Origin of the sequence: Pseudoalteromonas sp. BZA4 (assembly GCF_040104395.1) — a bacterium.
Lineage (GTDB): Bacteria > Pseudomonadota > Gammaproteobacteria > Enterobacterales > Alteromonadaceae > Pseudoalteromonas.
The window spans coordinates 1-54648 of the sequence record NZ_JBECOT010000027.1 but is presented as its reverse complement, the minus strand read 5'-3'; the positions used below and the strand labels follow the sequence as shown (position 1 = coordinate 54648).

37 protein-coding genes, 8 tRNA genes and 1 other RNA gene are annotated in these 54648 nt (G+C 39.9%); 42 read left to right on the top strand and 4 right to left on the bottom strand.

The annotated features are described in order from the left end of the window. Positions 1–142 precede the first annotated feature (142 nt). Positions 143–2908, bottom strand: coding sequence for an ATP-binding protein (locus ABMY41_RS12505; RefSeq protein ID WP_349274870.1), 2766 nt, complete (start codon positions 2906–2908; stop codon positions 143–145). Positions 2909–3297: 389 nt separating this feature from the next. Between ABMY41_RS12505 and ABMY41_RS12500 the strand changes: the two genes are divergently transcribed. From ABMY41_RS12500 to ABMY41_RS12405, 20 genes are all read left to right on the top strand, one after another. After that, positions 3298–3373, top strand: a tRNA-Phe gene (locus ABMY41_RS12500). A gap of 70 nt (positions 3374–3443) precedes the next feature. Next, positions 3444–3519 (top strand) — tRNA-Thr (locus ABMY41_RS12495). Between the two features lie 107 nt (positions 3520–3626). Then, positions 3627–3702: transfer RNA gene (locus tag ABMY41_RS12490), tRNA-Phe, on the top strand. A gap of 57 nt (positions 3703–3759) precedes the next feature. Further along, a tRNA-Thr gene (locus tag ABMY41_RS12485) sits at positions 3760–3835 on the top strand. Positions 3836–3950: 115 nt separating this feature from the next. Next, positions 3951–4026: transfer RNA gene (locus ABMY41_RS12480), tRNA-Phe, on the top strand. 49 nt (positions 4027–4075) lie between these two features. Continuing rightward, positions 4076–4151, top strand: a tRNA-Thr gene (locus ABMY41_RS12475). A gap of 163 nt (positions 4152–4314) precedes the next feature. Then, positions 4315–4390 (top strand) — tRNA-Phe (locus ABMY41_RS12470). A 283-nt stretch (positions 4391–4673) separates the two neighbouring features. Further along, positions 4674–5468: a hypothetical protein gene (locus ABMY41_RS12465; RefSeq protein ID WP_349274869.1), complete on the top strand. Its 795-nt coding sequence runs from the start codon at positions 4674–4676 to the stop codon at positions 5466–5468. 333 nt (positions 5469–5801) lie between these two features. Further along, entirely contained in the window at positions 5802–6470 is a 669-nt protein-coding gene (locus ABMY41_RS12460; protein ID WP_349274867.1) for a hypothetical protein, read from the top strand. Positions 6471–7048: 578 nt separating this feature from the next. Continuing rightward, entirely contained in the window at positions 7049–7933 is an 885-nt protein-coding gene (locus ABMY41_RS12455; RefSeq protein WP_349274866.1) for a phage integrase N-terminal domain-containing protein, read from the top strand. Positions 7934–8225: 292 nt separating this feature from the next. Beyond that, positions 8226–9173, top strand: coding sequence for a retron St85 family RNA-directed DNA polymerase (locus ABMY41_RS12450; protein WP_349274864.1), 948 nt, complete (start codon positions 8226–8228; stop codon positions 9171–9173). Then, positions 9166–10791, top strand: a complete 1626-nt coding sequence (gene ptuA, locus ABMY41_RS12445; protein ID WP_349274862.1) for a retron Ec78 anti-phage system effector ATPase PtuA — start codon at positions 9166–9168, stop codon at positions 10789–10791. The genes ABMY41_RS12450 and ptuA overlap by 8 nt, the downstream gene beginning before the upstream one ends. Continuing rightward, complete coding sequence (gene ptuB / locus ABMY41_RS12440; RefSeq protein ID WP_349274860.1) at positions 10775–11557, top strand: retron Ec78 anti-phage system effector HNH endonuclease PtuB; 783 nt, start codon at positions 10775–10777, stop codon at positions 11555–11557. Before ptuA ends, ptuB begins: the two co-directional genes overlap by 17 nt. Beyond that, entirely contained in the window at positions 11558–11755 is a 198-nt protein-coding gene (locus tag ABMY41_RS12435; protein ID WP_349274858.1) for a hypothetical protein, read from the top strand. 255 nt (positions 11756–12010) lie between these two features. Further along, on the top strand, positions 12011–12241 hold the full coding sequence (locus ABMY41_RS12430; protein WP_251600755.1) for a DUF4224 domain-containing protein: 231 nt from the start codon (positions 12011–12013) through the stop codon (positions 12239–12241). A gap of 2 nt (positions 12242–12243) precedes the next feature. Further along, entirely contained in the window at positions 12244–13332 is a 1089-nt protein-coding gene (locus ABMY41_RS12425; protein WP_251600753.1) for a tyrosine-type recombinase/integrase, read from the top strand. Between the two features lie 148 nt (positions 13333–13480). Continuing rightward, positions 13481–13551 (top strand) — tRNA-Phe (locus ABMY41_RS12420). 431 nt (positions 13552–13982) lie between these two features. Further along, positions 13983–15389, top strand: a complete 1407-nt coding sequence (locus ABMY41_RS12415) for a TolC family protein (protein ID WP_349274857.1) — start codon at positions 13983–13985, stop codon at positions 15387–15389. Between the two features lie 2 nt (positions 15390–15391). Next, positions 15392–16630, top strand: a complete 1239-nt coding sequence (locus ABMY41_RS12410; protein ID WP_175083639.1) for an efflux RND transporter periplasmic adaptor subunit — start codon at positions 15392–15394, stop codon at positions 16628–16630. Further along, positions 16630–19752 carry an efflux RND transporter permease subunit gene (locus ABMY41_RS12405; RefSeq protein ID WP_349274856.1) on the top strand — a complete coding sequence of 1041 codons (3123 nt, stop codon included), beginning with the start codon at positions 16630–16632 and terminating at the stop codon, positions 19750–19752. Before ABMY41_RS12410 ends, ABMY41_RS12405 begins: the two co-directional genes overlap by 1 nt. A 521-nt stretch (positions 19753–20273) precedes the next feature. Here ABMY41_RS12405 and ssrS read toward each other — a convergent pair. Beyond that, a non-coding RNA gene (ssrS, locus tag ABMY41_RS12400) (6S RNA) lies at positions 20274–20457 on the bottom strand. A 194-nt stretch (positions 20458–20651) separates the two neighbouring features. On the opposite strand from ssrS, the gene ABMY41_RS12395 reads away from it, so the two are divergent. The 5 genes from ABMY41_RS12395 (at position 20652) to ABMY41_RS12375 (ending at position 26427) form a co-directional block, all read left to right on the top strand. Continuing rightward, positions 20652–21215: a UPF0149 family protein gene (locus ABMY41_RS12395; RefSeq protein WP_175079970.1), complete on the top strand. Its 564-nt coding sequence runs from the start codon at positions 20652–20654 to the stop codon at positions 21213–21215. Between the two features lie 20 nt (positions 21216–21235). Next, positions 21236–22561, top strand: a complete 1326-nt coding sequence (pepP, locus tag ABMY41_RS12390) for a Xaa-Pro aminopeptidase (RefSeq protein WP_349274854.1) — start codon at positions 21236–21238, stop codon at positions 22559–22561. Between the two features lie 8 nt (positions 22562–22569). Continuing rightward, entirely contained in the window at positions 22570–23751 is a 1182-nt protein-coding gene (gene ubiH, locus ABMY41_RS12385) for a 2-octaprenyl-6-methoxyphenyl hydroxylase (protein ID WP_287242862.1), read from the top strand. Next, entirely contained in the window at positions 23748–24914 is a 1167-nt protein-coding gene (locus ABMY41_RS12380; RefSeq protein WP_175079968.1) for an FAD-dependent monooxygenase, read from the top strand. The genes ubiH and ABMY41_RS12380 overlap by 4 nt, the downstream gene beginning before the upstream one ends. A 208-nt stretch (positions 24915–25122) precedes the next feature. Then, on the top strand, positions 25123–26427 hold the full coding sequence (locus tag ABMY41_RS12375; protein ID WP_055198117.1) for an MFS transporter: 1305 nt from the start codon (positions 25123–25125) through the stop codon (positions 26425–26427). A 511-nt stretch (positions 26428–26938) separates the two neighbouring features. Here the strand turns inward: ABMY41_RS12375 and ABMY41_RS12370 are convergent. Beyond that, on the bottom strand, positions 26939–29089 hold the full coding sequence (locus tag ABMY41_RS12370) for a TonB-dependent receptor (protein WP_349274852.1): 2151 nt from the start codon (positions 29087–29089) through the stop codon (positions 26939–26941). A 465-nt stretch (positions 29090–29554) separates the two neighbouring features. Beyond that, a complete protein-coding gene (locus ABMY41_RS12365) occupies positions 29555–30400 on the bottom strand; it encodes a LysR family transcriptional regulator (RefSeq protein ID WP_175080839.1) in 846 nt (281 codons plus the stop codon). A 124-nt stretch (positions 30401–30524) separates the two neighbouring features. On the opposite strand from ABMY41_RS12365, the gene ABMY41_RS12360 reads away from it, so the two are divergent. The 17 genes from ABMY41_RS12360 (at position 30525) to ABMY41_RS12280 (ending at position 54196) form a co-directional block, all read left to right on the top strand. Continuing rightward, complete coding sequence (locus ABMY41_RS12360; protein ID WP_251604203.1) at positions 30525–31124, top strand: hypothetical protein; 600 nt, start codon at positions 30525–30527, stop codon at positions 31122–31124. A gap of 180 nt (positions 31125–31304) precedes the next feature. Further along, positions 31305–32387 (top strand): glycine cleavage system aminomethyltransferase GcvT, encoded by a 1083-nt coding sequence (gcvT, locus tag ABMY41_RS12355; protein WP_054560755.1) that lies wholly within the window; start codon positions 31305–31307, stop codon positions 32385–32387. Positions 32388–32438: 51 nt separating this feature from the next. After that, the gene (gene gcvH, locus ABMY41_RS12350) at positions 32439–32828 is read left to right on the top strand and encodes a glycine cleavage system protein GcvH (protein ID WP_054551324.1); all 390 of its coding nucleotides are present in this window, start codon (positions 32439–32441) and stop codon (positions 32826–32828) included. Positions 32829–32992: 164 nt separating this feature from the next. Beyond that, on the top strand, positions 32993–35884 hold the full coding sequence (gene gcvP, locus ABMY41_RS12345; protein WP_349274850.1) for an aminomethyl-transferring glycine dehydrogenase: 2892 nt from the start codon (positions 32993–32995) through the stop codon (positions 35882–35884). A 773-nt stretch (positions 35885–36657) separates the two neighbouring features. Next, positions 36658–37566 (top strand): WYL domain-containing protein, encoded by a 909-nt coding sequence (locus tag ABMY41_RS12340; protein ID WP_349274848.1) that lies wholly within the window; start codon positions 36658–36660, stop codon positions 37564–37566. Next, complete coding sequence (locus ABMY41_RS12335) at positions 37556–38518, top strand: hypothetical protein (protein ID WP_349274846.1); 963 nt, start codon at positions 37556–37558, stop codon at positions 38516–38518. The genes ABMY41_RS12340 and ABMY41_RS12335 overlap by 11 nt, the downstream gene beginning before the upstream one ends. A gap of 11 nt (positions 38519–38529) precedes the next feature. After that, positions 38530–38934: a TerB family tellurite resistance protein gene (locus ABMY41_RS12330; RefSeq protein ID WP_349274844.1), complete on the top strand. Its 405-nt coding sequence runs from the start codon at positions 38530–38532 to the stop codon at positions 38932–38934. Between the two features lie 3 nt (positions 38935–38937). Further along, positions 38938–39864: a DNA repair protein gene (locus ABMY41_RS12325; RefSeq protein ID WP_349274842.1), complete on the top strand. Its 927-nt coding sequence runs from the start codon at positions 38938–38940 to the stop codon at positions 39862–39864. A 10-nt stretch (positions 39865–39874) separates the two neighbouring features. Beyond that, the gene (locus ABMY41_RS12320; protein WP_349274841.1) at positions 39875–41710 is read left to right on the top strand and encodes a hypothetical protein; all 1836 of its coding nucleotides are present in this window, start codon (positions 39875–39877) and stop codon (positions 41708–41710) included. 296 nt (positions 41711–42006) lie between these two features. Further along, positions 42007–42426: a tyrosine-type recombinase/integrase gene (locus ABMY41_RS12315; protein ID WP_349274840.1), complete on the top strand. Its 420-nt coding sequence runs from the start codon at positions 42007–42009 to the stop codon at positions 42424–42426. 86 nt (positions 42427–42512) lie between these two features. Further along, the gene (locus tag ABMY41_RS12310; protein WP_349274838.1) at positions 42513–45548 is read left to right on the top strand and encodes a hypothetical protein; all 3036 of its coding nucleotides are present in this window, start codon (positions 42513–42515) and stop codon (positions 45546–45548) included. A 570-nt stretch (positions 45549–46118) separates the two neighbouring features. Further along, a complete protein-coding gene (locus ABMY41_RS12305) occupies positions 46119–47708 on the top strand; it encodes a Na/Pi symporter (protein WP_063700508.1) in 1590 nt (529 codons plus the stop codon). A 350-nt stretch (positions 47709–48058) separates the two neighbouring features. Then, positions 48059–48925 (top strand): hypothetical protein, encoded by an 867-nt coding sequence (locus ABMY41_RS12300; RefSeq protein WP_349274836.1) that lies wholly within the window; start codon positions 48059–48061, stop codon positions 48923–48925. A 9-nt stretch (positions 48926–48934) separates the two neighbouring features. Beyond that, the gene (locus ABMY41_RS12295) at positions 48935–50017 is read left to right on the top strand and encodes a DUF4785 domain-containing protein (protein WP_349274834.1); all 1083 of its coding nucleotides are present in this window, start codon (positions 48935–48937) and stop codon (positions 50015–50017) included. Between the two features lie 354 nt (positions 50018–50371). Further along, positions 50372–51094, top strand: coding sequence for a hypothetical protein (locus tag ABMY41_RS12290; protein ID WP_349274832.1), 723 nt, complete (start codon positions 50372–50374; stop codon positions 51092–51094). A 389-nt stretch (positions 51095–51483) separates the two neighbouring features. Continuing rightward, entirely contained in the window at positions 51484–52068 is a 585-nt protein-coding gene (locus ABMY41_RS12285; protein WP_349274830.1) for an ACP phosphodiesterase, read from the top strand. 589 nt (positions 52069–52657) lie between these two features. Beyond that, positions 52658–54196: a glutamate synthase-related protein gene (locus ABMY41_RS12280; protein ID WP_349274828.1), complete on the top strand. Its 1539-nt coding sequence runs from the start codon at positions 52658–52660 to the stop codon at positions 54194–54196. Positions 54197–54648: the final 452 nt, after the last annotated feature.

Sequence of the window (54648 nt, the reverse complement as noted above, 5' to 3'; positions counted from 1 at the left end):
CTTCGAAAGCAGAATGAAGAGCTTGTTCTATATTCACAAAAAAATCCGTAGTTAGTTGCCTAACTACGGATTGTGCATGATCATTCTGATCGGTCAACTGATCAACTTCTTAACTGATCAGCATTAGCCAATAGGCCCTTTTTTAATGTGTTGCTTCTTGCTCTGCTCTTTGTATTTGTTCTTTTAAGAATTGAGCTACTTTGGAGTATTCAATTTCATAACTATCGCGCAGTTCAATTAAATCATCGCTTGATAGCTCATCTTCTTTGCAGCGTTTTTCAAATTCGGCAGCTAGTTCTGCAACTTTCATTGCACCAATCGTTTTTGAGATTGACTTGAGCTGATGACAGGCTGAAATGATTTTCTCTAAGTCTTGCTCAATAACACCACTGTTGATTTCTTTACTAAGTTGATTACTTTGCTCTAAATACATTTTGAAAAAGCGTAGTTTCTTTGCTTCATCATTGTTTACATAGTTAGCAAGCATCGCCATATCAATAGGCGCTGTTGGCCTTTTAACTTCAAGTTTAGTGGCTTCAGGATTCGTTTTGTATGCACATTTGTGTAAAGTGGCCTCGAGCACATTTAGCTCAACAGGCTTGGTGATGTAATCATTCATCCCTATGCTTAAACAGCGTTCTTTTTCGCCTTTAAGGGCATTGGCGGTGATAGCAATCACATAAGGTTGAGCGTTAATATCTTCAAGCTGCGATGCTTCATGACGAATTTTTTCAACCATATCGTAGCCTGACATTTTCGGCATGTGTAAATCGGTCAAGATAATTGAGTGTTTACCTTCACGCCATGCTTCAAGGCCTTTTTCACCATTTTCAGCTACTTCAACACCATAACCTAATAGATGGAGCTGATCAGTTAACACTTGCTGATTTAATACGTTGTCTTCAACAAGCAATACAAGTTTGTTCTCTTCGCGGGCTTTATCAACACTTAAATAGTCGTTAAATGACTTAGCCGAAGCAATTTGTTTTGGCTTATGTAAACCTGCCGCCACTAATAGCGACATCATAAAGTTAGACTTACACAGCGGTGCAGCATTTAAGTAGAAGATATTTTTATGATTAACAGCGGCTTCATCTAGCTTACTTAATACAATGACTTGCTGTTTATTGTCTTCTAAGGTGTATAGCAAGCGGCGTAAGATATAGTTAATATCTTCCATGGTTTCGATACCATCGAGGATCCAAATAATATCTTTTTTATCTTGTTCAGCTTCGATTTTGTCGCTGCTATCAGCAATAACAGGTGTTGCCCCCATAAATGATAGATAACGAGTAAGTAGTTTTTTGCGGCCATCATGATTGGTTACAACTACAACACGTTGGTCTTTCATTACCTGTTTGTGGGCATATTCAACTTTACCTTGTGTACTAAAAGGTAACTCGACAACAAACTCACTACCAATACCTAAATCACTTGTTACAGAGATGGTACCTAGCATTAGCTCAGTTAAGCTTTTACAAATCGATAAGCCTAAACCAGTACCACCGTATTCACGGGTGATTGAGCCTTCAGCTTGAATGAACGGGTTAAAGATTTCACGAAGCTGTGCTTGCGTCATACCCTTGCCGTTGTCTAATACGCTAAAACGTAGGGTGTAGTGATCAGTGGTGTTTTGAGCCACCTCTACCGAGATTTTAACGTGGCCTTTATGTTTATCATCAGTACTAGTGAACTTAATTGCATTACTGCATAGGTTATAAAGTACTTGGCGAACACGCACCGTATCGCCAATCAAATTTGTAGGGATATCTGGCGCAATTGCCAGCTCTAATTCAAGGTCACGCTTTTTGGCCACCGATGATAAAACACGAGCAACTTCTTCAATGGTGTCTGACACTGAGAAAGGAATATTATCGATATTCAGTTTACCTGCTTCGATTTTCGAGAAATCGAGAATGTCATCTAATATGCCTAATAAAGAAAATGCAGAATCACGAATAATTGTACTTAATCTGTGCTGCGCACCATCAAGCTCAGTTTGGCGAAGTAAGTCAATGGTACCGATAACCCCGTTCATAGGGGTACGAATTTCATGGCTCATGGTTGCTAAGAAAGTCGTTTTAGTTTCGTTTGCCTGCTCGGCTTTTAAAGTTGCTTGCTCAAGTGCGATTGTTCGATTATGTACTTCGTTTTCTAGACCGCTTTGAAGTTTCTGTAAGTCAGCCTGTGCAGCTTTGTTTTCTGTAATGGCTGATTGCACTTTGTTGAGTAGCAAATTGATATGTTTGGCTACAGAGCTTAATCCAAAGTCTAATTCTTCGGTTACACGGGTTTGGTAATCTGCATTTTCTGTAATTGCCCTTAATTCTTTGCTCAAAGAGTTACTGCTTTTACTAAATCGTTTATTAATAAAAATACTTAGCGCGAAGGATAAAATAATTAAGGCTAGAAGAGTTAAAACAGCAAGGCCGATAGAAACTACTGATGATTCTGCTATTGGCTGCTCAATTGGGTGTTGTTTTACAATAAGCTCGCCAACAGGTTGATCATTAAATTCTAGAACGGTGTGAATAAGTGAACTTTGTTCTAGTTGCTGAGTTACTTTACTTGGCTCTATAAGCACTTTGTTATTAGCATAAACCAGTGAAACGTCACCATTGAATTCGTATCTATATAAGTAGTAATCAAAGCCACTTTCAAGAAGTAATGCTAAATCTAAAACTTCCTTTACTTTGTCTTGGCCTGGCATAGTCAATGCGCTGACAAGTGGAGATGTGAGTTGTGTTGAAAGTTGTTGAGCTGTTAATTGCGGTTGCTCTATCTTTTGTGGTGTTTTACTAGTTGGATAAAAAGAATAAGAAACAATCGCAAGCAGGGCGATGACAAGGTTCGTGATAATAAAAAGCGGTAATAAGCCTTTTACTGGTGAATTCGATTTACTTGGCATTTTTTTATCCAACAATTTAAACAGCGATAGAGAGCGTATTCTTATTATTAGGTAATCCTACCATCTATGAAGAAAAATTCACCACGTTTTTAACATAGGTAACTCTTTGATGATGAGGGTCAACTCAAATGGATAAACTTGTCGATTAAATAAGCTAAAAACTATTAAAAACAGCAATCTTGATTGAAAACTGTGCAAACAGTTATAATCCTCAAAAAAAAGTTGACTTGAGAGGGCAAAACCCGTTTAATACGCCGCACGCCCAGACAGCGACAACCAAATTTGTTGCTCATAAATGCGTTTGAAATTTGCCCAGGTAGCTCAATCGGTAGAGCCATCGGGAATTGCATTGAAAATCCTTGTTGATATTCTGCATGAAACTAAAATTTGCCCAGATAGCTCAGTCGGTAGAGCAGAGGATTGAAAATCCTCGTGTCGGTGGTTCGATTCCGCCTCTGGGCACCATTATTTAATATATTGGTGTTTAATTTATTATTAAAACATCAGTATTGTGCATAGCACACAGGTTTAGTGTGCCGACTTAGCTCAGTTGGTAGAGCAACTGACTTGTAATCAGTAGGTCATCCGTTCAACTCGGATAGTCGGCACCATTTATTTTTTAAACGAAAGTTTAAAATGCCCAGATAGCTCTGTTGGTAGAGCCATCGGGAATTGCATTGAAAATCCTTGTTGATATTCTGCATAAAACTAAATTTTTGCCCAGATAGCTCAGTCGGTAGAGCAGAGGATTGAAAATCCTCGTGTCGGTGGTTCGATTCCGCCTCTGGGCACCATTATTTGATAATCTCTTTTAAAGTGATTATAGTGCACAATGCACACGATTTTAGTGTGCCGACTTAGCTCAGTTGGTAGAGCAACTGACTTGTAATCAGTAGGTCATCCGTTCAACTCGGATAGTCGGCACCATTTATTTAAACATCAAGCTTCTAGCTTTTTGTTATGCCCAGATTGCTCAGTTGGTAGAGCCATCGGGAATTGCATTGAAAATCCTTGTGGATATTCTGCATAAAACTAAATTTTTGCCCAGATAGCTCAGTCGGTAGAGCAGAGGATTGAAAATCCTCGTGTCGGTGGTTCGATTCCGCCTCTGGGCACCATTATTTATAATCACAACGTGATTAAGTGCATAGCACACAAATTCAGTGTGCCGACTTAGCTCAGTTGGTAGAGCAACTGACTTGTAATCAGTAGGTCATCCGTTCAACTCGGATAGTCGGCACCATTTATTGTCCTAAATAAATCCTTGCTAGGATTGTAGGAGCTGCATTGAAAGTCCTCATGGATATTCTGCAAGAAATCGTATATTGCCCAGATAGCTCAGTCGGTAGAGCCATCGGGAATTGCATTGAAAATCCTTGTGGATATTCTGCACAGAACTAAATATCGCCCAGATAGCTCAGTCGGTAGAGCAGAGGATTGAAAATCCTCGTGTCGGTGGTTCGATTCCGCCTCTGGGCACCATTTTTCCTAGCCTCCCGCTGAAATCTAAAATATCGTTTCCTACTAAAACATACTTTCCCTACAAAAATACCTGTATTCGTCGTAATTGACGGAGGCGATTTTGCGAACGCCAGAAAGCAAAAAACCGCGATAAAGAAACTCACATTAAGTTTGGCGACTTAAGTTTCTAACGCGGCTTTCATGAACAACTCAAAATGTTTATATGGCTATATTAGCTGTAGGGTAATCCTGTGTCTAGTGGTAAGCCAAAAAATTGCTGACTAACGTTCCAGTCGAATTTCAATTGACTAGAAAATTAAAAAATAATTTTTCATCAAGCCTAAATACGGTAAGTGATCACTGTGGCAAAAAGAAACAGGTATTCTTTGCTTTAGAAGTCCTTGCAGCAACGAAATCAGACACTCAAACCTTAATTTTGGGGCATATTGCATATCACCATGCTAAGCATGGCAAATTTAACTCATCAGTATCAGCAATCGCTAAACATTTAAGTTATTCGGTAAATGCAGTTAAAAACGGTCTTAAAAAGCTTCTAGAGCCACTAGAAGACGAAAAAGAACCTTTGCTAATTGAGTCTGCTAATCCTTCGAGTTATAGCCGCACATTGCATTTAAACGTAAAACACCCTTTAGGCTATCGTTTATTGCAAAGCTACACGCAGATGCTTAATAAACAACAAACGAGCAACACACTACGCTTATACCCAGTTCAGCTTCATTTATTTGATTCTAAAAGTCGCTATGATTCTCGCCATAAACATAAAATGCTCATGCTTCAGGCCTTGATAACCAGTAAAATTAAAGCTGGTAAAATTGCCACAAGAAATAAACGCGATACATATCAGCAAAGTATTTCTCAGCTAGCCAGTAAGCTAGGCTGGGCATATATGACTGTAAAATCGCTAATTGAAACTATGCTTGAGGTGGGTTTACTGTCAGTGGTGAAAGAAAAAGTCCGAAATGTTGTTAGGCTCATCTTTAGTCGAATTCAACCGGCTAAAGTTAAATTGTCAAATATTCGACAACCTCAATTTCCAATCTCAGCACCAATAGAGCGTTATAGAGATTCAGTAAACTAGTTCATTACTTTTATTTTACTGCCTTGATTGGTAGGGCTTGCTTATGCCAGAAAGAAAGTTTTTTATTGCTTTATCTAGTACTTTGCTTTTCTATAGTAAATCTTCTTGACATTTGGGCTCTTGAAATAAAGTAAAACTTTTTATCAAAAGCTACTTTAACTAATATTCCATTCAATAATTAAATTAGTGACCCTTTTGCTGAAAGAGCTATAAATTGGTATTAGCTTCTTTTCAATTGGTTTTGTTAATTACTTATTTGGTGATGCCTTTAAAACTTGAATTAAATAAAAATAAATTCTTATAGGATTCATTTTAGATTGTAAGGAGAATAAATTGGAAACATGTTATTTGTGTGAAAGGGTCGCTGTATCAAAAGAGCATGTGCCACCAAAGTGCTTATTTCCTAAAGATAAGTTATCTTCAAAGGGTTTTGGCTATAGGCAAAATTTAATAAAAGTTCCATCTTGTGATGTACATAATTCCTTAAAGTCTAAAGATGACGAGTATTTACTCTTTCTTTTAGTAACTGGTATGTATGATAACGATAATAAAGAGCATTTATTTACAAATAAAACCTTGAAGGCGATAAATAGAAAGCCCCACGTATATGAATCTTTTATGAAAGATCTTAAGCCTACCTTGGTAAAAAATAAGTTAGGTAATATTTATGAGACAGCGACGTTTACAGTTGACTTAGAGCGTTTTGATAATGTTTTTCATCACATCGCTTGCGGAATTTATTTTCACCACTTGGGGGAGAAGTGGCTTAAAAATAGCAAAGTTATTTCTAATGCACTCATAGATTTATCTGAAGGTAATCAAGCTATTAATGACGAGAATGAAGCTGTTTTTGCCACCCTTAGAGAGGGCTTTGAAACATTGCCCTCATATGGGGATAACCCTGAAATTTTTAAGTATAAGCTTTACTCGAAAAATACAGAGAAGCACCTTTTACATATGACTTTTTATGAGGGTATTGAAGTAACTGTATTATTGTTTTAATTATAAATAAACCGCGTCACTCCCGCGTAGCAATAGGGGAGTGACGCGGTGGGCAAACCCAGCCGTACCAACAGGCCTATTACTTTTGTTGAAGTTATGGGCGGGTTATGCCATTATCTAATTACTTACTTAACGAGGCCATCGGTCATCGTATCTTTAAAACAAAGCTTTCAGCTTTGTCATTTCGAAAAGCTACCAACGTGATGTAGCTATAAGCCAAAAAGTTAACTTTTCTTAATCAATAGCTAGTGCTTTATTGCATTAGCTGGATTTAATTTTGTGTATACAAAGTTCATGAAGAGTTACTTTTTTGGCGCTTAAAAAGGAGACCTGTTATCACTTAACTAACCAGTGCAAAGCACACTTTATTTGCGTTTTATTATGTACGCCCTGTAGGGAAACATTTAAGGCGAGGCTATTTTGGCCATTTTGAACTTTGTGCCTCTATTCGTATTTATACGAAAATTGTACGCTCCAACGTGCAATTGGCATTTAAAACTTACCTTTTGGAAAAATGGGTTCAATTAGTTAGTTAAGTGCATAACAGGTTATTTTAAATCATCACTTACTGGTGGCTTATGAGTAACTTAAAGTACCAACTACAAGGCTTAATGTTAAGAAATCAAGATGGCAGCTACAGCACACAAGCTGGGCGAAAAAAGGCGCTAGTGCAACTTGCTGCACAGCTTAAAGAAGGTGGGTTTCGATTAAAGTCGGTTCATTCATTAAAACCAAAACACGTAAATTACCTGATAGAACGCTGGCAAGCTGAAAAGCTTTCGCCAGGAACAATTAAAAACCGCGTTGGACACATTAGATGGTGGGCTGAAAAAGTCGGAAAATCATCGATGCTGCCAAAATCAAATAACAGTGCAAACCAAGCAATATCACTTAACTTAGAAAAGCGCAGTTACATTCCAACTGATTCAAAAGCCAAAGAGCTAGACTTAGCTAAGCTCGAAAAAATAACAGATCACTACGTGCAGTTATCACTTAGGCTTCAACTAGAGTTTGGGCTTCGTAGAGAAGAAGCTATTAAATTTAAGCCTAATTTTGCCATACGTGGTGAACAACTCGTTTTAAAATCATCGTGGACTAAAGGCGGCCGTCCAAGGACTTTACCAATAAGAACTGAATCTCAACGCGCGTTATTAAAAGAAATACAGCAAACTGTTGGTGGTGGCGCATTGATCAGGCCTGATAAAAATTACAAGCAGCAATTAAAAAGCTACGAATGGCAAACAAGTCGTGTTGGCCTTGATAGAAATCATGGATTACGCCACATGTATGCCCAAAAACGCTATATGGAACTAACAGGTAGACAAGCACCAATTAGCGGCGGCCTAAAAAGCAAAGAATTAACAGCAGAACAAAAAACTATTGATAAAGAAGCTAGATTGCAAATATCAAGCGAGCTAGGGCATAGCCGTGAACAGATCACGGTAATTTATATAGGTAGATGAAGTTGTTACGTGTGAATAAGTGGTATTTCATGGATTTTATTTTTTAAAGAGTCTATACTCCTTATGCTCTTTAGTGTTTTCAGGATTAAGTAATTTAATCTAGTCAGGCGATGCGCCAGACTCTAATTTATTGGGTACATTTACAGTTGCGGAACACAATTTTTGAGCCGCAACCGCTACTCATTCTTCGCAGACGCTTGCGGCTCAAAAATTATGTTCCGCGGCTTCAAGTAAAGAGTAATGTAGTGCGGGCTTCAAATGCTCGCACTACACTTTTTATAAGATATTTTTGATGGACTTAAAACTACAATCATCTTTACTCGAATTTGATCCTAAATATGTAAGCTTACTCAACTCTTACCCTTCGAAGCATTACAAAGTATACAAAATACCTAAAAGAACGATAGGCTTTCGCACTATTGCACAACCTACAAAATCGGTTAAAAAAATACAAAAAGAGTTAGTAAAGATTTTATCTAATCATCTATCTATACATAAGTGTGCAACAGCTTATATTAAAGATAAAAGCATCAAAGATAATGCTATAAAGCATGTCAAATCAGAGTATTTGTTAAAACTTGATTTAGAAGATTTTTTTAATAGCATTACTCCTAATGTTTTTTTTAAAGCGATTAAGAAGCAAGGAATTATTCCTTCCGAAGATGAAGCGAAAATTTTAGAGCAGTTTTTATTTTGGAATAGGAGCAAAAGAGTCAATGGGAAGTTAGTTCTTAGCGTTGGCGCTCCTAGCTCGCCATTTATATCAAATGTAATTATGTATTCTTTCGATAAAAGTATGGCAGAATTTTGTAATCAGATAGGCATCAATTACACAAGGTATGCAGATGACTTAACATTCTCTTCAAATGCAAAGGGAGCTTTATTCAAACATTTAGAGTTTGTAAGAAGACTATTGCTGAAAGAGTTTGGAACAAAAATAGTATTAAATGAATCTAAGACAGTGTTTTCTTCTAAAGGACACAATCGGCATATTACAGGTATAACAATATCAAATAATAACCGGCTTTCACTAGGAAGGGATAAAAAGAGGTATATATCTGCTCTAATCCATAAATTTAAGCTAGGGTTACTCTCTGATGAAGATATTATTCATTTACATGGTTTACTTGCTCATGCTTATCATATAGAAAAATCTTTTTTGAAAAGAATGAGTGATAAGTATTCCATCAATACTATGAATGCTATAAAGAATTTCTCAAAAGGGGCTGAAAATGGCTAATGATGATGTACCAAAATATATAAAAAAGTTAATAGAAAGCTCTGCTAATGGTGATTATAAAGCGTCATTTCAATTATCAAAGGTATACTCTGAAGAACTCTCGGGCATCCCGAAAAACCTAAAGAAAGCTGAGGAGTATAAGAGAAAGTGCGCAAGTCAATTAGAAGGCTACAAATTTAGATTGTCATCTATTAAGCTTGTTAATTATAAGGGCTTCGATAATTTAACTTTACCTTTATCAAAAGGTAACACGACTATCTTGGTTGGTAATAATGGCAGTGGTAAATCTTCAGTTCTTGATGGAATTCAAAAAACTCTCTCACATATCAGTTCACGGTTAACAACCCGATCTTATAATGGTGATCAAATCGATGAGATTGAGATTAAAAATAATTCTAATTTTTCGACAATAAATCCAACATACCAAGTTAACAATGATCATTACCAGTTTGAGTTATCGCAAAGCCGTTCCGCTATAGAATTAAAAATGAAAAGCAAATACACGGAAATAAATGAGCTATGTAATTTATTACGGCAATCAAACTCAGCTATTTCTAATTTTTCTTTTCCATTACTTGCAAGTTATAACGTTGAACGAGCGAATGATGTTACAACAAAAGATATTGAAGACTCTGATGAAATAAATGGTGTTCACACTTGGGATAAATCTAAAGCTTACAGTAAGAGTTTGACTGGCCGAGCTGATTTTAGGTTGTTTTTTCGGTGGTTTAAAGAGCAAGTCGAAGCTGAAAATGATGATAATGTTGAATTTCAAAAATTAAAAGAAGCTATAAAGTTCAAAGAAAAAGAACTAAATAGCCCACTTATTAAAGCTATTTTAGAGGAGGCCGGTGAATCTGACAGTGCTAGACTCTACATTCAAAACTCTCAAGAAGAATTAAAGATCTTAAAAGAAAAGTTAAATAACTCAACTAATATCAGTAATAAATCACTTGAAGTAGTAAAAAACGCTATTTATAGCTTTTTACCTGGTTTTAGAGGATTAAAGTTAAAGCGTAATCCTCTAGATCTTACTCTAGAAAAGAGTGATATTACCTTGAGTGTTTTGCAATTATCACAAGGGGAGAAAAGTTTACTAGCTTTAGTTGCTGATATAGCTAGGCGTTTGGTTTTACTTAACCCCACAGCAAGTAACCCTCTAGATGGCACAGGTATAGTCTTGATAGACGAGATTGATTTGCATCTACACCCTTCATGGCAACAGAAGGTGATTATTCGTTTAGAAGAGACCTTTCCTAATATTCAATTTATTGTTACAACTCATAGCCCCCAAGTTTGCCATACTAAAAAAAGCGAAAGCATATGGCTTTTAAAAGATGGAAAAAAATATAAAGCTCCAAAAGGAGTTAAGGGTGCAGTTTCATCTTGGGTATTAAAAAACCTTTTTTTAGTTGATGAAAGGCCTGAAAATGAAATTACAGAACTCTTAAAGAGGTATAAGGAGCTGGTTTACGATGATAAATACCATTGTGAAGAGGCCAAAGTAGCTAGGGGTCAGCTAATCGATAATTTTGGTGCTGATTACGATGAGCTGGTTTCATTAGATCTTTATATAGAGAACCGTGAATGGGAGAAAAGCTTTGAGAAAGATTCATAAATCTGATGTCGAAAATGAACTTTCAAGGTTCAAATTACAATACCCAGAAGCCAGTTGGGATGATTTCAGAGATTATGATCAGAGTAGAAGTTATAAGGCTATAAAAAAGATTGCATTTGATGATCAGTTTGATATCTGTGCTTATTGTGAGCAGAATCTGGCTGACGAACATGAGAATAACAAAAGAATTGAGCACTTTCGTTCTAAGTCTGATACTGCTGATTTTAACATCGCTTTAGATTGGTTTAATTTGTTGGGGGTTTGTGTAGGGGGGTCGGACTATGAAAATAAGCGGAAGTATGAATTACCTGCTAATTTAAGTTGTGACTCCCACAAGGCTTTTTTAGAGAATGTTGAAAAAATTACTGATAAAGATTGGTATGGAAAGGTTTTGTTTCCACTTGAGTTACCCGAACCGCACATGCTTTTCACATTTGATAAGTCAACTGGGATGCTTAAGCCAAATAAAGATTATTGTGAAAATTTGGAAATAGAACCTAACAAGAACCAAAATACTGTTGAGCTAGTCGAAGAGACTATAAGAGTATTTAATCTAAACTGTGAAAGGTTGAATAGTGCTAGACTTAAAGTGTTTTATTATTCTGAGAAAGTAATTAAGTTAGCAAGAGAGCAGAATGATAAACATAAGTTAGAGAGTTTAATAAATAGTTGGTCAAGATGTAAGCCTCTCCCGTTTCAAACGACAAGAGATATTATCCTTTCCAGTAATTCATTGTTAAATAAGCTACGTACTGAAGTCAAGTAAATGACAAAATATTATTACTCAAAGCAGCATGAGTTCTTTGTTTGCTACCAATCAGAGAATGAAATAACCAATGATAGTGAAATGGAATCATTTATGGCTTCTAGCCTTGAGTTCGGTATTGGGCTCAGTAAAGAAGGTGCTCTTGAAGATCTAAACTTCAACCTTGCTGGAATTGGTTCTATAAAACTTCATAGTTAATACCCGCCTTAAAATGTTTGCTATTTCAAAAATGGCAAACTATATTAAAAAAAGCTGAAAAATGATGAAATCGTTAAAAATCAGCAGATATATTTAGTGAGGCCGTAGGTCATCATACTTTAAGTCGCCACCTTTACTTGTGTGAGCAAATCAAGAGTTAATCATTACCAGACGGATAATTTACGTTTGGAATTAGAGTTATTTTGATTTTTCGGTTGCTATAAGTGACTGGAAACTTATTAGTGTGAGAAACCTATGAGCTTATTCCTTTCCAAAGAAGAAATTGCTGAACTTACTGGTAGAAAACAACGCCAGAAGCAAGTTGAGCAACTTACTGTGATGCGTATAACCTTCACTTTAGACGCTTTTGGCTGGCCAAAAGTGTTACGTAAATCTATTGAGGCTGAACTTGGGGCAAGCTCAAACCAGCGAATCTCACCTAATAACTCTATCTGTAAATATACTGAGTTGAATTTAGGAGATTAAGTATGGGTAGAAAGCGTTCACTAGAAAACCAAAACTTGCCTAGAGGGATGATCTACAACAAAAAAGCCAGCACTTATTATTTAAGAGCGGCTGGTCAAAAAGATATTCGCTTGGGTAAAACCATTCATGAAGCCTTTAGAAATTATTATGCTTACGCTGAAATAAACTATGAATGCCGAACTATGTTCGACTTGATAGATAGGTATATGAAAGAAGTTTCACCGACTAAAGCCAAAAGTACACACAAAAGCAACATTGCAGCAGCTAAGAACCTTATTAAACGCTTTGGTTCTATGAACCCTACTATGGTTAGGGCTCGTCATGCATATCAATTCTTAGATTTGAGAGCCAGAGAGGGCGCATCTGTTAGGGGAAATCGTGAATTTGCTTTACTCAGCACCATCATGACTCATGCTGTACGATGGGGAGTAATAGACAATACCCCATTTCATAAGATTATTAGAAACCCTGAGTATCAACGGGATCGGCTTGTTACGGATGATGAGATTGAAATTTTCTTGAAGTATTGCCCTAGATGGTTACAGCTATATATAACTCTGAAAGTTGCTACTGGCTTAAGGCAAACCGACATGATTAAGCTAAGTAGTAAAGATTGGTTTGAGGAAGAAGGATTGAAGGTACAAACTTCAAAGACAAGAGTAAGAATTCAGTTTAATTATTGTGATTATTTGTCAAAGATTGTCGAAGAGCTCAAAGAATTAAATGGTTATAGGCTTGTTGCTAAGAAGCGGGTGCCAATCTTACACTGGTACTTCTTTGCATCCCATGCAGATTCAAGGCTTGATAAACCATTAACTGCGTCAGGTGTAAGAACTGCGTGGAATAAAGCGATGACTAAAGCGTTAGAAAGTGGTGAATTAAAACCAGAGCAACGATTTCAAGAACGAGATCTTAGAGCTAAGGCCGCAAGTGATTGCGATAGCCTCGCGCAAGCGTCTGAATTGTTGGGTCATTCCAACTTAAGCATAACAAAAAGGGTATACAGAAGAGGGTATGCTAAAGTTGAGGCTTTAAAACCTAATGCAGAGAAAGGTATTGATATTAAACAAAGGATTGAAATAAAGCCTTAAAAAAGGCATCATCAATAGGTTGAATTTGTTTGACCAGTTAAAATTCTATAAGTGTATAAAAACATTAGAATTTTAACTTTATAAAAAAGAATATATTAACTAGACGAAAATTATAGGAAAATTTTTGTAATTAAGTTTAGTAAAAACAATATTTTAGGTGTGATATAGCGTGGGTTGAAAATCCTCGTGTCGGTGGTTCGATTCCGCCTCTGGGCACCATTGATTCAAAGCCTCGCAATCGCGAGGCTTTTTTGTTTCTGTCCCCTCCAAGTCACTACTTTACATCCCGTAGGCGTGAAATTTAAAGAGCTATCAGCTTTCAGCCGTCAGCTATCAGATTTTAAATACATAAGTTAGCGAGTTAGAAAGGGGAAAGAGTAAAGTTAGATTGTGCCCGCACATTGCTATGGCTAAACCCGGTACCGTAGGCGTGAAATTTATTTCGCGCGAATAAGAATAATAAGTTCTTGTATAAAAGAAAAACTACATGGAAGATTTTCGATAGCTGATAGTTTGTAACTTATCTCCATTTTCCTACCATTCATCGTCCCCAAATGTCAGGCTGTGTAATGTTATGTAAAGTCTGTTGAGCAAAACTTAACGTGGTGCTTGAATTACACTCATAAATAGATGTTTTTCAGGTTTTTAGAATGAATTGGCAATATAAGCCGAGTTTATTGGCTTTAAGTGTAATTTTGCTAAGTGCATGTGTTAGCCAGCCGACTCACAATGAACGAGTTGCTGAGCTGGAGACTGTACCAAGTGCATGGCAGCAACTTCCTTCTGGCGACAAGGTGCTTGCTGTTGAAGACAACTGGTTACAGCAATTACACGACCCTCAAGTTTTTACTTTAGTTGAGCAAGCATTAGCCCATAACCAAGCGATTTTACAAGCAGGTTACGATGTTGCGATTAAAGAGCAGCAGCTTATTGTTGCTGGGGCTGATTTATGGCCAAGCCTTGATTTATCAACACGTGCGAGCCGTAGTAAAGATAACCGCCCTGTTAGTTATAATAACGCCAGCTCAGCATCATTAGAATTAAGCTACGAAGTTGATTTATGGGGCAAATTGTCGGCCTCAGAACGACAAGCAAATCTTGAATACCTAGCTGAAAAAGCCACATTTGCGCAAAGCAAACAGCAATTAGTTGCTGATGTAGTAGCGGGTTGGTTTGATGTTATTACGAACCACAAGTTACTTGAGCTATATAAGCAGCGTGAGCAAAACGCTGAGAAAAATTTAGATATTATTGAGTCGGGTTATCGTCAAGGTTTAAATGAAGCGCTTGACGTTTACCTTGCCCGTAATGAGCTAAATACTGAGCGCTCGAATATTGCTGCACAGCAAGCAACATTAACTAAATCAATTCGTGATTTAGAGCGTTTAACAGGCCAATATCCTGCTGGGGCATTATCGGTTAGTGCCGATTTGCCACTACTTGAGAACACAATTCCTTTGGGTTTACCTTCAGAGCTTATCACCCGCAAGCCAGCGTTAATGGCAAGCTGGTATCAGTTGTTAAGTACCGATGCGGGACTTGCTTACGCGCACAAACAACGTTTTCCGAGCTTAAATCTTTCAGCATCTATCAGTGATAGCACAGATAGAGTGAGTGATTTATTTTCACCTTCAAGCTTAGCTTGGTCACTGATTGGTAGTATTTCAATGCCGCTTTTTGAAGGTGGTCGCTTAAAAGCCAATGAAGAGCAGGCAAGGCTTAGCGTTAAACGTCAGGAGCAAGCTTACCTTGCCACACTCTATGATGCCTTTAACGATGTTGAAACAGCCATCAGTCAAGAGCAAGCCTTGAAAGTGCGTTATGAAAAAACCTTAGAAGCACAAGAAAATGCAATTGCCGCAGAGCGTTTGTCTTTTGAGCAATATCAAAGTGGTTTAGTAACATACACGACAGTGCTTGATGCGCAAGATCGCTCTTTTAACGCGCAAAGCTCTGTTATCGAACTCAAAAACCAACTTATTAAAAATAGAATCAACTTACACATTGCCCTTGGCGGTGACTTTAGTGAAGCAAATAGCGAAGTAGCAGAGCAATAATCATGAATACTAAGACACGTAAAATATTAATTCCAGTTATTGTCATTGTAGTGACGGTATTACTCGTCATGTTTATTAAAGGTAACCCGCCGCAAGCAAATCGTTTTTCTTCACCACCGAAAGCGAAAGTAAATGTGGCTGTTAAAACTCTAACACCAGAAACTTATCAAGTAATGATTGATAGTTTTGGCACCGTAAAGCCACGTACGCAAAGTATGCTAGTCGCGCAGGCTTCAGGGCAAATTATCGAAATTAGTGAGCAATTTCGTGAAGGTGGCTTTTTCGAAAAAGGCGATGTGTTGTTGCAACTAGATGATAGAGATCACCGCGCCGAAGTAAAATCAGCACAAGCGACGTTATTAACCGCTGAGCAAAGCTTACTTGAAGAGCAAGCTCGTGGTCGTCAAGCAATTACTGATTGGGAGCGCTTAGGCAAGGGTGAACAAGCAAGTAGCCTGGTACTTCGTAAACCACAATTAGCAGCAGCCGAAGCCAGTGTATTGTCTGCGCAAGCGACACTTGAAAAAGCGAAGCTTGATTTAGAGCGTACAAAGATCACTGCTCCATACGCGGGGCGAGTTTTAAGTCGCAGCGTAGACTTAGGGCAAGTGGTGAGTAATAACATGGAACTTGCTAGCATTTATGCGATTGATCGCGTTGAAATTCGCTTACCAATCAAAAATAAAGATTTGCCGTTCATTAACTTACCAGAGCAGTTTCGTGATGGCGCTAAAAATAGCGCCGGTTCACTCGTTAAATTCAGCTCAGATCTCGTTGGCAAACAGTATTGGCAAGGTCAAGTTATACGCACCGAAGGGGCTATAGATGAAAGTGCACAGCAGCTTTACGTGGTTGCACAAATTAACGATCCTTACCAAGCAACGTCAGCGAATCAATACCCAATCAAAATTGGTCAGTATATCAAAGCGCAAATTACCGGTAAGGCGATAGAGAATGCCATTGTTATCCCAAACAGCGCAATTTACCAAGGCACGTACGTTTATGTTGAAGAGCAAGGTGTACTGCGTCGTAAAAATATCTCACTTGCTTGGCAAAACGCTAACCAAGCCGTTGTCGCTGATGGTTTGACTGCAGGCGATAACTTGGTGATTACACCGCTTGGACAAGTTAGCTCAGGCACCCAAGTTACCGTTATGGGTAGCGAAGAGTATCAAGCGACCAGAGCAAAAGCTAAGCGCCCAAACAATCAACAGCCGCCTAAAGAGCAAGGAGCGCAATAATGATTGCTTGGTTTACAAAGAATCATGTTGCAGCAAACTTATTGCTGATCAGCATATTATTAGCGGGTTTATTTAGCGTTTCGACGCAAATACCACTTGAAGTATTTCCATCGTTTGAGTCTGACCGAATTAGTGTCAGTGTATCACTTCGAGGATCAACTCCTGAAGATGTTGAAAAAGGGGTATCAATTCGCATAGAAGAAGCGGTGCAAGATCTTGAGGGAGTTAAGCGTATCACTAGCCGCTCTTCTGAAGGCTCTTCTTCGGTAAGTATTGAAGTTGAGACTGGGTATGATCCAAGAGAGCTGTTAGCTGATATTAAAAGTCGGGTTGATGCAATTAACACCTTTCCGGTCGATGCTGAAAAACCGATTGTTTCGCTTGCTGAGTGGAAGCGCGAAGTAATCGCCGTGACTGTTTCAAGTATCTATGGTGAAAAAGAAACGCTTGAATACGCCGAGACTGTTCGCGATGAGCTTCTACGTTTGCCAAGTGTAACTCAAGTTGAGTTAAGCGGAGTGCGTGATTACGAAATTGCCATTGAAGTAAGCCAAGACACTTTACGCCAATATGATTTACGCTTATCGGACATTTCTTCAGCAATTAGCAATTCAAGTACAGATGTTTCAGCTGGTAACTTAAAAACCGAAGGGGGAGATGTACTCATTCGTTCAAAAGGTCAAGCTTATCGCAAAGACGAATTTGCTAACATAGTGGTAAAAAACCAAGCTGATGGCACTATTATTCGTTTAGGTGACATAGCCCGTATTAGCGATGATTTTGAAGAAACCCCAGTGCGTACTCGATTTAATGGTAAACAAGCGGCATTTATTGATGTGTATCGTATTGGCCCGCAAAGTGCGATTGAAGTTGCTGATGAGGTAAAAAACTATATTACTGAGCATCAAAGCCAACTACCAGAAGGGTTTGAGTTAAGTTATTGGGATGATGACTCAGAAGTTGTAAAAAGCCGAATAGCAACGCTTACTAGTAACGCAATTCAGGGCGGGATTTTAGTCCTTGCGCTACTCACCTTATTCTTGCGTCCTGCCATAGCATTTTGGGTATTTATTGGCATTCCTGTGTCGTTCATGGGCGCGTTTTTAATGATGCCAATATTTGGTATCACACTTAATGTAATCAGCTTATTTGGTTTTATTTTGGTGCTAGGTATTGTTGTTGACGATGCCATTGTGACCGGTGAAAACGTCTACACCCACCTAAAAACTGCAGAGAGTGGTGAGCAAGCCGCTATTCGTGGAACGCAAGAGGTGGCAACTCCGGTAACATTTGGTGTTCTCACGACTGTTGCGGCATTTTTACCTCTCGCTTTTATTGAAGGTGCTCGAGGCGCTATATTTGCACAAATTCCAGTAGTAGTTATTCCTGTTTTACTATTCTCTTTGATTGAGTCTAAGTTTGTATTACCAGCACACTTAAAATACTTAAAGTTACGCCATGAAAAGGGCGAACCATCGAAACTAGAGTGCCTTCAACAGCGTTTTGCCGATGGCTTTGAACACGCAATAATGAAGTATTACCAACCATTATTGAATCTAGCTTTAAAGAATAAAATGGCTACGGTTAGCTTATTTGTTGGGATTTTTGTAATTATTGTTACCTTGATCACAAGTGGTTGGACTAAATTTACCTTTTTCCCACGTATTCCAAGTGAAACTGTACGTGCATCCGTAACTTTCCCTGCCGGAACACCGTTTGAAGTGACCAATAAATACGTCATTAAAATGTCAGACAAGGCAAAAGAATTACAAGATAAATACCGCGATGAAGAAGGTCAAAGTGTAATTCTAAATATTTTGGCAACCACAGGTGGCCGTGGTGGTTCGTCAAATACCGGTAGTGTTAGATTTGAGATTATGCCAGCAGAAAAGCGTGAATCAGATATAGGCTCACGGGAGCTTGCCAGCGAATGGCGTGATCTTATCGGTATTATACCGGGTGCAGAGAGTGTTACTTTCCGTGCTGAGTTTGGCCGAACATCTAGCCCGATTGATGTACAGCTAAGCGGTAGCTCAATCGACACCCTTGAAGCTGTGGCTGAAAAGGTAAAAGAGCGTTTAGCAACTTATCCAACTGTGTACGAAATTGCCGATAGCATGTCAGATGGTAAAGATGAGCTGCAAATTGAGCTGACAGAGCAGGGGTTAGCGCTTGGATTAAATCGTGTTGATGTATCGCAGCAAGTGCGTAATTCGTTCTTTGGTGCGCAGGTACAGCGCATTCAACGTGGGCGCGACGATGTGCGCGTAATGGTACGCTTACCGATTGAAGAACGTCGCTCGGTTGCAGACTTAAAAGATATACTTATTAAAACACCTACTGGTGGTACTGTGCCGCTTTCGCATGTGGCGACTTTAGTACCGGGGCAAAGCCCATCGTCTATTTATCGTATTGATCGCTATCGCACATTGAACGTAACAGCCGATGTTGAAAAATCAAATACCAATATGACGGTACTGCAAGCAGACTTAAAAACCTACTTAGATGAGCTAATGGTGCAATACCCAGGTGTTGATTACACACTAGAAGGTGAAGCCAAAGAGCAGCGTGAATCATTTGGTTCATTGGCTTGGGGTCTGGTGTTTGTATTCTTTATTATTTATGCGTTATTAGCGATACCGTTTAAATCATATATGCAGCCATTAATTGTGATGAGTGTTATTCCGTTTGGCATGATAGGTGCGGTAATGGGTCACTGGGTAATGGGCATGGAGTTAACCATTATGAGCCTACTTGGCATGCTAGCCTTAATAGGTGTTGTAGTGAATGACTCTCTAGTACTGGTTGATTTTATCAATAAGAAGCGTGAAGAGGGTGGCGATTTACTTGAAACAGTTAAGCTTGCCGGTGCGGCACGTTTTCGCCCAGTAATGCTAACCAGTTTAACCACCTTTATTGGTTTAATGCCGCTGTTATTTGAAAAAGCAACGCAAGCACAATTCCTTATTCCAATGGCCGTAAGCCTGGGCTTTGGGATTATCTTCGCAACGCTTATCACCTTGCTATTAGTGCCAGTTAATTATCTATTAATGGAGCGCTTCAGGGATGGTTTAAGTAGGGGTGATAGGTTGAAAGCATGTGTGTTGGGTAGAGTGAAGTGAAACCCAACACACAGGAGCTATCAGCTTTCAGCCGTCAGCTATCAGAAAAACAAACAAGTTAGCGAGTTAGCAAGGGGAAAGAGTAAAGTTAACGAGTTCCGAGATGTAGGAGGCGTTTCAACGCCGAAAAAATGGAGATATTAGATATCAGTGGTTAGACGTTAGATTAGATTGTGCCCGCACATTGCTATGGCTAACCCCGATACTGTAGGCGTGAAATTTATTTCGCGCGATATTTCTTAAATAACGGGTTAGTCGAGGTCGAGCTTTAGCCCGTAGGTTGGGTAGAGCGAAGCGAAACCCAACACATAGGAAATATTAGATATTAGTCGTCAGAAGTCAGATAAAAAATAAGTTAGCGAGTTAGAAAGGGGAAAGAGTAAAGTTAGATTGTGCCCGCACATTGCTATGGCTAAACCCGGTACCGTAGGCGTGAAATTTATTTCGCGCGAATAAGAGTAATAAGTTCTTGTATAAAAGAAAAACTACATGGAAGATTTTCGATAGCTGATAGTTTGATGGTGTTCCCCAAGTATGCGGTGCCCGGTGTCAGTCCTGAAACCTTGAGGTTTCAGGGCGGGGATCTGCGGTTTACCGTAGGCTTCTCGGTACATGCCGAGCTTGCACAATAGTAGACGAACAGAAACCCTAACATAAAATTTATCGGCTCAGGGACTTAACCAAGCTCCTGCACCCTAGGGAACACCTTCAGTATATAAGACAAGTTTCAATCCTTAAACCATAGAAGTAAAAAAAGCGGATCGTTCGGGTAGTTTTTCCCCACCTTTAACTGCTTATTTACTTTTCAGATTGCTTTTTGACCTCAATCATACAATTAATTGGAGTTGCGATTTATCGAGTGGTAGCATGGCGTTACTTAGCCGAACAAAGAAAAAGTTATGAGCACGTTACCTGATTACCAACAAGCCCAATTGTTATTAGAAAAGAATGAAATTTTTGTCGCACCAGCCGAAGCCCATGGTGTGATCAGTGGTTTATTAGCCTGTGGCATCAATATCGAAGCCGACGAATATTTAGGTTTACTAAGCGATGTATTCAATGATGGCTTAGCCTTTAATAAAGATTTAAAAGCATTTTTTGCTGACGTGTATTCTCAGGTTGTTGCCAGCTTTAGCGATGAAGAATTTCAATTTGACCTATTTTTACCAAGCGACGACGAAACACTGATCGATTTAGCCAATGGCTTAGTATCTTGGGTATCGGGTTTTATGCTTGGTTTTGGTTTAAAACAAAAAGATTACGGCAAGTTATCTGCTGATGTGAAAGAAGTGATCAGCGATTTTAGTGAAATTACCCGCCTAGACACCATGTTTGAAGAGACCGAAGAAGACAACCAAGCACTGCACGAAGTGATTGAGTATGTGCGTGTTTCTGCTCTGTTATGTTTTGCTGAGCTAGGTAAAGAACCTACAGATAAAAACTCTAAGAAGACCCTTCACTAATCAAATTACAGAGGTTTAGCATGTCGTCTATTGCAATCGATAAAGCTGAATTTAAAGCCCGCCGCGAGCGCTTGCTTGCGATGATGGATAAAAATAGCGTGGCTATTATTCCTGCGGCAGGAGAAGTAACACGTAGCCGTGATACTGAATATGCATTTCGTCAAGACAGTGACTTTTTCTACCTAACAGGGTTTAACGAACCAGATGCAGTTTTAGTGCTTTGCCCGTCAAGCGATATACCAAGTACGCTTATTTGCCGCAACAAAGACAAACTAGCTGAAATTTGGCATGGCCGAAGAATTGGTTTCGAAAAAGCTAAATCTGAGTACTTATTCGACGCAACTTGCCCACTTAGTGAACTAGATGAACAATTATTAGATTTGGTGAACGGCCAGCAGATTTTATTTTATGCTCAAGGCACTTACGCAAATTTCGATGCAAAGGTTTGGGACTTATTAAACACACTTCGCGGCGCACCTAAAAAGGGCTATAAAGCCCCACATACTATTAAAGATATTCGTGGTTTAGTGCATGAAATGCGGTTGTTTAAATCTGACGCAGAATTAAACATTATGCGTACAGCTTGCGAAATTAGTGCGCAAGGCCATATTCGCGCTATGCAGTTTGCCAAACCTGGCGCAACTGAATACCAATTAGAGGCAGAGCTTCACCACCATTATGCAATGAATGGTGCCCGTCATCCTGCTTATGGCACGATTGTCGGCAGTGGCGACAACGCCAACATTTTACACTACACACAAAATGACGCTGAGCTAAAAGATGGCGATTTAGTGTTAATTGATTCTGGCTGTGAACTTGAAGGTTATGCGGCAGATATCACACGTACTTTCCCAATCAATGGCAAGTTTAGCGAACCACAAGCGGCGCTTTACAACATTGTATTAGCAGCTCAAGAAGCAGCATTCAGCCAAGTAAAGCCGGGCGGTAGTTTATCGAAAGCGAATGAACTGGCCTCAACGGTATTAACGCAAGGGCTTATTGATTTAGGCATTTTAACTGGTGAGCTTGATGAGCTAATGGTAAACCAAGCGTGCAAAGCATTTTACATGCATGGCCTTGGTCACTGGCTGGGGTTAGACGTACACGATGTTGGCGAATATAAGCTTGATGAAAAAGAGCGCGTATTTGAGCCGGGCATGGTGCTCACAATCGAACCGGGTTTATATATTAGCGAAGATGCAAAAGCACCAGAGCAATATAAAGGCATCGGGATTCGTATTGAAGATAACTTACTTGTCACTCAAGATGGCCATGAAAACCTGACCATTTCGGTTCCTAAAACCGTTAGTGACATTGAAGCAGTGATGCAAGCAAACAAAGGCTAGGAGCAAGCGTGGCAAAGCAGTTTGATGTTGTCATTATCGGCGGTGGAATGGCGGGTGCAAGTTGTGCCCTAGGCCTAAAACAGAGCAATAAGCAGTTATCAATCGCTGTAATTGAAGCAAATGAAGTAAGCGCAGACTATCACCCAAGCTTTGATGATAGAAGCATTGCGCTGGCTCAGCAGTCTGTTCAGTACTTAAAATCAATCAATGCGTTTGATTGCCAAGCGCCATTTGCAGCAGCGATTAAAAAAGTAACTGTATCTGACCGTGGCCATTTTGGTAAAACACATATTGATTGTCAAGAATATGGTCATGATGCCCTTGGTTATGTGGTCGAAGTGAACCCATTTGGGCGCAGCCTTCATCAGCAACTTACGCGTACTGATGTTAGTTTGTTTTGCCCTGATACGGTTGCCAAGCTTGAATACCAAAGCGATTTTGCCAATATCACGCTGAGCTCCGGTGAGCAGTTAAGCGCAAAGCTTGTGGTGATTGCCGATGGTGCTCATTCGCAAAGCCGTAAACTAGCTAATATAGAGTTTAATACTCGCGCTTATCAGCAAGCGGCGATTATTGCTAACATCGAAGTGGCTGGTGGTCATCATAATCATGCCTTTGAGCGTTTTACTGAGCACGGCCCAATGGCACTGTTGCCAATGAGTAATAACCGATACTCACTGGTGTGGTGTATGGAGCCTGAGCAAATTGAGCACACTATGGCGCTTGAAGACGATGCCTTTTTGGCTGAGTTGCAAAAAGCATTTGGTTACTGCGGCGGCGCATTTAGCAAAGTGGGTATGCGTGCAAGTTATCCGCTTGTGTACGGTAAAGCAGAATCACTGAGCAGCCACCGTACGGTATTAATTGGTAATGCAGGGCATGCTATTCACCCAATTGCAGGGCAGGGCTTTAATTTAGGCCTGCGTGATGTGCAACTACTGTGTGATATGGCAAATAGAGACGACCTTGGTGATTACGCCTTTACCCGTTATTACAGCCAAACTCGCAGTAAAGATATTACGACCGTGATGACACTCACAGACAGCCTAGTGCGTTTGTTCTCTAACTCATCACGGTTGCTCGCGCTTGGTCGCAGCATAGGCCTTTTCTCAATGGATTTATTCTCCTCGTTAAAAACCCCGCTGGCAAAACAGCTTATGGGTCAGGTTAAGCAAGGTAAACGGATATGAAACAAGCACAAGTTTGTATTGTCGGTGGTGGCTGTGTTGGTCTTACGCTAGCACTAGGTTTAGCAAAAGCAGATATCAGCGTTGTGGTGATTGATGCGAGTAAAAATCAAACCTTACCAGGTGATGATTACGCACTTCGCGTGAGCGCATTAAGCTTAGCTAGTCAGGGCTTATTCGAGTCTTTAAATGTATGGCCAGAGATCATTAAACAACGTGCTACACCCTATACGTCGATGGATGTACGTGATCAAGACAGCTTTGGCAAAATTCATTTTGATCATAACGATCTCGACTTACCGCAGCTCGGTCATATCGTCGAAAACGACATTATTCGCTACGCTTTAATTAGCGAACTTGAAAAGCAAAGTAATGCTACTTTATTGTTCGAAACCCGCTATCAGCAAATTCATCAAACCGACTCTGATGTGTTTATTACTCTTGAAAGCGGCGAGCCTGTGATTGCTAAACTATTAGTGGCGGCAGATGGGGCTAACTCGGCTATTCGCAAGCAGTTCAACATGCCAATTACTTTTAAAGATTACGACCATCACGCCATTGTTGCCACGGTTAAAACCGCTGATGAGCATAACAACACAGCGCGCCAAGTGTTTTTGCCAACCGGGCCGCTGGCGTTTTTACCCTTGCCAGATAAACATACGCACTCAATTGTTTGGTCAACAAGCCCTGAGCATTGCGACACACTTTTAGCGCTTGATGATAACAACTTTAATAAAGCGGTTATGGCAGCCCTCGATGGCCAATGTGGTTTATGTGAAGTGCAAAGTGAGCGCATGGCGTTTCCACTTAAGATGCGTTATGCCCAGCAGTGGGTGTCGGGCAAAGTAGTATTAATGGGCGATGCAGCGCACACCATTCACCCATTAGCTGGTTTAGGCATGAACCTAGGCCTTAAAGACGCAGCCTATTTAATTGAGCTATTAAGTAACGAGCAAGGCGAGTTTGCAAGTGCACGCACGCTGCGTGATTATGAACGTACTCGCAAGCTTGATGCGCAAAAACACATTGCCATGATGCAAGGCTTAAAAGAGCTATTTGCGGGCGCTAACCCACTGAAAAAGCTTGTACGTGGTGTTGGTTTAAGCCTTGTAGACAACCTTGGCCCAATTAAACATTTGTTCGCAAAAGAAGCGATTGGTAAATAACACCTAACTAGTTGTTACTATTTAGTTTAAGCAGCAGCTAAGCAATTAGCTGCGGCTTTTTTGCACTTACATGAACGCAAAATGATAGCGCTGTCATTTTTGTTAGTGTATGATTAAATTTTTGTGATTGGTATGGAAATTAAACAGCTTTGTTGAGTTGTATACTAAATTCCAACCAAATAAAAATAATTAAACTAAGAGAACAATTATGGAAGCAACGGTTGAGTGTGACAACAACACAAAACAAAGCATCTGGCTGCCAATGGTATTGGCCGGCTCAATGTTTTTTATCTTAGGGTGTATAACGTGGCTTAATGGTGCAATCACACCATTTTTGCAGCAAATGCTTGAGCTTTCGCCGTTACAAGCTTCGTTTATCATCTCTTCTTTTTATATTGCGGTAACAGTTGCCGGTATCCCATCGGCTATGCTGATCAAGCGCGTTGGTTATAAGAATGGTATGGCAATTGGCTGTGCGATTATGGCTTTATCGGCGCTGATGTATATTCCTGCTGCGAAACTGCAAATGATCGAAATCTTTTTGTTCGCACAGTTAATGATAGGTGTTGGACAAACCGTGCTACAAACCGCTGTTAACCCATACGTGGTGAAAATGGGATCTGAAAAATCAGCCGCAGTGCGCGTGTGTATCATGGGCTTATTAAACAAATTTGCGGGTGTTATCGTGCCTGTGATTTTTGCCGCTGTAGTAGTAAGCGGTGTGGTTGATGGTGCAGGTAAATTATCGCAAGAACAAAAAGACATTATGGCAAATAGCCTTATCATGCCTTATGTATTGATTGCTGCGTTAATCATGTTATTTGCAGCATTTGCCAAATTTGCACCATTACCAGACTTAGTGTTTGATGAAGACGAAACATCAAACGGCAAAGGTGAAATTAAAGAAACCCTGGCACACCCTCACTTAGTTTTAGGTGTAGTGGGTATTGCGCTTTACGTTGCTGTTGAAGTTATTGCAGCAGATACCATTGGCTCGTACGCTTTACAAATTGGCGTTGCTGATTACTCAGTTATGACTTCTTACACCATGGCGTGTATGTTGATTGGTTACGCGATTGGTATTTTGACTATTCCACGCTTTATGAGCCAACAAACAGCGTTATTAATGTCGGGTATTGCTGGTATTATTACCGTGTTGTTAGTGGTGCTTGGCAGTAATGACTCGTTCATTATTTCAAACCTATTATTAGTGCCATTTGGTGGCCCACAATTACCAGACCCATTGTTATGCATTGCGTTATTAGGTTTTGCTAATGCCATGGTTTGGCCTGCAATTTGGCCACTGGCTTTAGCTGGCTTAGGTCGCTTAACAGGCACTGCATCAGGCTTATTGATCATGGGTATTGCTGGTGGTGCACTCGGCCCATTATTAATCGGTTTAGGAAACGTAGCAGGCCTAGGCGCACAAGGCGCTTACATTGTTATGATCCCAAGTTATGTATTCATTTTATTCTACGCCTTAAAAGGCCATAAGATGAGAAGCTGGAAGTAATCCAGTAGATTATTTTCAAGTTAGGCAAAGCCGCGGTACGCCCATCACCGCGGCTTTTTTGATCTTAAACTAAAGCTATCAGCTTTCAGCCGTCAGCTATCAGATTCAAAGTTAGCGAGTTACAAGGGTATAGAGTAAAGGGGAAAGTTTGCGAGATGCGAGTTGTAGGAGGGTTTTAACGTCGAATTCGTAGCAGCGGGTTTACCCCGCGTAATTTACTGTTTTTTCTGTGGTTCACTATTTTTTGCACAAAGAGAAAATAATGAGAAGTGAATGAGCAACTCAATAAAACTATTAGTTACTTTCCTCTAAAGCGCAGCGTCTCTATAGCTCTTTGTGAGTATTCATTGAATTACGCGATATAAAATCGCTGCTACAATCTTGCTAACTTGCTAACTTGCTAACTTGCTAACTTGCTAACTTGCTAACTTGCTAACTCGTTAACTCACACCCACAAAAAAGCCGTGGGATTTTCATCACACGGCTTTTGATATTTCGCTAAGTCGTTTTATTAGAACGAGTAGCTGTAACCTAGTTGTAGGGTACGTGGTTTACCTGGTTGAATACCACCATTTGCACGGTTTGCAACGTAGGTTTTGTCAAACAGGTTGTCTACTGTTAGGTATACTTTTTGTTTGTCGTCGATTAGGTATTTAGCTGCTAAATCCCATACAACGCGGCTGTCGATTGCATTGCGACCTGAGCTAGTTAAGTCTGCGTGTGCATCAGACACATAACGCATTTGCGTATCGAATACGAAGCTTGAGAACTCAGCACCCACTGAAAGCGCTAATTGGTTTTCAGGCACGTATGGCATTGCATCGCCTTTTTCTACGCTACCCCAAAGATCTGATTCAAACGCATTGTCAAACTCAGAATCAGTGTAAGTGTAAGTTAAGCGAATTGGGAACGAAGCTGCGTTAGTAGCAAATACTTTACCTGCACTTAGCTCAAAGCCAGACACAGATACTTCACCGTAGTTGTATTGGTCGCCAATGTTATTATCGCTACAACCTACAGCTGCAGTACAGTTACCGTGCATGTTTGTGTAGTCAGAGTTAAAGTAAATTACTTCACCTTGAATGCCCGCATAATCGTAACGACCACCTAGCTCAATGTTAACACTCTCTTCTTCTTCTTGATCCGCATTACCTGGGGCTGCTGGTGCGTAACCTTTTTGAATACCAGCAAGAAGCGTTAGGTTATCGCTTACAGTGTAGGTAGCACCTAGTGATGGTACTAAGATCTCAGTGTCGTTGCTGATATCTTTTGTTAAGCCATTTTCACGGTTTGGATCAGACTTAGCCCATTCAACACGTTTGATTGTGATGTCTTCGTAGCGAAGACCTGCGCTAATAACCAATGCATCAAGTGACCACTCATCTTGAATGAATAGGGTCGTTGCTTCTGCGCTATCTAAACGGTTGCTGTTTGAACCTGGAACGCCTTTTTCTGTAAGCGTCATTGATAGGTCTTGGTTAAGCGTGTACTTATCTTCCCATTGGAAACGATCCATTTCATCTTCGTGGTAACGTGCACCAACAGTGATGTAGTGGTTGCCCGCTGGGATATGGAATTCAGTTTGTAAGCCTTTCGCTTGGTAATCACGGTTATTCGCTTTTACGCCAACACCTTCAATACCTTCGCTTGTTGGGTTTGCTTCAAACTCGCTGTATTGCTCAAGGTAGCTGCTGCTTACTTTACTTGCTTTATACCAGTTACGGTGGAAATCGTTCAGGTAAGCTGTAGCAAGTAGCTCATAACCTTTACCAAAGCGGTATGCATAGTTGATTTGGTATGCATTGTGTTGTGTGTTCATTTCATCGTTTTGTGATGCCGCATAACGACGGTAAGGGTTTGCTTGGTAATCAGCGTCAGTTAAACCCATGTACGTTTCGTCAGAGCGCTCGTCGGAGTACTTTAATTTCATTTCTAGGCTGTGTGCTTCGTTATCACCAAAGTCAAAGCCAAACTTTAATAAGAAATCATTCTTTTCAAAGCCTGTGTTGTCGCTACCTACAGGTAAATCTTTAAAGCCATCTGCACCGTAAGTAAATACTTCTACAAGGCCCGCAGCATTGTTTTTCTTTTTACCGAAGTAAGCATGACCTTTGTAGAAACCGTCGCTACCAAGCTCGGCGTTAAGTAAACCTTTAGACCCTTCAGTTGGTAAGCTACGAGAAACTAAGTTTAAAACACCGCCTGTTGTACGCGGGCCATACTTTACAGAAGCCGCACCTTTAAGTACTTCGATAGACTCCATACGACCCATAGTAGGGAAGTAGTAAGCAGAAGGCGCTGAGTAAGGTGCTGGTGCTACAAGTACACCATCTTCCATTACTGAGATTTTGTCGTTACGACCCGTACCCGTACCACGCATACCGATGTTAGGGCGAAGGCCGTAGCCGTCTTCTTCTTGTACATATACACCCGGTACAGCACTTAAAACACGTGAGATATCAGTATATTCAAACTTTTCTAGTTCTTGCTCATCAATAAAAGTAGCAGAGCCAGGAATATCGTTAATTGCAGATGCAGAGCCAATTACAGTGATTTGCTCGAAGTTCTTCTCTTCTTTAGTTACATCTTTTGCAAAAGCATTAGCGCTTAAAGATAAAGCGACCGCAGTCGAAAGCGTAGAAACAATAAACTTAGGTGTCATTGTGTGTCCTGTATATGTTTAGATTTTTTTAACCGGCGCAATTAAAACATGTAAAATAATGCGAATCAATCCTATTTGTAATAAAACAGGTCTGAACTGTAAGTTTATGAAATCAATCAAATATAATGAATATAGTAGTATTGTAATACTAGCTTGGGGTTTTGGATGGTGTTAAGTAAAACTTAACAGGTCGGAGCCATCAGCTCGTAGGTTGGGTAGAGCGAAGCGAAACCCAACGTTTCACTATTTTTTGCACAAAGAGAGGACAATGAGAAAAGAATGAGTTACCCAAAAAAACTAATAATTACTTTCCTCTAAAGCGCAGCGTCTCTATACCTCTTTGTGAGTATTCATTGAATTACACGATATAAAATCGCGGTTACAATCTTGCTAACTTGCTAACTTGCTAACTTGCTAACTTGCTAACTTGCTAACTTGCTAACTTGCTAACTTGCTAACTCACACCTACGTCAAACGCAAGGCGATGAATTCGGCGAGTTTGTCTACGGCGGTGCCGGGGTCGTCGGTACGTTTAATTAAACTAATACCTATTTGACCAAGCTCGGGGAGGTCTTTGGTTTGTAGTTGGTAGTTAAGCTCATTCGGTACGGTGCTTTTTGAGAGTACCGTAATGCCTAAGCCTTCTTTTAACGCCGCAGTTAGGCCGGTTAAGTCGGCATTACTGTAAGCAATGCGGTATTTAATACCCGCACTTTGTAGTGCCTCGATTGCGCGGCGACGATATATACATCCCTCAGGGGCGGTTACAAGCGTGACCACATCGTTCTGTGCAAGGTTTAAATCACCCACCCATACTAGTTGGTCTTGCATAAAAATAGGGAACTTAGCTGATTCGAGCTCTTCGTTTAATGCCAATACTAAATCGAATTGATCTTGGCGCGAGACCGACAATAAATGTTTACTCAATCGAGAACGCACTTCGAGCGATACGTCAGGGTATAGGGCCACGAAGTCACCAATAATCGAAGGTAAAATACGTGCGGCAAATTCACTGGGGATCCCCAAACGCACTTTACCTGTCACGTTTTCGCTGGTGAACTGCTGCAAAATGGCATCGTTTTGTTGCAGCATTTGCTTAGCTAATGGCATAAGCAATTCGCCGTATTGATTAAGCACTTGGCGCTGGCCTTGCTTTTTAAACAGCTTATGGCCCAGCATGTCTTCTAGGCGCTTTATTTGTAAGCTCACAGCCGGTTGCGATAGCCCTAATAATTCACCCGCTTTGGCAAATCCGCCAACTTCAACAACAGTGACTAAAGTACGTAAACTATCGGTAGAAATGTTTTTCATTAAAAAATTCTATTTATAGGGCTATGTATATAAGCATTATTTATCAATTGATAAATAATTACAATTTGTTGTTGCCAGCACGGCGCAATATACTTCAAGCATTAACGATTGATAGGTGTCACATATGACTTTTACGCCAATAATGTTTGCTCGCCACAGCCAAGCTGAGACCCCAGCAGACAACGTGCTACAAGCTAATAGCGATACTGCCATTATGGATTTTAGTGGCACTGAAGCAATCCCATTTTTAACGGCTATTTTAGGTCTTGATATTAATAAGCTAACCGCCAGCGGTTTAGGCTTACGTAGTTCATTAGACGATGACCTAACAAGCAGCTACGCTTATGCCCTGTATTACTTTAATGAAACTGCATTTCGTTTTGTATTAGGTAAAGATGCCAGCGTGCAATTACAGTCGCTTATTAATGAGCAACAACTACGTTACGACATTGATTACGTAATGCGTGACGATTTAAGCGCGCTAACCCTAAGTGGTGAGCAAGCGTTTGATGCCTTGGTCGACAGCTTTAAGCTAACGCCGGGGCTGCGTTTATCAGACATGCGCAGCTGCTATGGTGCACAAAGCGGTGAGGTATTTATTACCGCCATAGATAACCAAGCAACACAGCAATTTCAGCTGGTGGCGCGCCAAGCTGAGCTTGATAAATGGCGAACGCACTTACAGCAGCTCGGCTTTGATTTAGCCTTAGCCAACGTTGCTTAAAAGATAAAATTTTTAAAACAGCTACGCACTTGGGTGTTTAGCTGTTTTTTAGTTACAAAATCGCAATTTGGGTGTGACAACTGTGCAACTAATGTATAATCGCCGCCCATGTTATTCCCCCTCATTAAATTGAGGCCACGCCCCACAACTTGTGGGTTAATTTAAAAGTGAAGGAATATTATGACTTCTAAAACAGTTTTACATGCTAAGCACCTTGAAGCTGGCGCAAAAATGGTTGATTTCCATGGCTGGGAAATGCCAATCAACTACGGCTCACAAATCGAAGAGCATAATGCGGTTCGCACAGATGCAGGTATGTTTGACGTATCTCACATGACTATTGTCGATATTCAAGGCGAGCAAGCACAAGCGTTCTTACGTAAGCTAGTTGCAAACGACGTTGCTAAGTTAACTGTACCGGGTAAAGCACTTTACACAGGTATGCTTAACGAAGAAGGCGGCGTAATCGACGACCTAATCATCTACTTCTTCTCAGAAACGAACTACCGTTTAGTAGTTAACTCAGCAACACGTGAAAAAGATTTAGCGCATTTAGCTAAAGTTTCGGCTGATTTCGCCGTAACGGTTACTGAGCGTCCTGAGTTTGCAATGATTGCCGTTCAAGGCCCTAATGCACGTGCTAAAACAGCAACAGTACTTAACGCAGAGCAACAAGCTGCTGTTGAAGGTATGAAGCCTTTCTTTGGAGTGCAAGCAGGTGATTTATTTATTGCGACAACAGGCTATACTGGCGAAGATGGTTATGAAATCGTAGTACCTAACGATCAAGCTGCTGATTTATGGCAACAACTTCTAGATGCAGGCGTAGCGCCAGCAGGTCTAGGTGCACGTGATACGTTACGTCTTGAAGCGGGTATGAACCTTTACGGCCTAGATATGGACGAAAGTGTTTCTCCACTTGCAGCAAACATGGCGTGGACAATCGCATGGGAGCCAGAAGATCGTAAGTTTATCGGTCGTGAAGTATTAGAGCAGCAACGCGCTGATAAGAGCACAGACAAACTAGTTGGTTTAGTGCTTGAAGAAAAAGGCGTATTGCGTAGCGGTTTAAAAGTCATCGTTGAAGGTGGTGAAGGGGTGATTACCTCTGGTACATTCTCACCAACCCTTGGTCACAGTGTTGCGCTAGCACGCGTTCCGCGTTCAACTGGCGAAACAGCCCAAGTAGAGATGCGTAAAAAACTGGTTAACGTTAAGGTTGTTAAACCTTGCTTTGTACGTAACGGCAAATCAGTTATCTAAACTATAAAAAATTTGGTGTTATCACCCAATATAAACCAAAGGAACAAAAAGATGAGCAATATCCCAAGCGAATTAAAATATGCTACTTCACACGAGTGGGTTCGCGACGAAGGTGACGGTACGTTTACTGTAGGTATCACTGAGCACGCACAAGAACTTCTTGGCGACATGGTATTCGTTGAACTACCAGAAGTTGGTGATGAAGTTGACGCGGGTGAAGACTGCGCAGTAGCTGAGTCTGTAAAAGCAGCATCAGACATCTACGCACCAATCGGCGGTGAAATCGTTGCAATCAACGAAGAGCTTGAAGATTCGCCTGAAACAGTAAATAACGACCCGTACACTGACGGTTGGTTATTCCGTATCAAAGCATCTGACACATCAGAGCTTGATAACCTGTTAGACGCTGAAGGCTACGCTAACACAATCGACGAAGACTAATTAATTAGTCACGCCGACTAAAAGCCCCTCATAAGTGGGGCTTTTATGATTTTATAGCTTACTTTTCCATACGCTGTAAGTTACTGAATCAACCTGTTTTTAAGTTATTGCCAGTTACCCATTGGCAGTAACCACTTTTTTTTGGATCATAGGAATCTGGACAAATGTCAAACGCCAAATCTCTTGAACAATTAGAGCAAAAGCAAGATTTTATTCGCCGTCACATTGGGCCAAGCCCAGCGCAAGTAAGCGACATGCTGAGCGCTCTTGGAGTATCGAGTGTTGAAGAGCTGATCGGTCAAACGGTACCTGCAAGCATTCGCTTAGAGCAAGGTTTATCAATTGGCGAAAGCCGCACTGAAGTTGAAACACTAAGCTACTTAAAATCAGTAGCAAGCAAAAATAAAGTGTTCAAATCATACATCGGTCAAGGCTACCACCCAACTCACGTACCACACGTAATTTTACGTAACGTACTTGAGAACCCAGGCTGGTACACTGCGTATACACCATACCAACCAGAGATTGCACAAGGTCGTTTAGAATCATTATTAAACTTCCAGACTATGACCCTAGACCTAACTGGTCTTGATTTAGCAAGCGCGTCATTACTTGACGAGTCAACGGCTGCTGCAGAAGCAATGGGCCTTGCAAAGCGTGTTGCTAAAGCTAAAAAAGCAAACATCTTCTTCATTGCTGATGACGTACACACGCAAACTATCGACGTTGTTGCTACACGTGCAGACCAGTTTGGTTTTGAAGTGGTAGTTGGTCCTGCAAGCGAAGCGGCTAATCATGAGATTTTTGGTGCATTATTCCAATACCCATCAACAACCGGTGAAATCACTGACGTAACTGACCTAATCGCACAAGTACAAGACAAAAAAGCGATTGCCTGTGTTGCTGCAGACATCATGAGCTTATTAATGCTTAAAGCACCAGGTAAACTAGGTGCAGACGTAGTGCTTGGTTCAGCACAGCGTTTTGGTGTACCTATGGGTTACGGTGGTCCACACGCTGCATTCTTCGCAACACGTGACAAGTACAAGCGTTCACTACCAGGTCGTATTATCGGTGTTTCTAAAGACCGTTTAGGTAACGACGCACTACGTATGGCTATGCAAACACGTGAACAACACATTCGTCGTGAAAAAGCCAACTCAAACATCTGTACAGCGCAAGTACTACTAGCGAACATGGCAGCGTTCTACGCGGTTTACCACGGTCCACAAGGCCTTAAAACTATCGCTGAGCGTATCCACCGTTTTGCTGACATCTTAGCAGCAGGCTTAAAAGCGAAAGGCGTAAACCTTAAGCACGACACATGGTTCGATACATTGACTGTTGTTGCAGATAACAAAGACGAAATCGTTGCACGTGCAGTAGAGCACGGCGTTAACTTTGCGTCTAACCGCGCAGGTGAATACTCAATTTCTGTATCAGAAACAACAACCCGTGCAGACGTAGCTGAGCTATTCGACATCATTTTAGGTGAAGATCACGGCCTAAGCGTTGATGCACTAGCAAACGAAATCGAAGTAAACGGCAGCAACTCAATTCCTGCAAGCCTAGTACGCGATGACGAAATTTTAACGCACCCTAACTTCAACTCGTACCACAGCGAGACTGAAATGTTGCGTTACATCAAGCGCCTAGAGAACAAAGACTTAGCGCTTAACCACTCAATGATCTCATTAGGTTCATGTACGATGAAACTTAATGCGACAGCTGAGATGATCCCAATCACTTGGCCTGAGTTTGCAAACTTGCACCCATTCTGCCCACTTGATCAGGCAGCGGGTTACCAAATCATGATGACTGAGTTACATGATTGGTTAGTAAACATCACAGGTTACGATGCAGTTTCACTACAACCTAACTCAGGTGCACAAGGTGAATACGCAGGCTTAATCGCGATTCGTAAATACCATGAGTCACGCGGTGAAGGTCACCGTAACGTATGTTTGATCCCAAGTTCAGCGCACGGTACAAACCCAGCGTCTGCACAAATGGCAAGCATGAAAATTGTGGTTGTTGACTGTGATAAAAACGGTAACGTTGATATGGCAGACCTTAAAGCGAAAGCCGAAGAGGTATCTGAAAACCTATCTTGTATCATGATCACATACCCATCTACACACGGTGTTTACGAAGAAACAATTCGTGAAATCTGTGACATCGTGCACCAGCACGGCGGTCAAGTGTACATGGACGGCGCAAACATGAACGCGCAAGTAGGTGTTACAAGCCCAGGTTCAATCGGTTCTGACGTATCGCACCTTAACCTACACAAAACATTCTGTATTCCACACGGTGGTGGTGGTCCAGGTGTTGGCCCAATCGGTGTTAAATCTCACCTAGCGCCATTTATGCCTAACCACAGCGTAATTAATGTTGCTGGCACAAACATCGGTAACGGTGCGGTTTCTGCTGCTCCTTACGGCTCAGCAGCTATTTTACCAATCTCGTGGGCATACATTGCCATGATGGGCTCTGAAGGCTTAAAACAAGCAACAGAAATGGCTATCGTGAACGCTAACTACTTATCTGAGAAGCTAAGCGAGCACTACCCAATTTTATACCGTGGCCGTAACAACCGCGTTGCGCACGAGTGTATTGTTGACCTACGCCCAATCAAAGAGCAAACAGGCGTTACAGAAATGGACGTAGCTAAACGTCTACAAGATTACGGCTTCCATTCACCAACTATGTCATTCCCAGTAGCTGGCACACTAATGATTGAGCCAACTGAGTCTGAGTCTAAAGTTGAGATCGACCGTTTCATCGAAGCAATGGTGTCAATCAAGTCAGAAATCGACCGTATCGCATCTGGCGAATGGTCAATTGAAAACAACCCGCTAGTGTTTGCACCGCACACACAAGCAGACGTATTAGGCAATGAGTGGGATCGTGCATACGACCGTTTCTACGCAGCATTCCCAGTACCAAGCGTAGCAAAAGACAAATTCTGGCCTACAGTAACGCGTATCGACGACGTATACGGCGACCGTAACCTAGTTTGTTCATGCCCAGCGGTTGAGACATACTGTGACTAAGGTTTGATTAAATTCAAATGCCAAAAAGCCGTTGCAGCAATGTAACGGCTTTTTTGTGTTTTGAAGAAAGTTAGCAAGGGGAAAGTTAGCGAGAGTAAAGGGGGAAGGGAGCTATCAGCTTGTAGGTTGGGTAGAGCGGAGCGAAACCCAACAAGTTAGCGAGTTGCTAGGGGAAAGAGTAAAGGAGCTTTAAGCCACAAGTTTTAAATAAGATTGTGCTTGTGCATTGCTATGGTTAAACCCGATACCGTAGGCGTGAAATTTATTTCGCGCGAAGAAGTTAGAGAAAAGTCAAATAGCAATACCTGACCCTATGTGTTTTCCTAGATACTCCGGTTTTACTGTTTAATAGCGAGCCTCCGCGTCATTATATGAACTCTATTCGCGGCCGCGAATTGATAAAGCAAGCAGTTAATAAACTAAAATATAGCTACATAGCGTAATAGACAATTTAACTTTAGATGCCCGAAGTGTAGATACTAATAGGTAAGAATTTCGAAATCTCACTTGTTGATAAATACTGTGAAGCATTAGGAGATTGCGGTAGGCAGAAATTATGCTTTGTACGAGGAGAGACAGGCAGTATTGTCTCGTATTAAATACCATGACTTATCTAGATTTCGTTTAAGAGTTTTCTGGTAATTATAAGGTATTAATTTTTAGTCTAAAATTTAGTGCAATTTCTTTAAAAGTTGTATATTGTTTTTGTAAGGACACAACCTGACCAACCCAAAGGTTAGGATATACCCAAGGAATTAAGGGGAGTTTTGAACATGGCAGATACGAAGTTAGCCCAAAGGTTAGCCGAATTGTTGAGCATGTTGAATGCAGGGGAGTTACTAAGCCCTTCACATCTAAGCGTTTATTTTAATGTTTCAGCTCGTACTCTGAGAAGAGATATCTATGAGCGACTTTCTTTCCTTGATATTCAATGCACTCCAACAGGTGAGTGGTTTTTAGAAAGGTCATCACCGAGTAAGCTTAATCACAAAGCGATAGCCCTTTTTGCAGAGAAAAGTGGAGTTCGTGAACTTTTTCCTTTTTTTACCAATGAGCTATTAGATTCCTTAATTGGAAATTCTAAGGATGAAGTGTATTTAATTAAAACTAATGACTATGAGTACCATGGCACTTCAGCGATTAGCACTAAATTTCAACAACTAGAAAGTGCAATAAGAAACAACAAAAGAATTAGTTTCTCATATAAAGGGAAGAACTATTCAGATATAGAACCATATAACTTAGTTCATTTTGACGGTTTTTGGTATTTAGCTGGAACGGACAGTGGCACTTTGAAATCGTTTCACATCTCATTAATGAAAACAATTTGGCCTAATAATAATGGTAATTTCATTAAAGCCCCTAACATACAAGCAAAAATAAAATCCTCTAAAACGATTTGGTTTGGTGGAGAGCACGTAAAGGTCTTACTTAGCGCTTCTTCTGAAGTTGCTCATTATCTTCTTCGGAAAAAGTCATTTCCAAATCAGCATTTAGAATCAACATCTTCTAATGGAAGTATTTTTTTCTCAGTAATTGTAGCGAATCAAAAGCAGTTATTTCCTCTTATTATGAAATGGCTTCCACACGTACAGATCATCGAGCCTATAGACTTAAGGCATAAACTCAACAACCAACTTTTAAACTACTTGAATAATCAAAAGGATATTTATGGACATTAATCTTAATTTAGTTTTTTTTGCGACTTTAGGAGTTGCCTTAATTTGTATTTTGTCAACTTACATAATACATAGTCGAATTTTAAGGTCAGAGGAAGCAACTGCAAAAAAAGTTGATGGATCAACTAATCAACTCAGAGATGGCCTTCAAGAGCTAACGGATTTGGTTAAAGAAAAGTTAGTTGCTCTTGAGCAGAGCTCTGTTGATAGCAGTAATGCACAAAAGCAAGTTACAAGAGAAAAAGCCACAGAACTTGAAAATCTCATTACTCGTTTTCATTCTGATTTGACGACAGCACAGAAAGAACAAGTGGGTATGGTTGTTGAGTCAGCGCAGCGAACTGAAGCTTTAATTAAAGACACTAAGTCTGAAATGACACAAGAATTGAATAGAGGTTTTGAAACTTCATTGAAATGTGAAGAGCAAAATCAAAGTACTCTTTTAAGTAATTTAAATAATGTAGAGACGAGTATTACTAAATTATTGAGTGAACAAACTAAAGAACAACGCAAAATAGCATTTGATACGAACCAAAAGCAGCTATCGAACTTCGAAAATTTAAGTTCAATTTTGCAATCTATACGAGTAGATAACCTTATTGAGTTAACAAATGAGTTAGCAAAGCATAAAGACTTAACTGTTGAATCAGAAGATTTTGTAAAAAAATTAGGTGATTGCAAGGTATTGACTATTGAGGATAAATTCACTGGTCAAATTACAAATGTTTTTTATGAAAATGGAATAAAAAGAAGTACGGATACATTTTCTGGCGAGCACTTAAAGTATCAAATGTATTTTGATGATGCCGGAAAACCTCAAAAAGGTGTTGAGTTTGATCTCGATGGAAACGTTATATTTGAATATTTATACGATGGTGCTGGAGAAGTGCAATCTAGAGTTGAGCACGTTCGAAACGAGCACGGCACTGTCGAAAAAGTAGAAAAAAGCTATTAAGGAGTATCTGAGTGTATTTATCTGAATTAAACATTGGTGAGAAGAAAAACTTTTTAGAGCTAGCCAAATTTTCAATGGGCTTAAATGGAGAGCATAAAGAAGAAGAAAAAGAAGTTTTTGCTTCGTTTCTTAATGAGTGTGACTTAAGTTGTTTTAAGGTTCAGAAACAAGACAATATTGATAGCGTAATCAAAGTACTTGCTAAATCTAAGGTTAAGAATAAGAAAATTTTATTAATCGAACTGTTTGGTATTTTGTTAGCAGATGGAAATGTATGTGATGACGAAGCTGCGTTTATGGACAAACTCGCAAACGCATTTGGCTTTGAGGAATATCAAGTTAGAAAAATTCAACGCTGGGTTGAGGCGATGAATGATATCGTGGAAGAAGGCTATAACTTAATTAATAAGGAATAAACTATGGGGTTGCTTAATAGTTTACGTCGTGGCGCTAGCAAAGTTTGGAATTCTGTAAAATGTGTTGCATCTAGCGCGGTAGATAAATCTAAAGAAACCTTCTCAAAGGTTTGGAATGCATTCACTGGTAAGCATTATGCCGACGAAGCAGAAGCTTTACACGCAGAGATCACAGCAAGGTACGATAAAGCGAAGGAAGAGTATGACAAGGCAATAAGTAATATTGGCAAAGGCATCGAAGAAAAAATAAGTCATATTAACAGCTTCAAAACTGATATCTACGGAACTCACTTTAAGCGCTTTATTAACATTGCAAGTCGGCTGCATAATGTCACTGTAAAAGGTCAGCCATTTGAAGAGCTATTTGATGATTCAATTCTCGAGGTTAAGCAACAATCAGGTGTAGTTGCTAGAGAAGATTTAATGTTAATTGATTTCGATAACATGGGCTTTTTGGAGACAGCAGGTATGATTTTGACTTTAGGCTTTTTCTCTCGAAAAAAAGCTAAAGAATCACTTGCAAATGTTAAAGACGAAGAAGTACGAGTGTATGAAGAGATAGCTAAAATGGACGCACAGCAAGCCAAAATTAAAGTAGTAGCAGAGTCCATTGATGCTGTAGTTCAATATTTTGACTCATTGATCAAGAACTATGAAAAATTACTTGATAGATTTGAATGTGGAATTCAAACACAGCGCGTAATTCAAATGTCTAAAGCTGAGAACGTTTTCTCACTAAAATTAGATTTTCGCCTGATTCCAATTGTTCATATTGAAGAATTTCAAGCACTGTTCAACCTGTCTATTGTGTTAAAACAAATGGCAAATTTAGGCTTCCTAACTGAGAAAGGTGAATTTGTAGATCAAGATAAAGCAAAAGCAACTCATCTATTCCAAAAAGTAAGTTCAACCATTCAAGATGTAGCATAGTAGGCTTAGCATGAATAATTTTGAACAGAAAAAATTTGATGCTGAAACTCTAGTTGAACAACTAGAGTCAGCGTCTCCTCTTCAAGCAAGTAAAATTCTTATTAATACAGAATTATACGACCAGAAAGAATCTATAGAAGTACTAGAGCAGATATATGAGGACTTTGAATCTAAAGAAGGTACGGCTAGTCTGACAGAGCCTATTTTGCTGAACATTTGTGATGAAATTATTGGAATAGAAAAGCTTGGATTAAAACGTAAAGGAATTACAGCAAGCCGCTTGTATAATGACATTAATCACTTTAACTACGGGGAAGAACCAATAACAAAAGTAGATCATCGTTTAGCTAAGGAGAAGCTTGATGCTAATAGCTTATCAAATGTTGATAGTAAAGGAAAATTTAATAGAGAGCATGTGGAAGATAAGGCGGCTTTGAGTCAGTATAAAAATGAGCGGTATAGTGATAACAGGCAAATTAGAAGTGAGCTTGAAGTAAACGAACAAGGTCAAAAGAGAAATCTTTACAAACAAAATGATCCGAAAAATCAACAAAAAAGAAATAAAGGAATAAAAACTACCAATACATCATCAAATACTGATCATAACATTCCACTAAAGCAGGTTTTTGATGAGCTTAGTCAGAGTAAAGCAATATCTGTTGATGATATTAAAGAGGTCGCTAATAAAAAAACGAATTTTAATGAAATTTCAGAGCAACTAAATAAATCTAAAGGTTCAAAAAGCTGGACTCAGTATGAAAAACAGGTTTCTGCTGAACGAAAGGCTTTGCTAGAAAAGAAAGCTAAAGGAGTTATAACAAAAAAAGAAGAGCTGAAACTTAAACAATTACCCACGAAAGAAACTTTAAATAATGCTTTAAAAGCAGAAAAAAAGGCTCGTAAGCATTTAGAGGGTGACGCTAACTCAATTGTTAAAGACAAGCTTTTCTCCGATTCCAATTTAAAAAAAGAAGTGCTTGATGGTGCGCTCGTAAATGGAAAAGACGAACTTTCTAATAAGGGGCTTGGAGAATTAATATTATTGATTATCAAGCCAATTGGATTTGAGTTTAAAGATGTATTTGAAAATGGTTTGGAATATGGGACAGGTAAAAATACGACATTTTCCGCAATTAGGTTTCGTTTAACAAGGGCGTTTAATTATGTGGTTAAGAATATTGTAACCATTGGGTTAGGTGTTATTAAGGATGCAATCTTAAACTTTTGCAAAAACATCATGAATGCAATTGTAGATATGTTTGTTGGTATGCTAAAAAAGGGTCTCAAAATAATAGTTGAAGGTTTTGATGCAATTATCCAATCATTCAAAGTTTTAATGAGTGATTCATCCCCTGCGCAAAAAGCTGATGCTATTACGAAGTTACTGGCAACAACAGTTGTAACGTATGTTGGCTATGCGTTTGAAGAAACGATACTGGGTTTTGTAAAGAATATTCCTATGGGGGACATTCTTTCTGATGCTGTGATGGTGATGCTTACAGGTATCGCTTCAACGATAGTGGTATGGCTAATAGATAAAGCAGACTTTTTCTCAACAAAAATTGAACGGCGCACGAGTCGAGTTAAAGAAGTTTTTGAACTTCGCATTAAACAAATAAAAGAAAATACAGATGCTTTTGAAACAACAGCAATAGAGCAGATCGCTAAAGACAGAATAAAACAGCGAAAACTTTCAGAGGCTATAAACGAGGCTATTGAAAATGGTAAAGACGTGAACCAAAGTATTTTTGATATGGCCGACTTTATTAAAATTGATCTTAAAATTAAATCAACAGATGATTTTTTAGAAATGTTAAAAGTACAAAATTCATTGGAGATAGCCTAGTTTTTTATATTCCCAAACTTTAATAGCGGCTAACAATGAAGACCTCATTTTTGGCAAATAGATTCCCAATCTATAAATTAAAATTGGACAAAGAAAAATTAGGGATTGGAGGCTACATTTTCCCAAACTTAAATAACTCTGATCAGATTGTCGACGCTTAATTAAGTTTGTGAACGTTTTAATAAAGTTTGTGACTTAGAATTAAGTTTGTGACAGGATTAAAATTGAAAAGGTGAGCCTAGTGCTCACCTTTTTTATTTTGACTGATACAAAGTTGATCTTTACGCTAATGTAAGTTGGTTCGCGTTCACGGCAAAGGTAAAAAAGAGCGTTTGGTGCCAATTAGCCAAAGAGGATGCGAATGGCTAGCTTTCTACATCGGCAAGGTTAGACCAATGTTTGCCTTCATCGGATCTGGAAAGGCACTGTTTCTGGCTTACAATGGCAAACGCTATGTGCCGGGTAAATTGTCTGATATGGCATTTCAGTATGTGAAATTAGCAGGGTTTGATCGTACTGGCGCGTGCCACCTATACCGTCACAATACCGCAACAATGATGTTAGACAATGGTGCTGACCTTCGCCACATCCAAGAAATGCTGGGCCATGCTAGCGTCCTTACTACACAACTCTATACTCACGTAAGTCGTAAAAAGTTATCTGAAGTTTACGAAGCAACTCACCCTTCTGCTGAAGGTGGTAGTGGCCTTTTTTAAATTCCGCAATCAATTGATTACAAAGTTTAAATCGGTGAGAATAGTTTATTACTTTAAAATTCAATTAAAGAACAAAGGAATAATGTTTGAGCGGTAAAGACGGAAATAGAGGATATTTAATTCAGTCAATAATTGCGCTGCTGGAATCTCTTAACGATATTGATTGGACTACAGTAACAATAGAGGCTGATCATATATCGGATAAGGTAGATGTTGCTTGGCAAGGAGAAAAAGGTACTAAAGTCAGCCAAGTTAAATCGTCAATTAATCAAATTTCAAAAGCCAATGCTGTAAAGTGGGCAACTGAGCTAAAGGAGCAATCTCAAGCTGATGCGCACATACTACTTCTAGTTGGACCCTGCTCCCAAAGTGTGACGAAAATGGGCAACTACAATGATGTTTTAATACCTTGTCCTAAGAATATGGATATTAATGGATTATTGAGAGAAGCCTGTCATTTATTAGCCGTGTTTCTAGAAAAAAATAATATTTATGCACAATCATTTTTGCATAGAGAGGCGATAGCTAATGCTTTGGTTACTAAATTATCGACCATTGCGAGTCATGGAATTAGTTTATCTAGACGTGAATTTGTGACTCTTTTAAAAGATTGGTGTAGTTCTGTTTCTAGTGATACAAACTTTATGTGGGAACAAGTTGATTTTGAGCAGCAGAGGGGACTAGAAAACGCAATAGCAGGAAGAAGGCTTGGTCCATCTGATGTGGTTCATTGTCCTGAACTTTCTATCTGTACTGAGATAAAAGTAGAGTTAGATAGATCTCATTTATATTGGATTACAGGTAAACAAGGTTGTGGAAAGTCTATTACGGCTTGGCAAGCAGCTAAAAAGTTTTATGACGAGGGCTTTATTGTATGTAGACCTGATTATAGTTCCGAGCCTGCTGAATTATTAAGATCGTTAATTAATGACTGTAATAAAGTTTTAGTTATTGATGACGCACAACAATACCCGCAAGAGTTTATTGAACGCTTGACAGAAAGAGCTTGTTCAACATTAAAAATAATATTTACTAGTACATTTATTGATTTTCATATTCCTTCTCCCGCATTAATTTCTCCCTCACTAGCTAACGAAGAAATTCAGAATGCTCTTGTAGAGCGAAGAAAAGAAGTATTACCCATTGTTCAAAGATTTGATGAAGATGTTAACGATAGTTATATGGGGACGGCTCTTGAAGACAGGCTTAAACAATGTTCTGAGCAAAGTTCACCTTGGGAGTTTTTTTGGGTTTTACGTGGAGGTTGGAAAACAGCTCGAAAAGAGTTTACAAGAATCAAACAGATTCCTAATGCAAACCTAATACTTTCAATTATTGCTGCTAGGCAAATTAGCAGTTGTGATGCAGGGCTTTCGAGAAGTAGTTTAATAATTTCAGTAAAAGAAATGGGGCTAAGTGCTGAAGAGGTCGCTATAGCACTTTCAAGGCTAGATTCTATTGGCATAATCACGATATCTGATGAAATTTTGAGAACAAAACACTTAAGTTATGCAGATAGATTAATTCGTGAATGTTTCAGTAGTAAAAACTACCAAGCGTGGCCTACTTCTGTAGAAATGGTATTGAAAATAATACTAGATAATAAAGTAACTATAAAAGGTGTTTATTGGCTTCTCCAATCAATTGACTTAACAGATGCAACTAGATTCGAAAGTAAAACGTTATGGTTGTCGATGCTAGAGCCTTTGAAGTACAGATGTAAACAAGAATGGAAACAAAGTGAGTGGGCAATAGGTTGTTATTACTATCTTATCCGCTTTTTTGGCATTTCAAACGAAGAACTGAACTTAGATGAAGAATATCTATTGCAATGGTTCTCTTCAGGTTTCGGCAATACAGCCATATTTAGCAAGAATATTGCTAATCATCTTATCAATTTATGTCTAGGAGCCGAGTCAGACTTATCTTCAGAACTAGTTCAGGATCTATTTGAAAAAATAGATAGTGAAAAGCTTATTCAACTAGCAAATAAAATGTCAGTAAGTGATTTTTATAGCTTTGGTGAGTTGGTAAATAGATTAACTTATTTCCATCCCAAGTGGGTTGAAGGCTTTTCTGTGAATTTTGAGTGGAGTCGAGTTGTAAATTCAATAAAGATAGCTGATCCCGAATACCTATACTCGGTAGACAAACTAATTGAAAGTGTTTTTCTACTAGTTAATTCAGGTAAAGAGAATCACGAATATAAGTATGTGACTGATTCAATACCATTTATAACTAAGTGTTTTGAAGCTGACCCAATAAACGCTGTCAATGCTTTTGATGGAGTTTTTTGGCGCTGCCTAGGCTTTGGTCCTCATTTTTTAAGAGGAGGTAAGAATCCTACCGCTCAACAAATTAAAATAGCCAAAGATATAATCTCGAATTTATCGCCTGAGATGATGGCTAAAAAAATGAATAACTTGGTTTCACGCGATCTTGAAAACTTAGCTCGCTCTCTCTCCGTAATTAATGAAATAGATGAGAGCTTTATACCCGATTTAGTATCAAAACTTGATCAAAATAAATTCAATAGCTCTATTTGCTCTGATTGGAAAAAACAATCGAATGAACTTCAACATTTGATAAGATTTTTTGGTATTGAAAGTAACAAAGTACCAGCGCGGTCTTGGATTTCCTCAAACAGAGATAATATTGAAGGGGGATTACAGCCTATTTTCATTGGTTTTGCACCTGAAGTAGCTATTGAGTATTTTAATAAAGGAAAAACATTAAAACTATTTGATAAAGACAGAAGGTGGCCTGAAGCTGTATTTGCTTTGGCATCATTAGCCGATCACGATGAAAAAATTAGTATTGAAATAGTAAAGCAATACTTAGATGAAATTGAGGATGCTTTATATCAGCTAACATTAGATCCTCCACATCTGATCTTAAACTTTTTCCGCATTATCCACTCATTGTCGGTGGATTTATTTTTAAAACTAATTTTCAGAATTAATTTGAATGATCCTAGGGCATTAAAAACTATTAAACAGCTAAATGAAACTCAAGAAAACGAAAGGAAAAACTATTTAAAACTGGCTAGGTTAGCAATGGGATTAGGCGGAGAGGTAGCAAATTTGGGAAAAGTTTTGAATGAGCAATTAAAAAAGAACTAAAAGAACCTATAGGCTCACATGCGGTTATCGATTGGATCGTAGTTTGTACTAATTTATATGCAGGCACGAAACTATGATCCTTTATAATGAATTTAATGCCTTGGAGTCATTACTCTATTTTGCGGAATGTTTAAATTTTCAGAATCAACGGGGTCAGGGCCTTTTTCTCTGATCCCTTTACCAAGCCACAACCAACACTATGCTGTTAGCACCTAGCACCTAGCACCTAGCACCTAGCACCTAGCACCTAGCACCTCGCTAACTTGATTTATTAATCTAATATCTGACGGTTGATAGCTCCTATGTTTATCGCGCGAAATAAATTTCACGCCTACGGATGAGCATTTCAATTTAACTATGCGCAGGCACAATCAAATCTGACTTCTAACGACTGAAATCTAATATCTCCTTTTTTGTTCGGCGTTAAAACGCCTCCTACGAATCGAATCTCGTTCCTCGCAACTCGCCCCGAAAATCAGTTACTTTGTTTTCGATCATTGCGCTATAAGGTACTCAAATCTATACTTTTTGTATCGATCTTGATTAATAATATCAGCACTTTATAAGCGAATGGAAAATCTTAATATAGCCATGGCTGGGTTAACCGCCATTATCCTTTTTATTTTTGGGCTTGAGAACTTTTCTCGGGAAATTGAAAGTATATCGGGGGAGCGCTTTCGTAAATCGTTAAGTCGCGCGACTAACATTCCTATTTTTGGGGTGTTAATTGGTGCTGTGGTGACGGCTTTTATTCAATCGAGTTCTGCGACGTCGGTGATCACGATAAGCTTGGTAAATGCGGGGGTGTTAACGTTTAAAAATAGTGTCGGTATTATTTTTGGATCAAATGTGGGCACTACCATAACGGCTCAGCTGGTGGCTTTTAAGCTGACGGTATTTGCTCCTGTGATTATTATTATTGGCTTTTTTCTGTCGCTGACTCGCAATCGCTTTTCTATTTTTGGTAAGGCGATTTTCTATTTCGGTTTTGTCTTTTTTAGCCTTAACCTGATTTCATCATCACTTGCGCCATTACAAAACAACCCTGCATTAATTGAGATTTTAACGCAGCCGCAAAACCCACTTTTAGCGATTTTAGTGGGCTGTGTATTTACTGCTATGGTGCAGTCGAGTTCGGTGACTACAGGGCTTGCCATTGTTTTTACTCAGCAAGGTATTTTGGGGCTTGAGAACGCGGTACCCATTATTATGGGGGCGAATATTGGTACCACAGCGACTGCTATGATCTCGGTGTTTGGTATGGATATCGCAGCAAAGAAAGCGGCGTTGAGCCACCTGTTGTTTAATGTGGGTGGGGTACTTTTATTTCTGCCTTTCATTTTATTGTTTGGTGATAAGTTAAGTGAAATTACGCTTGATCCCGCTGTCGCACTGGCAAACATCCACTTTATTTTTAATGTGGTTGCCAGTTTAGTTTTTATTGCTTTTGTTAACCCCTTTACGCGCTTTGTCGATTTTCTGCTTGGTGAAGGAAAGATGGACTTTGAGCGCCTTGAATTGCCCACCTACCAAGAAGATGAAGAGTTTCAGCATGTCGTCGATAAGTTAGAGTCAGGTAACCAACAGCTGCTTAACTTCTTAAAAGAAAACTACAATCAGGTCACGTTGAGCTTAGAGACTAACTACAAAGGTATTCAAGATACTGCACAAAAGCGCTTGGAATATGCCAGTTTTGTTGAGAAGGAATACATCACTTATTTCACTACTATTGTAAGTAAAATCAATGATGAAGAGCAGTCGCGAGAGTTAATGCTGCAAATTAACCGTTTTGATTATTTGTTCCAAATTCATGATTCCATCATTGATCTGTTTGAAAGCAAGCGGATTATGAATGAACAATTTATTGAATTAGAAAGCGATATTTTGATTATGATCCGCGAACTTTCGAGTGATACGCTGACCTTGTTCACCCATACCAGCGAGAATTTAGAACAACCTAAAAATGACGAAATAGATAAAGCAGCTAGGTCGTTGCAACTGCATCTGAATCAGGCGCAGCGTAAGTTATTAATGCTACTTGCTGATACCAACAGAAAAGATGCCGGTACGCTGACAAATTTCGTCACCTATTCACAGCGGCTCAAAGATAAACTGCTGAACTTACATAAAATGTATTCACGTAAAAATGCCGAGTTGTAAGTTGGGTAGAGCGGAGCGAAACTCGATAAGTTAGCGAGCTTCGAGGGGATAGGGTAAAGGGGGAAGGGAGCTATCAGCTTTCATCCGTCAGCTATCAGATTGAAAAGTTAGCGAGTTAGAAAGAGTAAAGGGGAAAGTTTACTCGCACCTCGCACCTCGCACCTCGAACCTCGCATCTCGCACCTCGCCTCCCTTTTTTCTCCTAAAATCTAATAATTTGTACTTAAAAGACGCACAAAAGTTAAATTAATGTAAATTTATTCTTGCTTTTGTACCTGTTTGGTCTATGTTTTTGGTCGGAGGTCACTCCTCCAACCTGATAGATAAAATTACAATCAACAGGAACACACATGAAAATAAAAACACTCTCACTAGTGTCAGCTTTAATGTTGGCAGCGGGCATCAGCCACAGTGCTTTTGCTGCGCAAGGAGTCGCATTTGTGCACGGTACAGGCCAGCAAAGCGATGCCTATAATGACTATTGGACAGGCAGCTTTGTCGACACAGTTCGCCAAGGTTTGCCAAACAGTAGTAATTACACGGTCATTAATTGTGACTTTGATCAATACATGTGGGCAGATGCGGCATCTGGCTGTTTAGCAGGGCAGCTCACTACATTTATCAATAATAAAAACATCACTGATTTAACTCTGATCACCCACTCTAATGGCGGTAATGTAGTGCGTTGGATTTTATCTAACCCAACATGGGATAGCCGTTATCCAAATATTATTAGCAAAGTCACGCGTACTATTGCTCTGGCTCCTTCAAGTGGTGGTACGCCGTTGGCTGATGCGGTTATTGCGGGTAATTCGTTCGAGCAAAGCTTGGGTTGGCTTTTAGGTTACGGCAGCGATGCAGTAAAACAACAACAAGTATCTTGGATGGAATCGTATAACGCACAGTGGTTGTATGGTACACCGAACCGCCCAAATTTACCGTCTCGATTCGAAACCGTGGTGGGCAGTGATGTTGAATCAGCGGTATGGGATAGCGACAGCTATTGTGGCGGTTATCAAAATCAAGTGGGCCTTGAAGTAACGCAAAACTGGTTAGATAGCTGCTCAGATGGCTTTTTAAATTGTAGTTCTCAGTCGTTAGCTGGGGTAGTGTGGTTTACTGATAAATCACGAACCAAAGGCAGTGAACCTTTGAGTCATCAGCAAAGTCGACGCAACTGTTTTGGTTTGCCAGACATGCTTAAAAATCGAATTTAGGAGCCCGCTATGATTAATAAGTTAACCACACTCGCTGCTGCAATGATGCTTGTAAGCAACGCAGCACAGGCTAATGAGCAAACGGTTTATCAGTTTCCTCAAGTTCAATCGGCAGCGAACGCTCAACTTGAAACATTAGAAAAAGACAGTGTTGAATATTGGCAGAAGGTTTCGGGAAAAGAACTTAAGCGCGGCGTGCCAGTCTTTGTAAACCAAGCTGATAACTTTATTCGCATTGCACCAAAAGCACGCTTTGATAGTGGCGAAGTATTTAAGCCTCATGGCTTACAGCTAGATAAACTGTCGGTGCGAGATGACAGCTTTAAGCAAATGCCAATGCAAGCCATGGTTGCACGTGAGCAAATGGAAAATGCAGGATTTAGCGATGGCAGTGTTGGATTAAAGCTAGGTCAGGTAAATGGCAAAGCAATGTTAAGAACAAGCCAAGCGCTGAACGATAACGACACCTACTTGCTGCATGTGATTGAAAAAGGCTCGAGCAATGCTTTGCATGCTAAATCGCAGTTTAAAGTGAAAGATCAGCAACAACGAGTGGCTATGCAGCTTAGTATGGGTAAAAAGCGCTTTAAAGATAGTGATGTGAAGTTAACGCTTTCAAGCCCTGATGGCGAAAAGCTAGATGTACGTTACGAAAATGGTGAAGCAGTATTTAATTACCCGCTTGAAACTTTGGGTGCCGCAAATGGTTACTATGAGCTTGAAGCCAGTGTAGACACTAAAGTGAATGGCCAAACGGTAAAACGCTCTATAAAAATGCCGTTTGTGCATAGCTCACAAACCATCAGTATGGATAAAGCCAAAGTAACAGCGCTTGGCAATAATAAATACCAAGCTAAAGTACCGGTGCAAGTGACCGACTCAGGCCGTTACGCTATTCGTGCTACGTTAACTGGCAAAGGTGATAAAGGTGAGCGCATCAAACTGGCAACGGTTGAAGTTGCTAAACAGATTGATAGCTACGGCAGTTTCACCATGCCATTTTCGGTCACTCAAACAGCCAAAGCCCCATATGAGCTGGTGGATATTGAGCTTACCGACCAAACGCGAATGTTAAAGTTTGCTGGGGAGTAAAGGATAGCTCTAATTGTATGTTGGGTGGAGCTGAGCGAAGCCCAACAAGTTAGTGAGTTGCTAGGGGAGTAGCTATCAGCTTTCAGCCGTCAGCTATCAGACGAAATTTGCGAGATACGAGTTGTAGGCGTTTTTTCGCCGAACCCTGTGGTTCAATTTGTTTTGCACAAAGAGAAGAGAATGAGAAGTGAATGAGTAACCCAAAAAAACTATTAGTTACTTTCCTCTAAAGCGAAGCGCCTCGGTGCAGTTAGTTTAGTACTTGAACGTAAAGGAAATATATCATTAAGTAGGAATGTTGGCTTAATGGGAAAGTAATGGCAAAATTGTGTTTTAAAAATGGAAACTTAAATAATGGATTATAATCAGCCACTTTCGAAGCACTCCCTAGATTTAAACCTGAGCGACCGAGTTTGGTTTAGGTATTCAACTTTCTATAAAAAGCCAGTATTGCAGGCTGATTCTAATACAAAACTAAAGTCGCTACCGGGCCTAGCTGTGCTGTCGGGCGGAGCTGAATTTTTATTTTTCTTTATGGCTATCGCAATTGCTGTAATGAGCTTAGTGCTTCAAGAAATGATGCAGCCGATACCTGCTTTTGTAACTTGTGTGAGTTGTTATCTTTGTGTATTTGTTATCAAGCGAATTGTGATTTATAACAAATTTGGATTTGGTCGTAAGTGGGTTATGAGTATATCTAAAGACTCACTCGAAATAGATAGGCAAGCAATAGAGGGTAAAGCTTCAAAAGTTTTGCAAATCGCTAAGGGCGATATCAAAGAAATCATTTTTAATTATACTTTTCACGGTAGAAGTGGTCATATTGTGAACGATAAAACGGCCAATTTACACGCTTGTGAAATTCATCAAAAAAGTGGCGATGTTGTTACGCTAGATAGTATGCGAGTAGGTCTTTTTGATGTGCTGTATCTTTTAAAATTCCACGAATACCCGCTACTATTCAGAAGTACAACTTCGGGCGGTGCAGGTAATATAGTTATTTTGATTATGCGGTTAATTTCTCTTTCTGCGATCATTTCGGCTCTTGCAATGTTGGCATTTAATTTAAAGTCATAAAGGTGAGTTATTTTATGGCTATTAGCTGGTAGGTTGGTTAGAGCGGATTTAAACTCAACGTTTGGAGCCATCAGCTTTCAGCCGTCAGCTATCAGACGAAAAAGTTTGCGAGATACGAGTTGTAGGCGTTTTTTCGCCGAACCCTGTGGTTCAATTTGTTTTGTACAAAGAGAAGAGAATGAGAAGTGAATGAGTAACCCAACAAAACCACCAAATTTGTTTTTAATAATTCCTCTTAAGCGCAGCGTCTCTTATCCTCTTTGTGAATATTCAGTGGATTACGCGATATAAAATCGCAGCTACATTTTGCTAACTCGCAACCTGTGCCCCTAGACCCTTTTACCTGTATTCTTTTACAATGCATAAAATGATTTAATTTAGAGAATGCGTTGAACTACTTGGCTCACCTTTACTTAGCACAACCGACGGCTGATTCACATTTTGGTAATTTGCTGGGGGATTTTGGTGGGCGTCGGTATTCTGCGCAGTTACCCAATACGGTTAAAAATGGCCTTGAAAATCATTATTTGGTTGATAGGTTTACCGACTCACATTCCCTTGTAAAAGAGGCTAAGCAGTACTTTTCGCCAGCACGTAAACGCTTTGCAAGTGTCGCCATTGATGTAGCGTTCGATCACTTTCTTATTCAGCATTGGCAGCGCTTTAATGATCAACCATTGGCTGATTTCAAACAGCACAGTTATGGGCTTTTAAATGCCAGGCAAGCCATGATGCCTTCACGCATGCAGCAAGTTGTGACCAGTATGACCAACAATGATTGGTTTAAAGAATATGAAACCCTCGATGGGGTCGGCCTTGCCCTTGATAACATCGCCAAGCGTATTCGTTTTGCCAACAACTTTGCAGGAGCCGCTGACGATATAGCCCGCCACTACCAACAGTTAGACGCAGTGTTTTTAGCGTTTTTCCCCGAGCTGGTTGAACATGTGAAGCAAATGGGAGTGGAAAAGTAATTTACTGTTTATCTATATGTAACGCGAAGCGCCTCGGTGCTTTATGTGGTTCAATATTTTTTGCACAAAGAAAAGAAAATCAGAAGTGAATCCGTAACCCAACAGGACCATCAAATTTGTTTTTTACCCTCTGAAGCGCAGCGCCTCTTATCCTCTTTGTGATTAATATTTTTAAACCCTGTTTTTCTCTATGTAGCGCGAAGCGCCTCGGTGTACTCTGTGGTTCAATTTGTTTTTTGCACAAAGAGAAGAGAATGAGAAGTGAATGAGAAAGATTAAAACCAAAAGACTATTTTGTATTCCCTCTAAAGCGCTGCGCCTCTTGTCCTCTTTGTGAATATTATCCCACTGCGGTTTACAAACAGATTTACCTCTTACTTTAAAATATGAAATGGCTGATATCTTGGCTGCTTGTTGCGGTTATATAGTCGATTAGCGATAGCTAAGTGAACTTCTAGGCGCTTAAGAGCTCGTTTTTTAACTGAGCTGAACTACCCTTTGGAAAGCAAGTAAGCCTTGAATTAATACTTACCTCAATCGCAGTACCTTGAACATAGCAATGTAATGTAGCAACCGTGAGGGAACAATAATGAGCAAACCCATAATTGCAGCCGTTTCGCCGAAAAAAGTCACCTTAGAGCAGGGGCAAGAATACTATTTTTGTGCCTGTGGGCGGTCTAAAAACCAGCCATTTTGTGATGGCTCACATGCCGGAACCGATTTCAAACCCAAAGCATTTACAGCAGAAGAGTCGGGCGATGCCTATTTATGCCAATGTAAGCACACAGCAAACGCGCCTTTTTGTGATGGCAGTCACAAACAATTTGATCAAAGCCAAATTGGTCAAGAAGGGCCGGGCGTGCAAATTCAAGCCTCTGATATGCCTGTTGCTACAGCAACCAAAGAAGAACCCACCGTTGAGCTTATCCATCAATTAGCACGTGAAGGATTATCTAAGCTTGGGCACCATGGCCCTATGGTGTCGATGGGCGTGCCACGATATCAATTACCTGAATGGGATGATTTACAGCTAATGGTGGCGCAAATGGCAACGCAACCTTTAATGGAAGATGTTGCTGTTAATACTGAGCTTGTGATTGGCCCGCGAGCGAAAAAGCCATTAAAGCTGGCTATTCCATTATTTGTTTCTGATATGAGTTTTGGGGCTTTATCTGAAGAAGCTAAAGTATCTTTAGCAAAAGGAGCAGAACTTGCTGGTACAGGTATTTGCTCAGGTGAAGGGGGTATGCTTCCTGAAGAGCAGCAAGCCAATTCACGTTATTTTTATGAGTTAGCAGGTGCAGGGTTTGGTTATAGCGAAGATAAATTAAAAAACGTGCAGGCCTTTCACTTTAAAGGCGGACAAGGCGCAAAAACGGGCACTGGTGGGCATTTACCGGGCAATAAGAATGTTGGCAAAATCTCTGAAGTAAGAGGAATTGAAGCGGGTACTTCGGCGATTTCACCCCCAACATTTAAAGACTTACACAGTGCAGTCGATTTCAAAAAATTCGCTGACAGGGTACGCGAGATAACTGGCGGTATTCCAATCGGGTTTAAACTGAGTGCTAATCATATTGAGGAAGATATTCAATTTGCGCTCGATGCGAGTGCCGATTACATCATTCTTGATGGTCGTGGAGGCGGTACAGGCGCAGCCCCTGAGATCTTTAGGGATCATATTAGCGTACCGACTATTCCTGCACTTGCCAGAGCAAGAAAGTACTTAGATGAACAAGGTGCAAGTGATGTTACTTTGATCATCACTGGTGGTTTACGTTTACCAATTGATTTTGTAAAAGCGCTTGCGCTTGGCGCTGATGGTGTGGCGATTTCGAATAGTGCAATGCAAGCAATTGGCTGCGTTGCTGCGCGTATGTGTAACACCAATAACTGCCCTGCAGGGATTGCGACACAAAAGCAAGACTTACGTCAGCGCTTAAATATTGAAAAGTCAGCAAATCAATTAAAGAACTTTTTTGAAGCTTCAACTGAGTTAATGTCGGTAATGGCTAGGGCATGTGGTCATGACTCTTTAGCTAAGTTTAATGCTAATGATTTAGCAACATGGCATAAAGATATGGCGTTGTTATCTGGCGTTAAGTACGCGGGTGTTGGAGTAAGTTAGCGAGTTGCTTGGGGAAAGGAGCTATCAGCTTTTAGCCGTCAGCTATCAGACGAAAACGTTTGCGAGATACGGGTTTAGGCGTTTTAACGCTGAACAGGTAGCAGCGGGTTTACCCCGCGTAATTTACAGTTTTTCTCTGCGTAGCGCCTCGGTGTACTCTGTGGTTCAATTTATTTTTTGCACAAAGAGGAGAGAATGAGAAGTGAATGAGATAGACCAAAAGAGTATTTTGTTTTTCCTCTATAGCGCAGCGTCTCTTATCCTCTTTGTGAATATTATTTTTAAATGCTGTTTTTCTCAGTGTAGCGCGAAGCGCCTCGGTGTTCTTATATGGACTCCCCGTTTTTTGTCAACGGAGTATTTATTAAATAAAGATTAGATGCTGGCTTATATACGGACTCTATTTGGGGAGCTACCCCTGGTCACTTTAATGTATTCGCCCCTTTATGACT

What these genes read in the sequence shown, in the direction of transcription:
- ABMY41_RS12505 (WP_349274870.1), bottom strand. Translation starts at nt 2,908, where the DNA reads ATGCCAAGTAAATCGAATTCACCAGTAAAAGGCTTATTACCGCTTTTT.
- ABMY41_RS12455 (WP_349274866.1), top strand. Translation starts at nt 7,049, where the DNA reads ATGAGTAACTTAAAGTACCAACTACAAGGCTTAATGTTAAGAAATCAA.
- ABMY41_RS12450 (WP_349274864.1), top strand. Translation starts at nt 8,226, where the DNA reads ATGGACTTAAAACTACAATCATCTTTACTCGAATTTGATCCTAAATAT.
- ptuA (WP_349274862.1), top strand. Translation starts at nt 9,166, where the DNA reads ATGGCTAATGATGATGTACCAAAATATATAAAAAAGTTAATAGAAAGC.
- ABMY41_RS12435 (WP_349274858.1), top strand. Translation starts at nt 11,558, where the DNA reads ATGACAAAATATTATTACTCAAAGCAGCATGAGTTCTTTGTTTGCTAC.
- ABMY41_RS12430 (WP_251600755.1), top strand. Translation starts at nt 12,011, where the DNA reads ATGAGCTTATTCCTTTCCAAAGAAGAAATTGCTGAACTTACTGGTAGA.
- ABMY41_RS12425 (WP_251600753.1), top strand. Translation starts at nt 12,244, where the DNA reads ATGGGTAGAAAGCGTTCACTAGAAAACCAAAACTTGCCTAGAGGGATG.
- ABMY41_RS12415 (WP_349274857.1), top strand. Translation starts at nt 13,983, where the DNA reads ATGAATTGGCAATATAAGCCGAGTTTATTGGCTTTAAGTGTAATTTTG.
- ABMY41_RS12410 (WP_175083639.1), top strand. Translation starts at nt 15,392, where the DNA reads ATGAATACTAAGACACGTAAAATATTAATTCCAGTTATTGTCATTGTA.
- ABMY41_RS12405 (WP_349274856.1), top strand. Translation starts at nt 16,630, where the DNA reads ATGATTGCTTGGTTTACAAAGAATCATGTTGCAGCAAACTTATTGCTG.
- ABMY41_RS12395 (WP_175079970.1), top strand. Translation starts at nt 20,652, where the DNA reads ATGAGCACGTTACCTGATTACCAACAAGCCCAATTGTTATTAGAAAAG.
- pepP (WP_349274854.1), top strand. Translation starts at nt 21,236, where the DNA reads ATGTCGTCTATTGCAATCGATAAAGCTGAATTTAAAGCCCGCCGCGAG.
- ABMY41_RS12380 (WP_175079968.1), top strand. Translation starts at nt 23,748, where the DNA reads ATGAAACAAGCACAAGTTTGTATTGTCGGTGGTGGCTGTGTTGGTCTT.
- ABMY41_RS12375 (WP_055198117.1), top strand. Translation starts at nt 25,123, where the DNA reads ATGGAAGCAACGGTTGAGTGTGACAACAACACAAAACAAAGCATCTGG.
- ABMY41_RS12370 (WP_349274852.1), bottom strand. Translation starts at nt 29,089, where the DNA reads ATGACACCTAAGTTTATTGTTTCTACGCTTTCGACTGCGGTCGCTTTA.
- ABMY41_RS12365 (WP_175080839.1), bottom strand. Translation starts at nt 30,400, where the DNA reads ATGAAAAACATTTCTACCGATAGTTTACGTACTTTAGTCACTGTTGTT.
- ABMY41_RS12360 (WP_251604203.1), top strand. Translation starts at nt 30,525, where the DNA reads ATGACTTTTACGCCAATAATGTTTGCTCGCCACAGCCAAGCTGAGACC.
- gcvT (WP_054560755.1), top strand. Translation starts at nt 31,305, where the DNA reads ATGACTTCTAAAACAGTTTTACATGCTAAGCACCTTGAAGCTGGCGCA.
- gcvH (WP_054551324.1), top strand. Translation starts at nt 32,439, where the DNA reads ATGAGCAATATCCCAAGCGAATTAAAATATGCTACTTCACACGAGTGG.
- gcvP (WP_349274850.1), top strand. Translation starts at nt 32,993, where the DNA reads ATGTCAAACGCCAAATCTCTTGAACAATTAGAGCAAAAGCAAGATTTT.
- ABMY41_RS12340 (WP_349274848.1), top strand. Translation starts at nt 36,658, where the DNA reads ATGGCAGATACGAAGTTAGCCCAAAGGTTAGCCGAATTGTTGAGCATG.
- ABMY41_RS12335 (WP_349274846.1), top strand. Translation starts at nt 37,556, where the DNA reads ATGGACATTAATCTTAATTTAGTTTTTTTTGCGACTTTAGGAGTTGCC.
- ABMY41_RS12325 (WP_349274842.1), top strand. Translation starts at nt 38,938, where the DNA reads ATGGGGTTGCTTAATAGTTTACGTCGTGGCGCTAGCAAAGTTTGGAAT.
- ABMY41_RS12320 (WP_349274841.1), top strand. Translation starts at nt 39,875, where the DNA reads ATGAATAATTTTGAACAGAAAAAATTTGATGCTGAAACTCTAGTTGAA.
- ABMY41_RS12305 (WP_063700508.1), top strand. Translation starts at nt 46,119, where the DNA reads ATGGAAAATCTTAATATAGCCATGGCTGGGTTAACCGCCATTATCCTT.
- ABMY41_RS12300 (WP_349274836.1), top strand. Translation starts at nt 48,059, where the DNA reads ATGAAAATAAAAACACTCTCACTAGTGTCAGCTTTAATGTTGGCAGCG.
- ABMY41_RS12295 (WP_349274834.1), top strand. Translation starts at nt 48,935, where the DNA reads ATGATTAATAAGTTAACCACACTCGCTGCTGCAATGATGCTTGTAAGC.
- ABMY41_RS12290 (WP_349274832.1), top strand. Translation starts at nt 50,372, where the DNA reads ATGGATTATAATCAGCCACTTTCGAAGCACTCCCTAGATTTAAACCTG.
- ABMY41_RS12280 (WP_349274828.1), top strand. Translation starts at nt 52,658, where the DNA reads ATGAGCAAACCCATAATTGCAGCCGTTTCGCCGAAAAAAGTCACCTTA.